Below are 56,314 nucleotides of genomic sequence, written 5' to 3'. Positions count from 1 at the left end.
CCACCGCCGCAGTCCGTCCTCCACCGCCGTGATCTGGGCGACGGGGACCTGCTCGTCGTCGTGGTGGGCGTACACCGGCTCACCCGGGCCGTAGTTGACCGCGGGCACCCCGAGCGCGGAGAAGCGGGCGACGTCCGTCCAGCCGTACTTGGGGCGCGGGGCCGGACCCCCGACGGCGGCGACGAACTGCTGGGCGAGCGGCGCGTCGAGCCCCGGGCGGGCACCGGCGGCGAGGTCGACGATGGTCACGTCGTAGCCGTCGAAGAGGTCGCGGATGTGTGCGACGGCCTCGTCGGCGGAGCGGGACGGCGCGAAGCGGTAGTTGACGTGGACCATCGCCTCGTCCGGGATGACGTTGCCGGCGATCCCGCCCGAGATGCCCACGGCGTTGAGACCCTCACGGTACTCGAGCCCGTCCACCGTCACCGTGCGGGGCTCGTACGCCGCGAGGGTGGCCAGGATCGGGGCGGTCTTGTGGATGGCGTTGTCGCCGATCCAGCTCCGGGCGCTGTGCGAGCGCGTGCCGGAGGTGCGGATCTCGGCCCGGAGGTTGCCGTTGCAGCCGCCCTCGATCTGCGCCCCTGAGGGCTCGCCGAGGATCGCGAAGTCGCCGGCCAGGAGCTCCGGCCGCGTGCGGGCCAGACGACCGAGGCCGTTCAGCGCGTCACTGACCTCCTCGTGGTCGTAGAAGACCCAGGTGACGTCGACGTTCGGGGCGACGAGGTCGACCGCGAGCTTGAGCTGCACGGCGCAACCGGCCTTCATGTCGACCGTCCCGCGACCCCAGAGGACCTCCGTGCCGTCCTCGCTCGTGCGGAACTCGGTCGGCAGGTTGTCGTTGAGCGGCACGGTGTCGATGTGCCCGGCGATGACGACCCGGCGCTCCCGGCCCAGGTCCGTCCGCGCCACGATCGCGTCCCCGTCACGGACCACGTCGAGGTGCTCGAGCGGGGCGAGGGCGGCCTCGATCGCGTCGGCGAGCGCACCCTCGTTGCCGGACACCGACTCGATGTCGCAGATGGCGCGGGTGATGTCGATGGACGAGGCACTGAGGTCGAGCGGCTGTGGCATGCGGTCACTGTATCCGGCAGCCCTGGCGTCCCGCTGCCGTCGCCACGACCCGTCCGTGGAGGCCCGGCGCGCGCCCGCAGCGTCCGTCCAGCCGGTCCGGGAGACGAGTCCGGGGCCTCGGTACCCTGGTGCGGTGACCGACACGACCGACACGTCCGCCGACGCCCGCCCGACCTCCGCATGGGGCCACGGCCTCGCGACGATCGCCGCCGACGGCACCGTCCTCGACACCTGGTTCCCGTCGACGCACCTCGGCGCGCGCCCGGTCGACGCGGGAGTGCCGACCGACCTGCAGGCCGCCGCCGGGGAGGACCCGCGTCGCGAGGTCCGGCTCGAGGTCGTCACCGTCGACATCACGATCGACGACGCCCCGACGAGCACGCCTGACGCCTACCTCCGCCTCCACCTGCTCAGCCACCTGCGCGTCCGGCCGAACGAGATCTCCCTCGACGGCGTGTTCGGGCACCTGCCGATCGTCGCCTGGACCAACGCCGGGCCGGTACACCCCGAGGCACTCACCCGCCTCCGTCCGGCCCTGCAGCGCGCCGGCATCGCCGTGCACGCGATCGACAAGTTCCCCCGTCTCGTGGACTACGTCGTGCCGGACCGGGTCCGCATCGGTGACGCCAACCGGGTACGCCTCGGGGCCCACCTCGCGCCGGGCACCACCGTCATGCACGAGGGCTTCGTCAACTTCAACGCCGGGACCCTCGGCGAGGCGATGATCGAGGGCCGCGTCTCGCAGGGTGTCGTCGTCGGCGACGGCACCGACATCGGCGGCGGCGCCTCGATCATGGGCACGCTCTCCGGCGGCGGGACCCATCGTGTCCGCCTCGGTGCCCGTGCCCTGCTCGGCGCGAACGCCGGTCTCGGCATCTCGCTCGGCGACGACTCCGTCGTCGAAGCCGGCCTGTACGTCACGGCGGGCACGAAGGTCGTCCTCGTCGGCGCGGCCCCGAACGCGGACGGCACGCCCCGCACCGTGAAGGCCGCCGAGCTCTCGGACGCGCCGAACGTCCTGTTCCGCCGCAACTCCCTGACAGGTGCGGTCGAGGCGCTGCAGCGCAAGGGCGAGGGCATCCAGCTCAACACGGCGCTGCACGCCTGACGGCGAGGACGCGAGGGCGAGGCCCGGTGCCGGTCCTGCAGACCGGTACCGGGCCTCGCGGCCGTGCGTGCGCCCGTCAGCGCGTCAGCCCGACAGGGCGTCAGCGCTGCGGCAGGTCGCGCTGCGGGTACCCCACGTACAGCTGCTGGGGGCGACCGATCTTGTTGAGCGGGTCGTTGTTCAGCTCGCGCCACTGGGCGATCCACCCCGGGAGACGACCGATGGCGAACAGGACGGTGAACATCCGCGGCGGGAAGCCCATCGCCTTGTAGATGATGCCCGTGTAGAAGTCGACGTTCGGGTAGAGCTTGCGACTGACGAAGTACTCGTCCTCGAGCGCGATCTGCTCGAGTTCCTTCGCGATGTCGAGCAGGTCGTCCTGCACGCCGAGCGCCTCGAGGACCTCGTCGGCGGACTCCTTCACGAGCTTCGCCCGCGGGTCGTAGTTCTTGTACACGCGGTGTCCGAAGCCCATGAGCTTCACCCCGCGCTCCTTGTTCTTCACGCGCTCGACGAACCGCGTGACGGGCTCGCCGGAGTCCTTGATCTGCTGGAGCATCTCGAGCACGGCCTCGTTCGCCCCGCCGTGCAGGGGACCGTACAGCGCGTTGATGCCGGCGGAGATCGACGCGAACATGTTCGCCTTCGTCGAGCCGACCAGGCGCACCGTCGCCGTCGAGGCGTTCTGCTCGTGGTCCTCGTGCAGGATGAGCAGCCGGTCGAGCGCCTTCGACAGCACGGGGTCCGGCTGGTACGGCTCGGCCATCGTGCCGAAGTTGAGCCGGAGGAAGTTGTCCACGAACGACAGCGAGTTGTCCGGGTACAGGAACGCCTGCCCGATGGCCTTCTTGTGCGCGTACGCGGCGATGACCGGCAGCTTCGCGAGGAGCCGGACGGTCTGCAGCTCGACCTTCTCCGGGTCGTCGACGTCCATGTCGTCCTCGTAGTACGTGGAGAGGGCACTGACGGCGCTGGACAGCACGGACATCGGGTGCGCCGAGTGCGGGAGCGCGTCGAACAGGCGGCGCAGGTCCTCGTGCAGCAGGGTGTGCCGACGGATGCGGCTGTCGAACGCCTCGAGCTCGGTCGGCGACGGGAGTTCGCCGTAGATGAGGAGCCAGGCGACCTCGAGGAACGTGCAGTTCGACGCGACCTGGTCGATGGGGTACCCGCGGTAGCGCAGGATGCCCTGGTCGCCGTCGATGTAGGTGATGGCGCTCTTCGTCGAGCCGGTGTTCACGAAACCGTAGTCGAGCGTGTTCAGCCCGGTCTGCTTCTTCAGCGTGGAGATGTCGATCGTGGACGCGCCGTCGACGCTCTGCAGGATCGGGAACTCCGCCTGACCCCCCGGGTACGACAGCGTCGCCGTCTCGGTCGCCTGCTCGGCGGCGGGGCTCACCGGGATGGGCGTCGTGGGCGGTGTGGCCGTCTTCTGAGCGTCGTTGGCAGTGTCAGTCACGCTGGACAGCCTAACTGTGGCGACTGTCGATCGGGTACAGCGCGGGGACGGCCGGTTGGTGGGCACCCACGGTTGCGCGGATGCGCCGTCGGTGGGTGGACGTCGACCGGGAGGCCCGTCAGCCGCCCGTCACGCGCCCCGCGCTGGCGAGGCGCTGGGCCGCGGCGGCGACGCGGTCGTCGGTCGCGGTCAGGGCGACGCGGACGTGCCGGGCGCCGGCGGCGCCGTAGAACGTGCCGGGAGCGACGAGGATGCCGCGCTCGGCGAGCCAGGCGACGGTGTCCAGGGCCGGTTCGTCCCGGGTGGCCCAGAGGTAGAGCCCGGCACCGCTGGCGTCGATGCGGAAGCCGGCGCGCTCGAATGCCGTCCGGAGCACGTTCCGCCGCGTGCGGTACCGGGTCTTCTGCTGCTGCACGTGTGTCTCGTCCTCGAGCGCGACGATCATCGCCTGCTGGACGGGCAGCGGCGGCATCATGCCGGTGTGCTTGCGGATCGCGAGGACGTCGGCGAGCAGTGCGGGGTCCCCCGCGACGAAGGCCGCGCGGTACCCGGCGAGGTTCGACTGCTTGGAGAGCGAGTAGACGCTCAGGACGCCGTCGAACGAGTCGCCGACCACGCGCGGGTCGAGGATCGTCGGGGTGGGCTGGGTGTCGTACGGGGCGTCCCAGCCGAGCTCGGCGTAGCACTCGTCGCCGACGACGACGGCGCCGAGCTCCCGGGCGCGGGCGACCGCGACACGCAGCTGCTCGACCGAGAGCACGCGCCCGTCGGGGTTGCCCGGGGAGTTCAGCCAGACGAGCTTCGTGCTGGTCGGCCATGAGGCCGGGTCGTCGGCGGCCAGGGCCTCGGCGCGGACGAGTGCGGCGCCGAGCTCGTACGTCGGGTACGCGGCCTCGGGGAACACGACCGTGTCGCCCGGCCCGAGCCCCAGCCAGAGGGCGAGCCCCGCGATGAACTCCTTCGACCCGATGGTCGGCAGGACGTGGTCTGCGGTGAGCCGGACGCCCTGGCGACGGCCGTACCACGCCGCGATCGCCTCACGGAGCGCGGGCGTGCCGGCCACCTGCGGGTAGGCGTGGGCGTCGGTCGCGTCGGCGAGCGCGCGACGGACGACCTCGGGCGTGGGGTCGACCGGGGACCCGACGCTGAGGTCGACGATGCCGCCCTCGTACGCCGTCGCCCGCTGCTTGTACGGGGCGAGCTGGTCCCAGGGGAAGTCGGGCAGGTCGAGCGCCACGGGTGTCAGGCCCGGGGCTGTGCCATGACGACCGGGTGGTCCTTGTGGATCACGCCGACCTTCGCCGCTCCGCCGGGCGAGCCGATCTCGGAGAAGAACTCGACGTTGGCCTTGTAGTAGTCGGCCCACTCCTCGGGGAGGTCGTCCTCGTAGTAGATGGCCTCGACCGGGCAGACCGGCTCACACGCACCGCAGTCGACACACTCGTCCGGGTGGATGTAGAGCGAACGGTCACCCTCGTAGATGCAGTCCACGGGGCATTCGTCGATGCACGCGCGGTCCTTCACGTCGACACAGGGCTGGGCGATCACGTAGGTCACGAGCGGGTGCTCCCTTCCGGGGTTGAGCGACTGCGAGTCTACCCGCGCGGTCCTGCGACCTCGGACCGGGCGCCCTTCGGAGCCGGCTGTGCCCGCAGCCCGGAGAGGTCGGGCCAGGCCAGCACGAGCATCGCGACGACCGCCGGTCCGAAGGTCCAGACGTACCCGGCCGGGTTCGCGAGGACGAGGGGCGAACTCGACCCGGCGACGGCGACGAGCACCTGTGTGGCGAGGATCACCCCGACGCCCACCCCCGCGACGAGCAGCCGCGACCGGTACAGCAGGCGGACGCCCACGACCACCCCGATGACGATGAGCATCGTGAGCACCATCCCGATCGGCGCGGTGCTCCACGAGCCGAGTCCGACGGTCTGCTGGTGCGTGACGGTGCCGAGGCCGCCGACGAGCAGGCCTACGGCCGCGGCGACCACGAGTGCGGCGGCTCGTCCCGGGCCGGACATCTCGGCGAAGGACTGCGGCGCGGTCGGGACCGGGGGCACGTCGTGCCGGAAGCCCTCCAGCGCGGGCACCGCCTGCCGCGCGCCGTGCGGCAGGATGTACGACAGCGCACCGGGGTCGCGCGGGTCGGCGTCGTCGACGGTCAGCTGACTGCGGTACTGCTCGAGCGCGGCCCGGACCTTGCCGCGGACCGGGAGGACGTCCACCGTGACGTCGGCGCGGCCGGAGTCCGCGTCGACGATCATCGAGAACGCGACCTCCTCGGCACGCGCCGCGTACCGGGCGGCGGCGTGGACGCGGACGTGGTCGGGGTGTCCGTAGCCGCCGTCGTCGTCGTAGGTGACCACGGCGTCGGCACCGGTCGACCGGATCGCCGCACGGACGTCGTCGACGACCTCGCCGAGGTCGGCACGCGTCAGGGAGTCTTCCGGTGCGTCGCCGGCCGCGGTTGCGCGGCCGTCCCGACCCCACTGCATGCCCGAGTCGGAGTAGCGGCGCGTCGGCAGGTCGGTCGGTCGGGCACCGGGACCGCCGAGCCACAGGTGCGCCGGACCGCCGAGGGCGGCGAGGGCCGCCGCGATCTCGGTCTCGCGGTGCGCGGCGACACGCGGTCCGTCACCGGCGAGCGGTGCGAGCTCCGCCGTGAGCATCTCGCCGCGCTCCCCCCGGGTGGCGGTCAGCACCGTCACGTGCGCGCCGAGTTCGAGCAGGGTCGCGATGGTCCCGCCGGACGACAGGGTCTCGTCGTCGGGGTGCGCGTGGACGAAGAGGACGCGTTCAGGGCGCGTGGCCGGTGCCGTGGACATCGCCTGCAAGCGTACGGGAAGCGGTCTCGGAGGCGCGTGCCGACGGATCGGACCCGAGCGTCAGCGGGAGGTGACGATGTAGGTGGCGGTGGCGCCGCCGTCGGTGGCCGAGAACGTCAGGACGACGCGGTGGTCGTCGCTCCGGAACAACCCGAACGCGCTCGCGCTGTCCGCCCGCTCCGCCGACTGTGTGAAGCCCGCGTCGGCGAGCTGCTGCGCGGCCGTGTCGAAGTCGCCGACCGCCGCGGTCCGGACCTGCACGACCCAGCCCGAGCCTCCCGGGCCGGCACCGCCGCCGAGCACGGTGCCGTCGACGAGCGGGACGGACGAGGACGGGAACCCGTCGGGGACCTGGCCGTCACTCGTCACGTGCGTCCCGCGCAGGGCCGTGTCGAGCGCTCCGTCGATCCCGCCCGCCACGTCGGCCATGCCGCGCTCGATCGCGGCTCCGTCGATGCCCTGGACCCCTTCCGAGACGGTCGACGCGACCGAGGAACCGAGGTCGGTCGCCTGGCGGACGGCGTCGGACGAGCACCCGCTCAGGCCGGCGAGGGCGACGCCGGCGGCGACGGCTGCGGTGAGCGAGGTGCGGATCGGACGGCGCATGCCGGTACCGTAACCGGCCGGACGGCGGACTCGTGGTGCGTTCGCTGGGAAGTCGCCCGGGCCCGGCTCAGGAGAGGTAGGCGCGCGTCGCCGCGACGAGGGCGTCGACGCCGACCGGGATCGCCGTCTCGGCCTGCGGCGCGTAGAACGGCGAGTGGTTGCTCGGGATCTCCGCGCCGCTGCGGAACAGCTCCGGGTCGGTGATGCCGGTGAACCAGTAGACGATCGGGGCGCCCGCGGCGGTGGCGAGCTGGCCGACGTCCTCGGAGGCCATCGCCAGTCCGGACTCCATGTCCACCGCGTGCGGCACGACGGCACGCACGGCGTCGAGGACGACCGCGGCCTGCTCCGGGTCGTTCACGAGGACGTCGGCCCCCGGCGCACGCGTGATCGTCGGAGCGGCCAGTCCCCCGGCCTCGCTCTCGGCGCGCACGATCCGCTCGATCGACGCGACGATCCGTGCCCGCGTCTCCTCGTTGCGGGCACGCGTGGAGATCTCGATGACGGCCGTGTCCGGGATGATGTTCGGTCGCGTACCGGAGTGGAAGGACCCGACGGTGACGACGCCGGCGTCGCTCGGGGCGACCTCCCGCGACACGATCGTCTGCAGGCGCACGACGGCGGACGCGGCGGTCACGATCGGGTCGAGGGACGCCTGCGGGGCGGAGCCGTGCGCACCGCGGCCGGTGAACGTCACGGTGAACCGGTCGCTCGACGCCATCACGGCGCCGGACCCGACCGCCACGACACCGACCGGTGCCGGGGCGGAGTGCTGCCCGAGCACCACGGACGGCTTCGGGAAACGCTCGACGAGGCCGTCCTCGATCATGGCCCGCGCGCCGGAGATGACCTCCTCCGCCGGCTGGAACACCGCGACGACCGTGCCGCGCCAGTCCGCCGCCGTGGCGACGAGCCGCTCGAGGGCGCCGAGCAGCCACGTCACGTGGATGTCGTGCCCGCACGCGTGCATCGTCGGGCCCTCGTTGCCGTCCTCGTCCGTGCCCCGGTGGGTGCTGGCGTACGGCAGGCCGGTCTGCTCCTGCACGGGGAGCCCGTCGATGTCGGCGCGGAGCCAGAGGACCGGACCGTCGCCGTTCTCGAGCACCCCGACGACACCGGTGCCGCCGACCCCGGTGGTGACCGTGATGCCGCCGATCTCCGCCAGACGGTCGGCGATGACGCCGGCGGTGCGGTGCTCCTGGAACCCGAGCTCCGGGTGGGCGTGCAGGTCCTGGTAGATCGAGAGCAGGTCGAGGGTCACCCGACCACCGTATCCCCCGGTCGCGGCACGGAGGGCACGGACGCCGACGGCCCGGCCACCTGGAGGGGTGACCGGGCCGTGGGACGGAGGACGGGCCTCCTGGACGGTCGTGCTTACGCGTCCTGGCGCTTCAGGCGGGCGTACGCACGCTGGCGCGCCTGCGCGTCGAGCTCGACCTTGCGGATGCGCACGGCGTCCGGGGTGACCTCGACGCACTCGTCCTCGCGGGCGAACTCGAGGCACTCCTCGAGCGACAGCTGCCGGGACGGCGTCATCGACTCGAACGTGTCGGCGTTGGCCGACCGCATGTTCGTGAGCTTCTTCTCCTTGGTGATGTTCACGTCCATGTCGTCGGCGCGGGAGTTCTCGCCGATGACCATGCCCTCGTAGACCTCCTCCGTCGGGTTGACGAAGAACGTCATCCGCTCCTGGAGGTTCGTGATGGCGAACGGGGTGACCACACCGGCACGGTCGGAGACGATCGAGCCGTTGATGCGGGTCTGGATCGAGCCGGCCCACTCGTCGTAGCCGTGGAAGATCGCGTTCGCGATCCCGGTGCCGCGGGTCTCCGTCAGGAAGGACGTCCGGAAGCCGATGAGGCCGCGGGACGGCACGATGAACTCCATGCGGATCCAGCCGGTGCCGTGGTTCACCATGTTCTCCATGCGGCCCTTGCGGGCGGCCATGAGCTGGGTGATGGCGCCGAGGTGCTCCTCCGGCGTGTCGATCGTCATGTGCTCGTACGGCTCCTGCAGCTTGCCGTTCTCGTCACGCTTGGTGACGACCTGCGGCTTGCCGACGGTGAGCTCGAAGCCCTCACGACGCATCTGCTCGACCAGGATGGCGAGTGCGAGCTCGCCACGACCCTGGACCTCCCAGGCGTCCGGACGGCCGATGTCGACGACCTTGAGCGAGACGTTGCCGACCAGCTCGCGGTCGAGACGGTCCTTGACGAGACGCGCGGTGAGCTTGTGGCCCTTCACCTTGCCGACGAGCGGCGAGGTGTTCGTGCCGATGGTCATCGAGATGGCGGGGTCGTCGACCGTGATGGTCGGCAACGGTCGGACGTCCTCGGGGTCGCTCAGGGTCTCGCCGATGGTGATCGTCTCGAAGCCGGCGACGGCGACGATGTCACCGGGGCCCGCGGACTCGGCCGGGAAGCGGTTGAGCGCCTTGGTGATGAGGAGCTCGGTGATGCGGGCGTTCACGACGGTGCCGTCGTGCTTGACCCACGCGACGGTCTGGCCCTTCTTCATCGTGCCGTGGAAGATGCGGAGCAGCGCGAGGCGACCGAGGAACGGCGAGGCGTCGAGGTTCGTGACGTGCGCCTGCAGCGGGTGGGTGTCGTCGTAGGTCGGGGCCGGGACGTGCTGGAGGATCGCCTCGAAGAGCGGCTCGAGGTCGTCGTTGTCCGGCAGCGTGCCGTCTTCGGGCTTGTTGCGGCTCGCGGCACCCGCGCGCCCCGAGGCGTAGACCACGGGTACGTCGAGGATCGCGTCGAGGTCGAGGTCGTCGACCTCGTCGGAGAGGTCGGACGCGAGACCGAGGAGCAGGTCCTGGCTCTCCGAGACGACCTCGTCGATGCGGGAGTCCGGGCGGTCCGTCTTGTTGACGAGCAGGATCACCGGCAGCTTGGCGGCGAGCGCCTTGCGGAGCACGAAGCGGGTCTGGGGCAGCGGGCCCTCGGACGCGTCGACGAGCAGGACGACCCCGTCGACCATGGAGAGGCCGCGCTCGACCTCGCCACCGAAGTCGGCGTGGCCGGGGGTGTCGATCACGTTGATCGTGATGCGACCACCGGGGTTGAACTCCTCGGCGTGCTTCCCGTTGTAGAGCACCGAGGTGTTCTTCGCGAGGATGGTGATGCCCTTCTCGCGCTCGAGGTCGTTCGAGTCCATCATGCGGTCTTCGCCCTCGAAGTGGGCGTCGAACGAGTTGGTCTGCGTGAGCATCGCGTCGACGAGGGTGGTCTTGCCGTGGTCGACGTGTGCCACGATGGCGACGTTGCGCAGGTCGGACCGAGTGGCGAGCGCCATACAGGACATCCTTTTGTGTTCGGAAGAAGATCGGGCGAGCGCCCGGTTTCGGGACCGGCCCGAAGGGGTTCGGGACCAGCCCGAGGAGTGCGGGACGGTGCCCGACGGGGTTCGGGACCATGCCCGACTCGCCAGTCTACCGGTAGTTCTGCAACCAGGAGGAGTACAGCCGATGAGCCGACGGCGAACGTGGACCGAGATCACCGTCGTGCTGATGCTCTCGCTCGGCGCGAGCGCGCTGTACTCGGTCCTGCAGATCATCGACGACCTGTCGCAGACGACTCCGCTCGGCGAGCAGTCCACCGCGCTGAACAGCTCCACGACGACGGTCCAGTACGTCGACCTGGCGCGGCAGCTACTGGGCATCGCCGTCGACCTCGCACCCGTCGCGCTGGTGTGCATGCTGCTCTGGGAGTCGTCCCGCCCCCACCTGGGCCGGCTCGGCATCGACCGGTTCCGCGTCCGGCCCGACCTCGGCGGCGCGGCGCTCATCGCCCTGGGCATCGGCATCCCCGGGCTGGCGCTCTACTTCACCGGACGGGCGCTCGGCATCACCGTCGCCGTGGACCCGGCGGCGCTCGACTCGCACTGGTGGACGATCCCGGTACTGCTGCTCTCCGCCGTCCGGTCCGGGCTGCAGGAGGAGGTCATCGTCGTCGGCTACCTGTACGCCCGACTCCGTGACGACCTGGGGTGGGGACGCTGGCAGGTCATCCTGTCCACGGCCGTCCTGCGCGGGAGCTACCACCTGTACCAGGGGTTCGGTGCGTTCATCGGGAACGCCGTGATGGGCGTCGTCTTCGGATGGATCTACACGAAGTGGGGGCGGCTGCTCCCCCTCGTCATCACGCACGTGCTCCTCGACGCGACGGTGTTCGTGGCGTACCCGTTCGTCGCGCGGGCGTTCCCCGGACTGTTCTCCTAGCGGCAGATGTCCTGCGGCGCCCCGCCCACCCGACGGGAGGTGCGGGGCCAGCTCGGCGACGCGCCTCCCGTCCGCCGGTCTCCCGTTCTCCACAGCTCCCCCGACCGCTCGTCCACCCTGTGTCTGAAATGCTACGTTCTACACATCAGCACGAGCGATGGGGGGACAATGGGGATCGAGTTCGAAGACGCCGCGGCCGTGCGGCTGCTCGCGTGCGCGTCGGAGGTCGCGCTGTCACTCCGGGCGGGTTCCGCCGGACGACGCGCCAGCGCCGAAGACGCGCTGCGCGACTTCCACGGCGCCTACGCACGACTCTACGAGCAGGCGCACACGGTCGAGTCGGAGGACCGGGTCCGCCTGGTCCGGGCGCTCGACGACCTCGCCGGGCAGCTCCACGTCGTCCGGCGCCAGGCACACGACGAACAGCGTCGACAGCACGACCTGGCAGCGTGGCACGAGCGTGAACGGCAGCGCGACCAGGTGCTCGTCGGCGTCGGGGCCCCGTTGCGACCCGCGCTGGACTGGAGCGACGCGGTGGTCGACCCGAAGCCGTCGGAGACGCCGGTCCGCCTGACGCCACTCACGGCACGGTTCCGTGCGCGCACTCGTGTCCGGACGAGCAGCGGTGGCTCCGGCGGACGCAGCGGCGCGGACCCGGACCGCCTACGCCGGGTCGCTGCGCGCGCCCGCGCGCAGGACGCGGCCACCGCCCAGGAACTCACCCGTGTGCGGAACGCCTGGGTGACCTTCACCCGGACGTGCGCCTGGGTGCCCGTGGACGACGCGTCCGTCGTGCCGGGGTTCGAGGACCACCTCGCCGAGAACGCCGCGGACGCTGCCTGGCTGGACCGGATCGCGGACGCCTTCGCCGCGGCGGGAGGAGGGTCGCTGTCCGACGGCGTGCTCGACGCGGCCGGGGCGTCCCGACTGCCCCGGGAGCTCCAGCGTGTCCTCGACCCGTCGTCGACCACCGTCGAGGTCGCGGCGGCCTGGCATGCGCTCGGCTTGTCCGACCAGGACGTCGAGGCGCTGCCGCTGAGGACGAAGCTGCAGCTCGCCGGGATCGACGGGCTCCCGGCCGTGGCGCGGGACATCGCCTCGCGCGCGGTGCTCCGTGCAGCGGTCGCGAACCCGGGGCGGGTGTACCGGATGCTCGGGCTGCCGTACACGTACGGCGCGGTCGGCCTCGAGGAGTTCACGCGGCAGGTCCTGGCGCTGCGGGACGGGCTCGAGCGCGCTGACCAGTCTGCGGCCAGGCTCGCCCCGCCATCGGCGCAGGTCGGTCAGCTGGTCGGGTTCGGGACTTCGAACGGCGCGCTCGTCGCGGCGATCTCGCTCGGGGACCTCGACACGGCGTCGAACGTGACGGTGAACGTACCGGGCGCGACGACGACGGTCGGGAGTGCTCCGGAGAAGGTACGTGCTGCACACGGGCTCCTCTCGACGGCAGCACGTCAGGACCAGAAGTCGTCGTTCGCTGTCGTCTCCTGGTTCGGCTACCACGCGCCGTCCTTCCCCGAGGTACCCGGCCAAGGCCGAGCAACCACCGGTGGGGCGAACCTGGCTTCGTTCCTCGACGGCGCCGTCGACAGTCGCGCGGGAAGCCCACCGCGCTCCATCGCCGTCCTCGGGCATTCCTACGGATCGACGACAGCTGCGGAAGCACTAGCCCAGACACGTCACCGGATCGACTCATTCGTCACGTACGGCTCGGTCGGGTTCACCGACGCGACGAAGCCGGACCGGCTCAACGTCGACCGTGTGTTCGCTACCGAGGGTGAGAACGACCACGTTGCGGCCCTCGGTCGGTCAACGCGAACGGATCCTCGGGATCTCCCCGAGGTCGAGGTCTTCTCATCCGAAGCCGCCCCCGGTACGAAGGCAGTCACGGGCCACGACATGTACCCAGAGCACGGAGTCGGGTACCTCTCGTCCGGGTCAACGGCTGCACGGCACATCGCCGAGATCATCGCGAACGGGAAGCCAGGATGAAGATCATGACCACGAAACTGCTCGCGATCGTCGTCGCTGCCCTGATCCTCGGGGTGACGGTCAGCTGCACAGCAGGAGGGAAATCCATGCCGAAGGACGCAGCCGGTCTGACACGTGCCGATGTCTCGGAACTCAGTTTGCGCCAGGAATTCAACCGGTACCGGGAGCACTACGAGGAGATGCAACGAGTACTGGCTGCGGCACAGCGCGCGGTCCACGAGGGAGAGTGGGACTGGAACGGTGGCGACGACAACCCGCAGATCGGTGGCGACGGCCGCACTCCCCTTCCCGGCGCGGACGTCGACAACAGCTACTTCCTTGAGTCGAGCAGAGCCTGGACCCCGGAGGGAGCCACGGGTTCCAGAGGAGACCTCGATCGGATGATCGACTACTTCGAGCACCGCGGCGCGAACATGCACATCGAGCGGATTGCCGACACCTACTACCTCGACGGCAGCGTCCGTGACGGCTGGCACGTCGAGTACTTCATCCAACCGAGCGGCCGCTACTCCCTCACCGTGTCGAGTGACCTCTTCTGGACCAACAACGCCGACGCACTCGCCAGGGCAGTGTTCGGCCGAGCATCACTGCGATGGCCGGATCGCTCTTCTCCCGGTGAGTACCCGGAGCCGCCCGAGTGGGATGCGCCGATCATCAACCGCCCCCGAATCTGATGCAGCCACGACGACGGCCGCTCACGCTCGACGCCCTCGTCATGACCGTGCTCCTAACCGGTTGCGCGGCGGGAGCAGCGCAGCAGACGAAGGACGCAGCCGGACTCACGCAGGACGACGTCGCGGTACTCACGCTGCACGGGCAGATCCAGTACTCCCTCGACGTCGACGGCCGGTACTCCCTCGACGTCTCCAGCGAACCGTTCTGGACCAACGACTCCGATGCGCTGTCCGCAGCCGTCTCCGGTCGAGCAACGCTGGACTGGCCGACCGAGTCCCGACCGGGCGAGTACCCGACGCCGCCGACGTGGGACGATCCGGTCGTCAACCACCCGAAGATCTGAGCAGGCGATCGATGCACGGAGACGGACGGGAGGCGGCGCGCAGTCCGTGCGCACCGCCTCCCGACCGCCATCGGGCTACGCCGCGATCGAGGGCACCTTCTCCGGGTAGTGGCACGCCGCCCGGTGGTCGACGTCCTCGCCGCGACGCGGCGCCTTCTCCGGCTCCTCCTGCTCGCACCGGCGCCGCTCGTCCTCCGGAAGGAGCGCGTAGAGCGGGCAGCGCGACCGGAACCGGCACCCGGTCGGGCGCTCGGTCGGGCTGGGCGGGTCCCCCGGCAGCAGGATCGTCTTCCGTGCGCGCTCGACGACCGGGTCCGGGACCGGCACCGCCGACATGAGCGCGGCCGTGTAGGGGTGCATCGGGCGCTCGAAGACGTCGTCGACGGCGCCTTCCTCGACGGTGCGACCGAGGTACATCACGCTGACGCGGTCGGCGACGTGTCGGATGACCGACAGGTCGTGCGACACGAACAGGTAGGACAGTCCGAGCCGTGCCTTGAGCTCGGCGAGCAGGTTGAGCACGCCGGCCTGGATGGAGACGTCGAGCGCGGAGACCGGCTCGTCCAGCACCACGAGGTCCGGCTCGACGGCGAGGGCGCGCGCGATCGAGATGCGCTGCCGCTGGCCGCCGGAGAACTCGTGCGGGTACCGGTCGGCCTCGGCTGCCCGCAGACCGACGAGCTCGAGCAGCTCCGGCACGCGCTCGCTGATGCGCGACGCCGGCGCACCGACCGCGCGGAGCGGTTCGGCGACGACGTCGTACACCGACATGCGCGGGTCCAGGCTGGCGGAGGGGTCCTGGAACACCATCGAGATGCGCTGCCGCAGGGCACGGGTGCCGGCAGCACCCCGGGCGGTCGCGTCGGCGAGCGACTCCCCGAACAGCTCGACCGTGCCGGCCTCGGGCCGGTCGAGGTCCATGAGTTGGTGGAGGGTCGTCGACTTGCCGGAGCCGGACTCCCCGACGAGGCCGAGGGTCTCGCCGCGGCGGATGTCGAGGTCGACCCCGTCGACGGCGTGGACGTCCCCGACCTTGCGGCGGAAGACGGATCCCTTGACGAGCGGGAAGGTCTTCGTCAGGCCTTCGACGTGCACGACGGGTTCCCGTGCTGCGCGCATCGCCTCGACCCGGGTGGCGTGCTCCGGGAGGACGGGCAGCGAGAAGATGCGGCCGGCGTCCGCGTGCGCGGCGGCGACCTCGGCGGTGCGGTGACAGGCGGCGGTGTGCCCGGCCGGCACGGTCACGGGGTCGGCGCCGACGACCGTCGTCTCCCCACCGACCGCGATGTCGACGGGTGGGGCGAGCACCGGTTCGGTGGACCGACAGACCTCGCTGACCAGCGGGCACCGGGCCGCGAACGGGCAGGCGTCCGGCAGGCCGATGAGCGACGGCGGCGCACCCGGGATCGGCACGAGGGGCGACCGGTCGCTGGCGTCGAGCCGCGGGAGCGCACCGATGAGCCCGATCGTGTACGGCATGCGCGGTCGGGCGAAGAGCTCCTCCGCCGTGGCCGTCTCGACGATCCGTCCGGCGTACATCACCGCGATGCGGTCCGCGATCCCGGCGATCACGCCGAGGTCGTGACTGACGAACACCAGCGCGGCTCCGGTCTCACGCTGCGCGGTCCGGAGCACCTCGATGATCTGCGCCTGGATCGTGACGTCGAGCGCGGTGGTCGGCTCGTCCGCGAGGATCACGTCGGGGTCGTTCGCCATGGCCATCGCGATCATGGCGCGCTGGCGCATGCCGCCCGAGAACTCGTGTGGGAAGGCGTCCACACGCCGGCCGGGTTCCGGGATGCCGACGAGTTCGAGGAGTTCGATCGCCCGCGCTCGCGCCTCGGCCTTCGACGCACCGCGGTGCAGTCGGACGGTCTCCGCGATCTGGTCGCCGATCGTGTAGACCGGCGTGAACGCGGACAGCGGGTCCTGGAAGACCATCGCGACCTTGTCCCCGCGGAGCCGGCTCATCTGCTTGTCCGACCGGCCGAGCAGTTCCTCGCCGTCGAGCTCGACCGACCCGCTGACAGCCGTGGTGTCGGGCAGCAGTCCCAGGACCGCCATGCTCGTCACCGACTTGCCCGATCCGGACTCGCCGACGATGCCGAGCACCTCGCCCCGGCGGAGTTCGAGGTCGACACCTCGGACCGCGTGCACGCTCCCCCGCGGGGTCGGGAACCGGACGTGCAGGTCCCGGACCCGCAGGATCGGCTCAGTGGTGGTCGTCGGCGTCGCGGCCGAACCGTTCGTGATGGTGCTCATGCTGCTTCCCCGGTGGTCGGTGCGGCGGTCATACGCCGGAGCCGGCCTGCGTGTTCAATGCGGCCACGTCCACGGCCGCCTGGTTCTGGTCACGCCGGCGGTTGCGCCTCTGGCGCTTGCCGGTCGTCGAGGTCGGGTCCAGCGCGTCGCGGAGGCCGTCGCCGATCAGGTTGGCGGCGATCGCGAAGACCACGAGTGCCCCGGCGGCGAAGTAGAACAACCACGGACTGGTGAGCGCGTTGTCCTGGTTCTGCGCGATGAGCGTGCCGAGCGAGACGTCCGGCGCCTGCACACCGAAGCCGAAGTAGCTCAGCGTCGTCTCGCCGAGCACCGCGGTCGCGACCTGGATCGTGCCGTCGATGATGAGGAACGATGCCACGTTCGGGAGGATGTGCCGGAAGATGATCCGGAACGGTCCGATGCCCATGTAGCGGGCGGCGCGCACGAACTCGCGCTCCTTCACCGAGAGCGTCATGGCCCGCACGACACGTGCCGTGATCATCCAGCCGAAGACGGTGATGAGCACCACGAGGACGATCCACCCGGCGTTCTGGATGCGCGGGCTGATGATCGCGATGATGAGGAACGACGGCAGCACGAGCAGCATGTCGACGAAGAACATGACGATCCGGTCGACCCAGCCGCCGAAGTAGCCGGCAGCCGCCCCGGTGATCGCGGCGATCGCGGTGGAGAACACCGCGACGAGCAGCCCGATGAGCAGGCTCTTCTGCATGCCCCGCGCGGTCTGGGCGAAGACGTCCTGTCCGATGCCGTTCGTCCCGAACCAGTGCGTCGCGCTCGGGGGCCGGGTGAACGACGTGTAGTCGATCTCGGAGTACTGCCACGGGCTGACGAGCGGCCCGATGAAGGCGAAGGCGAACAGCAGCAGGACGACGACCACGCCGATCCCCGCCCCACGGTTCATGAACAGCCGTCGCACCGTCTGGAGGAGACGGTTGCCCTGCGCCGTCGAGCGGGACGGGAGGTCGCTGCGCGCGACGAGCGTCGGGTCGACCGGTTCGATCCGGGTGTCGGTCATGTCATGCCCTCCTGACGCGCGGGTCGAGCGCAGCGGTCGCGACGTCGGCGAGGAACCCGGCGACGAGCACCACCACCGCGGCGAACAGCGTGTACGCCGTGACGACGTTGACGTCGTTGTTGTTGACGGCGTCGATGAACCAGGACCCGAGCCCGTTCCAGGCGAAGATCTTCTCGGTCAGGGTCGCACCGGTCAGGATCCCGAGGAACCCGTACGCGAACAGCGTCGTCATCGGGATGAGCGCCGTGCGCAGACCGTGCTTGAACGTCGCCCGGCCGCGCGTGAGCCCCTTCGCCCGCGCTGTCCGCAGGAAGTCCGAACCGATCACGTCGAGCATCGTCGCCCGCTGGTACCGGCTGTAGATCGCGATGAGCCCGACGGCGATGGAGATCGTGGGCAGCAGGAGGTGGGCCCCACGGTCGAGGAGCAGCGTCCACGGTGTCCCGTCGAGCCCGGGCGTCGACTCGCCGGTGAAGTTGATGAGCTGCCTGCCGGCGTCCTGGTTGAGCTTCGTCGCGCCGATCTTCAGGAACACCGCCGTCAGGAAGACGGGCGTGGAGAACAGGATGATCGAGATCGCCGCGCTCACCCGGTCCGAGATCCGGTACTGCCGGATCGCGTTCCACACCCCGACGAGCACGCCGAGCACGATGCCCGCGACCGACCCGACGAGCAGGAGCCGGAGACTGACGCCCAGTCGCGGGAAGAACTGCTCGTTCACGGACCGGTCCTGGATGGTCTGCCCGAGGTCCCCGTGTGCGACGTCCCCGAGCCAGTGCGCGTACCGGATCACGATCGGCGTCTTGTCGTTGACGCCGATGTCGTCGAGCTTCGCGTCGATGACCTGGGCCGAAGGAGCCGGATTGCGCTGCGCGTAGACGGAACGGGGGCTGAACGTCGCCGACGCGAGGAAGTAGGTCAGCGAGGTCGCGAGGAACACGAGCACGACGTAGTACACGAGTCGCCGCCCCAGGAAGCGGATCATGCAGGCCACCATAGGGCCTCGTTCGTTTCCGGTACATGTCGTCGGACGACCCGCCGTGTAACGAAAGGACGTCGTGTGCAGAAAAGACGCTCTACCCCCTTCGGAGGGCCCTAGGCTCGACGACAACTTCCAGAGGGGAACCACATGAAGCACAGGAAAGTCCTCGCGGTGACGGCGGCCCTCGCCGGCATCGCACTCGCCGTGACCGGCTGCGCGGGCGGCTCCGGCGACTCCGGCGGGACCAGCGGGAACGACTCGGGCAAGAAGACGCTGCCGACCTCGGCGCAGATCAACGCCACGCCGGTGTCCGATTTGCAGGACGGCGGCACGCTCCGGCTGCCGATCTCGCAGTGGGTGTCGCAGTGGAACTACAACCAGGTCGACGGCCCGCTCGTCGACGCGTCGACGATCGAACAGGCGACGATGCCGTTCATCTACACGATCGACGCGAAGGGCGCGCCCACGCTCAACAAGGACTACGTGACGAAGGCCGAGGTCACGAGCGACGACCCGTTGACGATCGAGTACACGATCAACGACGAAGCGACGTGGAACGACGGCACGCCGATCACCTGGCGTGACTTCGAGAACGAGTGGAAGACCACGAACGGCGAGGACCCGGCGTACCTCATCGCCGGTGCGACCGGTTACGAGGACATCGAGTCCGTCACGAAGGGTGCGACCGACCGCGACGTCGTCGTGCAGTTCGCGACGCCGTTCTCGGACTGGAAGTCGCTCTTCAGCCCGCTCTACCCGGCGAGCCAGACCAGCACGCCGGAGCAGTTCAACAACGGCTACAAGGGCAAGGTCCCGGTCTCCTCGGGTCCCTACGAGATCACGGACCTCGACGAGACGGCCGGGACCGTCACGATGAAGCCGGACGACAACTGGTGGGGTGACGAGCCGAAGCTCGACCAGGTCATCTTCCGCTCGCTCGACGGCAACGCCGACGTGGACGCCTACCTCAACAAGGAGATCGACTCCGTCCTCACGACGACCTCGGAGCGGTTCGACCGCGTCAAGGACGCGAAGAACACGACGATCCTCGCGTCGACCTCCGCCCAGTACACGCACGTCGACTTCTCGTCGAACGGGCTGCTCAAGGACAAGCAGCTCCGGCTGGCGATCCAGCACGCCGTGAACCGCGAAGCGCTCGCGCAGGTCATCGGCGGCACCCTGCCCTACAAGCTCGGCACGCTCGACAACCACCTGTTCCTGTCCACGGACAAGGGCTACACGTCGAACACCGAGCCGAACGCGACCTTCGACGTCGAGAAGGCGAAGAAGCTGCTCGACGACGACGGCTGGAAGACCGACGGCGAGTACCGGTCGAAGGGCGGGAAGCAGCTGTCGATCGCGATCACCATCCCGTCCGGCGCCCCGACGTCCCAGCAGCTGGCGCAGGTGATGCAGCAGCAGCTCAAGGAGGTCGGCGTCGAGCTCAAGCTGAAGTCCGTTGCGACGGACGACTTCTTCGAGCAGTACGTCACGCCGGGCAACTACGACATGACGATCTTCGTCTGGGGCGGGACCGGCTTCCACTCCAGCAGCGCGACGATCTACACCTACGGTGACACCGGCCAGAACTACGGCCGGGTGAGCTCGAACGCGATCGACAAGCTGACGAAGCAGGCCCTGGCCGAGCCGGACACCGACAAGGCGAACGCCATCTGGAACAAGATCGACAAGCAGGTCTGGGCGATCGGACACTCGATGCCGATCACCGCGAAGCCGGCGCTCGTCGCCCAGAACCCGAAGCTCGCCAACTACGGCGCGTTCGCGGGTGCGCAGAACATCGACTGGACGAAGGTCGGTTTCACCGACTGACCACCCACGGGCAGTGCCCGTCGATCGAGGGAGGGGCCGGACGCACTGCGTCCGGCCCCTCCGTCGATCCAGTGTGCGCTCTCGCAGCCGATCCTCGGTGCGGTCCACGGTCCATGGGGACACCGGACCGTACGATCGGCCGCATGGCCATCCCCGAGACCGGTTCCGCCGCGCCCGGCTTCACCCTGCCCGGCATGCTCGTCCGTCAGGGCGTCCGCACCGATGCCGAGTACACGCTCGCCTCCCAGACCGGTCGCCCCGTGGTGCTCGCGTTCTACCCCGGCGACGCCACCCCGGTCTGCACCGCGCAGCTCTGCTCGTACCAGGAGGAACTCGACGACTTCCGCGACCTGGGCGCGGTCGTCTGGGGCATCAGCCCGCAGGGACTGGACTCGCACGAGGGGTTCGCACGGGGCGCTTCGCTGGCGTTCCCCCTGCTCTCGGACGTCGGCGGCGACGTCATCCGCGCCTACGGCGTGCACCTGCCGGGGATCGGGCTGCGCCGCTCGGTCTTCGTCATCGGCCCGGACGGCGTGGTCCGCTGGCGGCACGTCGGGCTCGTCGGGCTCCGCTTCCCCAGCGCCGAGGTCATCCGCGAGCAGATCGAGGCGCTCGTCGTCTGAGCCGTTGACACCCCGGCCGCGTCGGGGTGACCATGGTCTGCACGAAGACCTCCCGGGTTCGCCTCCTCGGGACGACAGGGTCTCCCACCGGTACGCGCACGGCCTGTCTGGTCCGCTCGGTTGGTGGTCCCGAGGAGCCGCCCTCGTCGCCCACGCCAGGCCCCGTCTCCTAGGCTTGCCCCATGCGCGCCCAGATCGTCGCGACGAACATGCGCCGGTTCGCCGTCGCCCTCTGGATCGTCGCCGCAGCCCTCGTCGTCATCGGCCTCGTCGCGAACGGCCCCGCTGCCGTGCTGCTCGTCCCGGTGCCGTCGCTCTTCACCGCCTGGTTCGCCTGGGTCGTGCTGTGGCGTCCGCGGATCGAGATCACCGACGACGCGCTGGTCGTCGTCGACGTCCGCCGCACCACGCGCTTCGCGTGGCGCCGGGTGCAGGAGGTCCGGACGAAGTACGGGCTCGAGGTGGTCACCGACCAGGGCGAGCAGCGGGTCTGGATCGCACCGCGTCCGGACGCCCGCCTCGCGGTGGTCCGGCCGGGAGGCCCGGTACCGGTGAGCGTCGACGGCGCGGCCGACGAGATCCGCGCGTTCGTCCCAGCGCCGGCCGTCCACGACGGCGCCCCGCCCGCCACGGTCACGGCCGCCCCGATCGTGCACCGCGCCCACGGGTGGGCGATCACGGCACTCGTCGTGCTCGGCATCGCCGCGAGCCTCGCCGGCGCGCGGCTCTGACCTGACCCACGACGACGGAACGCGCCGACCCCGTGGGGGCGGCGCGTTCCGGTGGTCGCGATCAGGAGCGGATCAGCGCCCGAACTCGAAGCCGGCGCCCGGGATGGCGGCCAGCAGGTCCTTCGTGTACTGCTCCCGCGGGTTCGCGAACACCTCGTCGGTGGTCGCCTTCTCGACGATCTGTCCCTTCCGCATGACACACACGTTGTCCGCGACCAGGCGGACGACGGCGAGGTCGTGCGTGATGAACAGGTAGGTCAGACCGAGTTCGGACTGCAGCTCGGTCAGCAGGTCGAGGATCTGCCCCTGCACGAGCACGTCGAGGGCCGAGACGGCCTCGTCGAGCACGATGACCTCGGGCTTCAGTGCGAGGGCCCGCGCGACGGCGATGCGCTGCCGCTGCCCACCGGACAGCTCGCTCGGGTAGCGGTTCACCATCGACTTCGGCAGCGAGACCTGGTCGAGCAGCTCGAGCACCCGGGCACGGCGCGAGGCCTTGTCGCCGACCTTGTGCGTGGCCAGCGGCTCGGCGATCGTGTTGCCGACGTTGTACATCGGGTCGAGTGAGCCGTACGGGTCCTGGAACACAGGCTGGACGCGGCGACGGAAGTCGAACAGGTCCTTGCCCTTGAGCGCGCCGATGTCGATGCCGTCGAACTGCACCGACCCGGCGGTGATCGACTCGAGCTGCAGCACGAGCTTGGCGACCGTCGACTTGCCGGAACCGGACTCACCGACGAGCGCCGTCGTGGTGCCCTTCGGGATCGAGAACGACACCCCGTCCACGGCCTTCAGCTCGCGCGTCGCGACGCCCTGCCCACGCAGCTTGTAGACCTTCTGCAGGTCCTTCACCACGATGAGGTCCTCGGTCGGCTTGCTCTCGCGCTCGTGGGCGCGGGCCAGCAGCTCGTCGTCCTCGCTGCCGGTGCCGGACGAGATGTCGACCCGCTCGTGCTGCACCTTGGACTGGATCCGTCGGCTGGCGAGCGACGGCGCCGCGGCGACGAGGCGCTGCGTGTACGGGTGCTGCGGGTTCGCCAGGATCTCCTTCGACGGGCCGGCCTCGACGACCTGGCCCTTGTACATCACCACGAGCTTCTCGGCGCGCTCTGCGGCGAGGCCGAGGTCGTGGGTGATGAACAGGACGGAGGTGCCGAAGTCGCGCGTCAGGCTCTCGAGGTGGTCGAGGATGACCCGCTGCACGGTGACGTCGAGCGCGGAGGTCGGCTCGTCGGCGATGAGCAGCTTCGGCCGGCTCGACAGGCCGATGCCGATGAGCACCCGCTGGCGCATGCCGCCGGAGAACTCGTGCGGGTACTGCTTGAGACGGCTCTCGGCGTCGCCGAGGCCGGCCTCCTGCAGCACCTCGACGGCACGGGCGCGGATGGCCGCCTTGCCCGTCGCCATGCCGTTCGCCTTGATCGCCTCTTCGACCTGGAACCCGATCTTCCAGAGCGGGTTGAGGTTCGACATCGGGTCCTGGGGGACGTACCCGATCTCGGTGCCGCGGATCTCGGCCATCTGCTTCTCGTTCAGGCCGACGAGCTCGCGCCCGTTCAGCTTGATCGAGCCGCCGGTGGTCTGACCGGTGCCGGGCAGGAGCTTGATGATCGCCTGCGCGCTCGTCGACTTGCCCGATCCGGACTCGCCGACGATCGCGAGGCGTTCGCCCTGCTCGAGGGTCATGTTGACGCCGCGCACGGCCTGGACGAGACCGCTCTGCGTCCGGAAGCCGACGTGCAGGTCGGTGATCTCGAGCAGCGGGGCGCCGGCGGCCCCGGAGGTCCGGGCGTTCGGCTGGGTGAGTGTCTCGCTCATCGGCGGGCCCTCGCCTTCGGGTCGAGCGCGTCGCGGACCACGTCACCGAGGAGGAGGAACGCGAGCACGGTGATGGACAGGGCGGCGGACGGCCAGAAGATGGTCGACGGGTTCGTGCGGATGGAGGTGCGCGCCGTCCCGATGTCGAGGCCCCAGCTGAGGGCCGACGGCGGCAGACCGATGCCGAGGAACGACAGGGTCGCCTCGGCGACGATGAACGTGCCGAGCGACACGGTCGCGACGACGATGACCGGCGCGAGGGAGTTCGGGATGACGTGCTTGACCAGCGTCTGGAACCGGCTGACACCGAGCGCCGCCGAGGCGGTGACGTAGTCGGCCTGCTTCGCGCTGAGCACGGCACCGCGCATGATGCGGGCGATCTGTGGCCAGGCGAACACCGCGAGCACGAGTGACACGGTGACCGCGTTGCGCTGCGGGATGACGGACATGATCACGATCGCGCCGAGGACGGTCGGGATCGAGAAGAAGATGTCCGCGATGCGGGACACGACGGCGTCGAGCCAGCCGCCGTAGAACCCGGCGATGGCACCGACGACGATGCCGACGACCGTCACGAGGACGGTCGCGAGCAGACCGACGATCAGGGAGTTCTGCGCACCCCAGATGACACGGGCGTACACGTCGGAACCCTGGCGTGTGTAGCCGAGCGGGTGTCCGGCGCGGGGGCCCTCGTCGCTGAAGTCGAGGTTCGCGGCGCGCGGGTCGACGTGCGTGAACACCCCGGGGATGATCGCGACGACCACGATCAGCAGGATGAGGACGGCGGACACCCAGAACGTCGGGCGGCGGCGCATGGACTCCCATGCGTCGGTCCACAGCGAACGGGTCTTCTCGTCGACGTTGACCTGGTCGACCGCCTGGAGCGGGGTCTCCTCGATCGGCGCGACGTAGTGCGTCGCCGAGCGGGGTTCGGTGTTACTTGGCATAGCGGATCCTCGGGTCCAGGACGGCGTAGAGCAGGTCGACCAGGAGGTTGGCGAGCATGAAGATGATGACCATCACGGCGACGAACGACACGACCGTCGGGCCCTCGCCGAGCGTGACGGCCTTGTAGACCGTCCCACCGACGCCGTTGATGTTGAAGATGCCCTCGGTGACGATCGCGCCGACCATCAGGCTGCCGATGTCCACACCCAGGTAGGTGACGACCGGGATGAGCGAGTTCCGGAAGATGTGCACGCCGACGACACGACGACGGGACAGGCCCTTCGCGGTGGCGGTCCGCACGAAGTCGGCGCTCCTGTTCTCGCTGACGCTGGCACGGGTCAGACGCACGATGTACGCGAACGAGACCGTGGCGAGCACGATCGCGGGCAGGACGAGCTCGGACCACGGCGCATCGCCGGACACTGTGACCCGGAAGAGCCCGAGGTTGATGCCGAAGACGTACTGCAGCACGAACCCGACGACGAAGGTCGGGACCGAGATGAGCAGGAGCGAGACGACGAGCGCGGTGGCGTCGAACCACTTGCCCTTGCGCAGACCGGCGACGACACCGACCAGGATGCCCGCGACGGCCTCGAAGAGGAGCGCGAGGAGCGCGAGTCGGGCGGTGATCGGGAACGCGGTCGCGAGCTGCTGGCTGACCGGGAGGCCCGAGTACGTCAGCCCGAGGTCACCGCGGAAGAGGCCGCCGACCCACAGCAGGTACTGGATGATGAACGGCTTGTCCAGGTTGTACTGCGCCCGGAGCTGCTCGATCACCTGCGGCGACGGCTGACGGTCGCCGAACAACGCGGCGATCGGGTCGCCGGGCAGCGAGAAGACCATGAAGTAGATGAGGAACGTGGCCCCGAAGAACACGGGGATGAGTTGCAGGAGGCGCTTGCCGAGGTACCAGAGCATCAGATCCCTGCCTGGTTCGGAGCGCGCATGTCGTTCAGGTTCATGTCGTGTGGGGTGGACGGTCCGAGGGTCGGCACGGGTGTCCGGTGCGGGCGGCGGCGCCCGCGATCGTGGGGGAAGGTGTTTCCGCCGTGGTACGGGGGTTCGGGGACCGTGTGGTCCCCGAACCCCCGTCCGGTTGGCCGCGGAGCAGGATACCTGCTCGCGATGGGTCCTACGCGAGGACCGGTGTTACTTGGTGACCTCGATGTCGTAGTACAGCGGCACGGAGTCCCAGCCGAACTTGACGTTCTTCACGTTGTCCGCGGACCAGACACCGGTCACGTTGGAGTACCAGAGCGGGATCTCGGGGAGGTCCTCGAAGAGCAGCTCCTGCGCCTGGTCGAAGAACTTGTTGCCCTCTTCGACGGTCGAGGCCGAACGGCCCTTGGCGAGCAGCTCGTTGTACTCGGCCGAGTCGTAGCGCGAGTAGTTGTTCGACGAGCCCTCACCCATGGTCGGGCCGAGGAAGTTGTACAGCGACGGGTAGTCGGCCTGCCAACCGGTGCGGCTTCCGCCCTCGAGCTTGTCGTCCGTCTGGAGCGCGAGCGCCTCGGCGAAGGTCGGGAGCGCGTTGCCCTCGGCCTTGATGCCCAGCGTGTTCGAGATCGAGTTGGTGACCGCCGTCACCCACGCCTCGTGGCCGCCGTCGGCGTTGTACGAGATGGTGAGGGTGTCGTCGTACTTCGAGATCTTGTCAGCCTGGGCCCAGAGCTTCTTGGCCGCCGACTTGTCGTACTCGAGCACGTCGGAGCCCTCGAGGTCGTCCGACCAGCCGTCGATGACCGGCGACGTGAAGTCCTTGGCCGGGGTGCGGGTGCCCTGGAAGATCTTCTCGGTGATCTGCTTGCGGTTGATCGACATCGAGATGGCTTCGCGGCGGAGCTTGCCCTCCTCGCCCTTCCAGTGGTCGAGGTAGTAGGGCAGGTAGATCGCCTGGAAGATCGCGGCGGCCTGGTTGACGTTCGAGTCGGGGAAGTCCGACTTGTAGGTCGAGAAGGCAGCGTCCGGCACGGCGTCGAGGACGTCGAGGTTGCCGCCCTGGGCGTCGGAGTACGCGGTGTCCTGCGAGGTGTAGAACGTGATCGTCAGACCACCGTTCTTCGGCTTGCGCTTGCCCTGGTAGTCCTCGTTCGCGACGAGCTTGATGTCCTGGTTGTGGGTCCAGGCGCCTTCGCCGTCGAGCTTGTACGGACCGTTGCCGATCGGGTTCTCACCGAAGGCCTTGGGGTCGTCGTAGAACGCCGAGGGGAGCGGCACGAAGGCGTTGTAGCCGAGCGACAGCGGGAAGTCCGACTGCGCCGACTTCAGCGTGACCGTGAACTCGTCGTCGCCGACGACCTTCAGGCCGGTGAGCTCGGAGTCCTTCTCGGCGTCGTAGCCCTCGATGTTCTCGAAGAAGTAGCTCGCGCCCTGCGCGTTCGACTTCTGAGCAGCCCAGTTCCACGCCTTCGTGAAGGACTCGGCGGTGATCTCCTCACCGTTGGTGAACTTCCACCCGGTGTTGATCGTGATGTCGAAGGTCTTGGAGTCGTCGGTCTCGACGCTCTTCGCCAGTTCCTTGACCGGCTTGCCGTCGGCGTCGTAGGTGAACAGACCATCGAACAGCGACGTGATGATCTTGCCGCCACCGGTCTCGGTGGTGTTCGACGGGATGAGCGGGTTCTGCGGCTCGCTACCGTTCGTGGTGACGATGCCGTTCGCGTTCGTGGAGCCCGAGCCGGAGCCGGAGCCCGAGTCGCTTCCGCCACCGTTGCCGGAGCAGCCGGTCAGGACGAGTGCCGTGGCCCCGAGTACGGCGAGGGCAGAGAGCCCAGCGCGCTTCTTGATCAAGAGTTCCTCCTGGTGCATGGGACGCGCCGGGCACAGAGGTCCCTCCCGCCGCGTTTGACTCCTGAACTGTAGGCAGTGCTGACGGGCCCGTCCAAACCCAGCGCACATCGGTTACACGCTCGAAACCAAGTTGCACGATCATTGCGGCAAAGTGCAACATCCACGCGCGGACGGGCACCCGCGGCCTCATCTGTTGCGTTTGCATCGAGGTCCGTGCATCGTCCAGGTGACGTTCCGGTGAACCACAGGTGTGGTCCGGGACGGCCGGTGGTCGGAGCGCTCCACGGTCGCGGGAGCCGGGCTGACGACGGACGGGAGTCCCGTGGCGGTGTCGCCACGGGACTCCCGTCCGTCGTCGTCGCGGTGCCGGTCCGGCTACGCGAACGCCTCGATCGGCGGGCACGCGCAGACGAGGTTCCGGTCGCCGTACGCCTGGTCGATGCGGCGCACCGGCGGCCAGTACTTGCGAGCGGCCTGCCCGGCGGACGGGTAGACGGCCTGCTCGCGCGTGTAGGCGTGGTCCCACTCACCGGTGATGACCGAGGCAGCCGTGTGCGGGGCGTTCACGAGCGGGTTGTCCTCCGCCGGCCACTCCCCCCGGCCGACCGCGTCCGCCTCGGCACGGATGGCGAGCATCGCGTCCACGAAGCGGTCGAGCTCGGCGAGGTCCTCGCTCTCGGTCGGCTCGACCATGAGCGTCCCGGCGACCGGGAACGACATGGTCGGTGCGTGGAAGCCGTGGTCGATGAGCCGCTTCGCCACGTCGTCGACCGTGATGCCGGTCGCTTCGCGCAGCGGGCGGAGGTCGAGGATGCACTCGTGGGCGACGAGGCCGGACTCCCCCGTGTAGAGGACCGGGAAGGCCTCCCGCAGCCGCGCCGCCAGGTAGTTCGCGCCGAGCACGGCGACCTCGGTGGCGCGCGTCAGCCCCTCGACGCCCATCATCCGCACGTAGGTCCAGGTGATCGGCAGGATGCTCGGGCTGCCGTACGGCGCCGCCGAGACCGGGCCGCCGGCGTGCGCGGGTCGCCCGCCCTCGGTGGACGCCTCGGCGCCGGTCCGTCGGTCGGCCTCCTGCGCCATCGGGTGTCCGGGCAGGAACGGTGCCAGGTGCGCCTTCGCCGCGACGGGCCCGACGCCCGGACCGCCGCCGCCGTGCGGGATGCAGAACGTCTTGTGCAGGTTGAGGTGGGACACGTCCCCGCCGAAGTCGCCGAAGCGGGCATGCCCGAGCAGCGCGTTGAGGTTCGCACCGTCGACGTAGACCTGGCCACCGGCGTCGTGCACGGCGGCGCAGATCTCGGTGATGTCGTGCTCGTACACCCCGTGCGTCGACGGGTACGTGATCATCAGCGCCGCGAGCTGTTCCGCGTGCTGCGCCGTCTTGACCCGGAGGTCGTCGAGGTCGACGTTGCCGTCCTCGTCACACGCCACGACGACGACGCGCATGCCGGCCAGGACCGCCGACGCCGCGTTCGTGCCGTGCGCGCTCGACGGGATGAGGCACACCGTGCGCGCCTCGTCCCCGCGGGAGCGGTGGTAGCCGCGGATCGCGAGGAGCCCTGCGAGCTCGCCCTGGCTGCCGGCGTTCGGCTGCACGGAGACGGTGTCGTACCCGGTGACCTCGGCGAGCCAGGTCTCGAGGTCCCCGATCATGTCGAGGTAGCCCTGCACGTCCTCGCGCGGGGCGAACGGGTGCAGCCGGGCGAACTCGGGCCAGGTCACGGCGGCCATCTCGGTCGCCGCGTTGAGCTTCATCGTGCAGCTGCCGAGCGGGATCATGCCACGGTCGAGCGCGTAGTCCTTGTCGGACAGGTGCTTGAGGTAGCGCATCATCCGTGTCTCGCTGCGGTGGGCGCTGAACACCGGGTGGGTCAGGAACGCGCTCTCGCGCTCCAGCCCGGACACGATGCCCGGGATCGCGTCCCGCACGGCGGTCTCGATCGCCGGGACGGTCACGTCGGTCACGCCGAACACCCGCGCGAGGGCGACGACGTCCTCGGGCGTGGTGGTCTCGTCGACGGACACCTGGAGGGTGTCGGCGTCGACGAGGTGCAGCAGGTACCCGGCCTCGTGCGCTGCCGTGACGACGGACTCCGCGCGGCCGGCGAACCGGAGCGTGACCGTGTCGAAGAAGGCGTCGTGCACGAGCTCGGCGCCGGCTGCGCGGGCGACGTCGGCGAGCGCCGTCGTCGTGCGGGCCACCCGGGAGGCGATGAACCGCAGGCCCTCGGGCCCGTGGTAGACCGCGTACATCGAGGCCATGACCGCGAGGAGCACCTGCGCGGTGCAGATGTTGCTCGTCGCCTTCTCGCGGCGGATGTGCTGCTCGCGGGTCTGCAGGCTGAGCCGGTACGCCATCCCGCCGTCGGCGTCGAAGGACACCCCGACCAGCCGGCCCGGCAGCTGCCGCTCGAGGCCCGCGCGCACCGCGAGGTACCCGGCGTGGGGTCCGCCGAACCCGAGCGGGACGCCGAAGCGCTGGCTGGTCCCGACCGCGACGTCGGCACCGAGGTCACCGGGGCTCGCGAGCAGCGTCATCGCGAGCAGGTCCGCCGCCACGACGGCGATGCCGCCACCCGCGTGGACGCGCTCGATCGTGCGGCTCGGGTCGACGATCCGGCCGGAGGCGCCGGGGTACTGCAGGACGACACCGAAGGCACCGTCGAGCTGCTCGTCGGTGGGGCCGTCGGCGGCGTCGAAGGACCGCAGGGTGATGCCGACCGCCTCGGCGCGGTGGCCGAGGATCGCGGCGGTCTGCGGCAGGAGGTCGGCGTCCACGAGGAACGCGTCACCCCGCACCTTCGAGGCGCGACGGGCGAGCAGCATGCCCTCCACCACCGCCGTCCCCTCGTCGAGCATCGAGGCACCCGCGGTGGCCATACCGGTCAGGTCGGACACCATCGTCTGGAAGTTGATGAGCGCCTCGAGCCGGCCCTGCGAGATCTCCGGCTGGTAGGGCGTGTAGGCCGTGTACCAGCTCGGGTTCTCGAGCACGTTCCGCTGGATGACCGCAGGCGTGTGGGTGTCCGAGTAGCCGAGACCGATCATCGCACGGCGGACGGTGTTGCGCCCGGCGACGGCACGCAGTTCGGCGAGCGCCTCGGTCTCGCCCACCGCGGTCGGCACGGTCGAGTGGGCGATCGGGACGGCGTGGATCGACTCGGGCACGGCTGCCCGGACGAGGGCGTCGAGGGAGGGCTGCCCGACGACGTCGAGCATGGCCTGCTGCTCGGCCGAGGTCGTCCCGATGTGCCGGTCGGCGAAGGTGGTCTGCAGGTTCGTCGACGCGGTGAGGTCCTGGTCCGCGGTCATGCGATCGAGGCCCGGTACGTGTCGTGGTCCATGAGGTCCTCGGGGAACGAGGTGCCGTCGACCTTGAGCTTGACGAGCCAGCCGGCGCCGAACGGGTCCTGGTTGACGGTGTCCGGGGTCGCGACGACGGCCTCGTTGACCTCGACGACCTCGCCCTCGATCGGGGCGAAGAGCTCGCCGACGCTCTTGGTCGACTCGATCTCGCCGAGCTGCTCGCCGGCGGTCGTGGTGGTGCCCACGGCGGGGAGTTCGACGTACACCACGTCACCGAGCTGCTCGGCCGCGTGGTCGGTGATGCCGACGGTGACGACGTCGCCCTCGACGAGGATCCACTCGTGGTCCTTGGTGTACTGCAGTGCGGTCTGGTCGGTCATGGGATCAGCCTTTCGAAGCGCGGCGGTAGAAGGGGAGCGCGGTCACGGTGCCGGGGATGGCGGTGCCGCGCACGTCGATGTGGAGGACCTGTCCCCCGTCGGCGCAGTCCGGGTCGACGAACGCCATCGCGACCGGGTGGCCGAGCGTCGGGGAGAGCGCCCCGGATGTCACGGTGCCGACGACGGCCCCGTCACGCAGGACGTCGTACCCGGCACGGGCGGCGCGGCGTCCGTCCATCACGATGCCGACGAGCACGCGGGCGTCGGGGGCGGGCTGGACGCCGGCGTCCCCGACGAAGGAGCCCGACGTGGCGACGACCCGGCCGAGACCGGCCTGCGCGGGTCGCACCGAGGTGTCGAGCTCGTGCCCGTAGAGCGGCATGCCCGCCTCGAGGCGCAGGGTGTCCCGCGCCGCGAGCCCGGCGGGCACGACCCCGCGCTCGGCTCCGGCGTCGAGCAGCGCGTCCCAGATCGCCGGGGCGACCTCGGTGTCGCTGTAGAGCTCGAAGCCGTCCTCGCCGGTGTAGCCGGTCCGGGCGATCAGCACCTCGCTGCCCTCGAACAGGGCGTGCAGGACGCGGTAGTAGCCGAGCTCGTCGAGCGGGGTCTCCGGCTGCAGGCGGTCCGCCACGACGAGGGCGTCGAGCGTGCCCGCCGCGGCCGGACCCTGGATCGCGACGAGGGCCGTCCGGTCGGAGTCGTCCGTGACGAGGACGTCGAAGCCGGCGGCGCGCTCCTGCATGGCCGCGACGGCGACGTCCCGGTTGCCGGCGTTCGCGACGACGAGGAAGACGTCGTCGCCGGTGCGGTACACGACGAGGTCGTCGAGGATGCCGCCCTCCGGGGTGAGGAGGAGCGAGTACTTCGCCCGGCCGACCGGCATCGCGCCGAACGTCCCGGCGAGCGCCGCGTCGAGGAACGTGACCGCATCCGGTCCCTGCACGCCGATCTCGGCCATGTGCGACAGGTCGAACACGCCCGCGGCCTGTCGCACGGCGTGGTGTTCGGCGAGGTCCGACGAGTACCGGACGGGCATGCGGTGACCGGCGAAGTCGGTGAAGGTCGCACCGGCGGCTTCGTGCGCGGCCTCGAGCGGCGACGGACGCAGTGGTTCGGACAAGACGGAGTCCTCCTGACATCGGCAGGGCCCGACGACCGTCGTCGGGTGCGGAACTCCCCCTCTGTCATGGGCCTGAGAGCTTCACCGCGGCCCGTGAGGTCCTGCGGCTTTCACCGTGGGCGAGACGTTCCGTCGTGGGATGCGCCCATGACGATCGCGTCTGCTTTCCAGAGTGGCCTGTCCGCTGCGGTGTTGGACCTGAGAGATTGGCGGGGAGCTTGCTCCTTCGGTGCCCGGGACCGGAGAGCATCGATGATGCGCTGCGATCCGGTCGGGCTCTCCCGCGGCGGGTGGTCGGCCGTCGTGTTCTGTTGTCCGGCGAGCATACCGAGCCCGCGTTACGGGCGTGTGTCGTGCTGCGCGTCCGCGGTCGCCCCGACCACCGGCCCGGTCGTCGGCGACGGGAGCACAGGTGGGCCGTTCGACATCACGTAGAGTGGTCGACGTGGCAGGACAGCGATCGCGCCCCCGGGGGCAGCTCGAGCAGGCGGTGCTCGACACGCTCTGGTCCGCCGACGCCTCGGGCGACGGACTCACTGCCCGCCAGGTCCTCGACGCCTTCGACGAGCCCCGGCCCGCCCTGACGACGGTGCTCACCGTGCTCGACCGGCTCGGTCGCAAGGGTGCGGTGCTGCGCGAGGAACACGCCGACGCTCCGCTGACCTTCCGTGCCGCGCACTCGCGCGAGGACCACACCGCGTCCCTCATGTCGACCGCGCTGGCCGCCGCGTCCGACCGTGAGGCCGCGCTCCTCCAGTTCACCGGTTCGCTCGCCTCGGGGGACCTCGAGGTGCTCCGCCGCGCGATCGACTCCCGCACCCGTCCCTGACCGGACCGACCCGTGGTCGTCACCGGCGTCTGCCTCGTCGTGCTCGCCCTGGCCGTGGTCGCGTTCGTACCGCGGGTGCTCACCCGAGCGGGGTGGACGATCGACCGCCCGCGGACGGCGATCGCCGCGTGGCAGGCCGCGGTCGTGGTCGGGACCGCCGGGTTCGTCGTCGGCATCGCACTCGTCGTGCTCGCGGACCGACCACTGGGCGACCCGTTCGGCATCGGCGACTCGCCGAGCCACGGGCTCAACGTGGGCGTCGCCGTCCTCGCCGTGGTGGCGTTCGCCGTCGCGGTCCGCGTCCGCCCGGGCCCCGAACACGAGGCCGTGCGCGAGGTGTTCCGCACCGGCGCCGCACCGCACCGGGAGGTCGACGGCACCCTCGTGGCGGTGCTGCAGGCCGACACCGCCCTGGCGTGTGCCGTGCCCGGCCGGTCCGGTGGGGTCCTCGTCAGCACCGGACTCGCGGACCGGCTGCGGACGGACGAACTGGAGGCCGTGGTCGCCCACGAGCGTGCCCACCTCCGGCAGCACCACGCGTCCGTCGTCGGCTTCGCCGAGTCGGTGGAACGGGCCGTCCCGTGGGTCCCGGGAGCGCGTGCGATGGCCCGCTCGACGCGCGTCCTGGTCGAGTTCGCCGCGGACGACGCCGCCGCGCGGCGGGTCGGCCGCGACGCGCTCCGACGGGCGGTCCTGGTGGCGGACGGAACCGGTGCGCTCGGCGCGGTCCGGGCCTCCCGGCTGTCCTGAAGCGGCCGGGAGGCCCGCGCTGCGTCCGGCTGTCGGCGCGCGGGGCTAGCCTGGTCCGGTCCGCCACCGCGAGGGGAACCGTGCAGCCGCTCACCGAATCCGACATCCGATCGTCCTTCGTCAACGCGACGCCCGACGAACTCGCGCAGCTCCCGATCCCGGGGTTGCACGAGACGTTGTGGAACGAGCGCGAGTACCTCGGCTGGCGTGACCCGCAGGCTGCCAGGCGGGGGTACATGGTGTCCTGGATGGACGGGAAGCCCGTCGGCATCGTCGTCCGCGCCGCGGGCGGCTCGCTCCGGCCGGGCATCGCGGCGATGTGCTCGTTCTGCCACTCCCCCCAGCCGGCGACGCAGGTGCGCCTGTTCTCCGCGGCCCGTGCCGGCGAGGCCGGACGGAACGGGAACACGATCGGCTCGTACATCTGCGAGGACCTCGGCTGCTCGATGCTCATCCGCACCGCGCCGCCGCACCTCAACCCGCCGGCGACCATCGCGATGCGGTCCGAGTCGCTGCTCGCGCGGCTGCACAACTTCACGGCCGACATCATGAAGACGGCGTGACCGCGGGCCGCTTCCGCACCGCACGGTGGGCCGTCGTCGAGGAGCTCGGGAACGGTCGCTGGCGCCTCACCGTCCGCGACGAGGCCGACGACGAGCTCGGGGCGTTCGGCCTCGGTGTCGAGGGACCGTGGGACCCCGACGTCGAGCCCCACGTGGCGTTCGTGCTCGTGCAGCTCGGACTCGCCCTGACCGGTGTCCGCCCGTGGCGCGAGGACGAGCTCGGCGACCAGCGCGCCCCGGTCCTGCCGCTCGGCTGACGCCGTCGGGGTCAGTCCGCGGCGGCGAAGTTGCGGAGGACCTCCCGGTCGTCGTCCACGCGGGACGCCCAGACGAGTTCGCTCCGGTGCGTGCTGCCCTCGAGCGGCAGGAGGACGACCGTCTCCGGGGCCGCGAGCGCCGCGCTCTCCGGCAGGACCGTGACCCCGAGGCCGACGCCGACCAGGTGCAGCACGGTCGCCCAGGTCGTGGCCTCCTGCACGATCACCGGCCGCCGGCCGCCGGCGGCCACGGGCGCGGTGTTCCGCTCGGTGGCGAGCGCTCCGGCCTCGGCGGGGAAGAACACGAACGGGTCGTCGAGCAGCTCCGATCCCCGGACGGTCGTCCGGCCGGCGAAGCGGTGGCCACGCGGCACCGCGGCGACGAACGGCTCCGTCCGGAACCGGGTGAAGCGCACGCCGTCGACCGGGTCCGGGTCCCGCACGACGGCCAGGTCGAGCTCCCCGCGCTGGACGGCGGTCACGAGCCTCGAGGAGAACCCCTCGGTGAGTTCGACGCGGACGAGGGGGAAGCGCTCCCGGAACCGCTGCACGCGCTCGATCGGTCCGAGGGGCAGCGCCGAGACGACGAACCCGACGTCGAGTCGGCCTGCCTCGCCCCGCCCGACCCGCACGGTCTCGTCGAGGTCCCGACGGGCCTGCGCCAGGAGCGACCGGGCCCGCCCCTGCAGCACCCGTCCGGCGGGCGTCAGGGCCACGCTGCGGGACGTACGGGCGAACAGGTCGACGCCGAGGGCGACCTCGACCCGGCGGATGAGCTGCGACAGCGCGGGCTGGGCGATGCCGAGGTCGACGGCGGCACGGCCGAAGTGCAGTTCGTCGGCGAGTGCCAGGAACGCCCGGAGGTGGCGGAGGTCGACCTCGGGAGTGCGATCCATGCTCCGATGCTATCGATCCGAACGAACGAGTATTGGACGTGACTGGTTCGGCGACCGAGGATGAGGGCATGCCCACCACCTCCCTGGTCGTCATCGACGACATGTCCTCCGCCGAGGACGCCGCCGCGTTCCGTTCGTTGAACGAGCGGTGGATCACGACGTTCTTCACGCTCGAGGACGAGGACCGCCGACTCCTCGGCGATCCCGTCCGGCACATCGTCGAGCCCGGCGGTGTCGTCCTCGTCGCCCGACTCGGCACCGACGTGGTCGGCTGCGTCGGGCTCGCCCCGCACGGTGCCGACGCGTTCGAGCTCGTGAAGATGGCCGTCGACCCGGACCACCAGGGACACGGCACCGGACGCCGGCTCATCCGCGCCGCGCTCGACCGCGCCCGGGACCTCGGCGCGCGCCGGGTGCTCCTCGAGACGAACAGTGCACTCGCGAGCGCGGTGCACCTGTACGAGACGACCGGGTTCCGGCACCTCGGCGCCGACGAGCACCCGCCGAGCCCGTACGTCCGGGCCGACGTGGCGATGGCGCTCGACCTCTGACGTCGGGCGGTCCGGTCGTCCGACCGACGTCCGGAACGCCGCTGTGTGCCGGGCCGCGGACGGCAGCGGCGCAGGCCGGAGCGCGCACCGGTCCACGGGCCTCCCGGCCGGTCCGCGTACGGTCCTCGGCATGCCACGCGACCAGTACGAGTACAGCGACCCGACCACCCGGTACCCGAACACCAGCCCGGAACCGCAGCAGCAGCCCGAGCCGGGCCTCGAATCCCGGATGGAACCGCAGCCGGACCACGGCGAGGACTCCTACCGCGGCACCGGGCGTCTCGCCGGGCGGCGCGCGCTCATCACCGGTGCCGACTCCGGCATCGGTGCGGCCGTGGCGATCGCCTACGCGCGCGAGGGCGCCGACGTCGCCCTCGCCTACCTGCCGGACGAGGAGGAGGACGCCCAGCGGATCGTCGCCCTCGTCGAGGCCGCCGGCCGCAAGGCCGTGACGATCCCCGGCGACCTCACGGCACCGAACTACCCCGCGGCCCTCGTCGAACGGGCGGTCGCCGAACTCGGCGGGCTCGACGCGATCGTCAGCTGCGCCGGCAAGCAGCACTGGCGCGCCGAGGTCACCGACATCCCGGACGACCAGCTCGTCGACACCTTCACCGTCAACGTCCTCTCGCTCTTCCGACTCGTGCAGGCGGCGTTGCCCCACCTGGAGCCCGGCTCGACGATCATCACCACCGCGTCGATGGAGGCGTACCAGCCCGCTCCGGACCGCCTCGACTACGCGGCCTCGAAGGCAGCCGTCAACAACTTCTCGAAGGGCCTCGCGCAGCAGCTCATCCCCCGCGGGATCCGCGTGAACGTCGTCGCACCCGGGCCGACCTGGTCGGTGCTCCAGGTGTCCGCGGGCGTCGACCCCGAGACCCTGCCGGACTTCGGGTCGAGTGAGTCGCCGATGGGCCGCCCCGGGCAACCCGCCGAGCTCGCTCCCGCGTACGTGTTCCTGGCGTCGCACGAGTCGAGCTTCGTCGCCGGCGAGACGCTCAACGTGAACGGCGGCATGGTCACGCCCTGACCCGTCCCGGTCGCCGTCGGGTCGAGGCGCTCCCCGCTCACGGGGGCGGTCCGGCTCCCGGGGGCGCTCCGGCGGCGCTCCGGGGGCGCTCCGGCGGTGCCGTTGCTACGCTTCGGGCATGGCGACGCACGAGGTCCAGGCCGTCCGCGAGCAGGGCATGTGGCAGGTGTTCATCGACGGGTTCCCCGTGACCGAGGTCCGCCGGTGGCCGTCCGTCGCCTTCGTGGCCCGCGAGTGGATCTCCCTCACCGACCAGGTCCCTTCCCGCGAGGTCGACCTGCACGTGACCGTCATCGGGCGCAACCACTTCGCGCCCGTCGCCTGAGCTCGGGTCACTCCGCGGCGGCCACCAGCTGCTGCGCTCGCCGGGGCTGCGGTCAGGCGACGTGCCAGACGACGCCCTCCTGCGCGCTCGACGGGTACGCCGCCGCGATGCGGAACACCGCCTCGCGCAGTGTCTCGGGCGAGCACGCCAGGTTGATCCGCGCGAACCCCCTCCCCTGCGCACCGAACGGCAGGCCGGAGTTGAGCGCCACGAACGCGTGCTCCCGGAGCTGTACCGCCGGGTCGTCTCCGAGGCCGAGCCCGCGGAAGTCGAGCCAGGCCAGGTACCCGGCCCGGGGCCGAGCGTAGACGACGCCGGGCAGGTGCTCGGCGAGCAGCTTCGCCAGCAGCCGGTCGTTCGCGACGATGCGGTCGACGACGTCGTCGAGCCAGTCGACGGCCAGGCTGAACGCCGCGACGTTCGCGTGCAGGCCGAGGATGCTCGTCCGGCAGGCCACCTCTTCCCACAGGGTGTCGAGGAGCTCGGCGGTCCGGGTGTCCCCCGCGACGATGACCGAGCACTTCACCCCCGCGAGGTTCCACCCCTTGCTCGCGCTCGTCACGCAGACGCTCCGCGCCCCGAGCGGCTCGGCGATGCTCGCGAACGGTGTGAACTGCACGCCGGGGTGCGTCAGCGGTGCGTGGATCTCGTCACTGATGACGAGGACGTCGTACCGCGCGGCGAGCTCCGCCAGGGCCACGAGGTCGTCCCGGTCGTGCACGAGCCCGATCGGGTTGTGCGGGTTGCACAGCAGGAACACCCGGATCCCGTCGGCGAACGCCCGCTCGAGGCCGTCGAGGTCGAGCCGGTACACGCCCCACCGTTCGGTGAGGGGCACCTCCTCGACCTGACATCGGGCTTCTTCCACCAGCTCGAAGAACGGCGGGTACACCGGCGGCGTGATCGCGACCCGTCCGCCGTCGGGCAGCGCCAGCCGGAGCGTCTCGACGATGCCGACGCTGACGTCCGTCGCCAGGTACACGCGTGCCGGATCGACGTCCCAGCCCCAGCGGTCCCGGGCGAACCCGGCGAACGCGGGCGCGAGCGGCCCGGGGCCGTCGAGGTACCCGAGGTCCGACTGCTGCACCCGCTCGACGAGGGCCTGCCGGATCTCCGGCGCGACCTCGTGGTCCATCTCGGCGACGAACAGGGGCAGCACGTCGGGCGCGTACCGCGTCCACTTGATGCTCGTGCGGACCCTGCGGAGCGTGCCGACCGGGTCCTGTTCGTCGCTCGCCATGCCGTCCAGCATGCCCCGACGGGAGGCCCGGCACGAGTCCGGACGTCATCTCGCGTCGTCTGCCGCCCAGCCGAGCCTCGGCCCCGCGGACTCCGCTCGCCCTCCGCGCCGCGAACACTGTCCGCCCAGCCGAGCCTCGGCCGCGCGCTTTCGCCCGGCCGACCTCGGCGGAGCGTGAGCGCACCGCCTACTGTCGGCACCATGACCACGAGCACCGCCGAGAAGGCGACGACCCTCAAGTCCCTGCACGAAGCCCCGCAGATCCTCCGTGTCGTGAACGTCTGGGACGCGATCAGCGCCAAGACGGTCGCGGCCCTGCCCGAGACGCGGGCGATCGCGACCGCGGGCCACTCGATCGCCGCATCGTACGGGTACGCGGACGGCGGCATGCCGCTCGACCTCGCCCTCGCCGGCGCGAAGACCGTCGTCGACGCGGTCGACCTGCCCGTGACGGCCGACCTCGACGACGGGTACGAGGACCCGGCCGAGACGATCCGCCGCGCGATCGGCCTCGGCGTCGTCGGCGCGAACGTCGAGGACCGCCTCCGGCCGTTCCACGAGGCCGTCGCCCGCGTCGCCGCCATCATGAAGGCCGCCGAGCAGGAGGGCGTCGAATTCCAGCTGAACGCCCGCACCGACGCCATCGCCCGCGGCGGCGACCGCCCGATCGCGGAGAGCATCGCCGACGCGATCGCCCGCGGGAGGGCCTTCCTCGACGCCGGCGCTCCGCTCGTGTTCGTGCCCGGCGGCCACCAGCGCGAGGTCGTCGAACAGCTCGTCGAGGGCCTGGGCCGCGGCAAGCTCAGCGTCATCGGCCTGCCGGGTGCGCTGCCGGCGTCGGAGTACGAGGCCCTCGGTGTCGCCCGCATCTCCTACGGTCCGCTCACGCAGCGCGTCGCCCTGCGCGCGCTCCGCGACCTCGCCGCGGACCTCTACCTCGGTGGCGTCGTGCCGGAGGACACCCCGACGCTCAACTGACCCGACGACGGACGGGAGGCCCGGGTACCAGCTGGTACCCGGGCCTCCCGTCCGACACGTGGTCACCACCGTGACCCCGTGTCGTGGACTCAGCCGAGCGCCGGGTACAGCGCCGGGCTGGTGCGGGCGTGGGTCGCCTGCTCGAACCCGTAGCCGAGGCCGATGACGGTGCCCTCGTCGAAGGACCGGCCGAGGAACTCGAGGTTGACGCCGGCACCGGTGATCGTGGCGTCCGCCGCGGTGGCCTGCCCCATCGGGACGGTCACGGCCGGCATGCCCGTGTTCGGGCTGAGGCGCATGTTCGTGCCCTGCGTGCCGTACGGCGTGCCCGACGGGTAGACGAGCGCGTCGAGGTCCTGCGCGTCCATCATGCCGGTGACGACCTGCTTGCCGGTCGCGATCTGGGTCGTGTGCGACCCCTGCGGGCCAGCCCAGGCCTGGTACTGCGCCTCGGTGACCGCGTTCCGCTGCTCGTAGGTGCCCTTCCGGCTCGGGACGTACCGGCCCGAGTCGAGGATCCCCTGCAGCGAGCGGGCGGTGACGTCCGGGTCGAGGTGCTTCGCCACGTACTGGTCCAGGTCGTGCTTGAACTCGTTCGTGCTGCCGCTGCCCTCGCTGAGGACCCGGTTGAACTCGGTCGTCGTGGTGATCGGCACGACGGTCGCGCCCTGGGCCTCGAGCGTCGCCCGGGCCTCGGCGAACAGCCGCACGGTGGTGCGGTTCGTGCCGACCATCGACGTGACGTAGCCGATCCGCTTGCCCTGCAGCGCCGTCGGGTCGAGGAACTGCGTGTACGAGGTCGGCACCTTGCCCGCCTGGCCCTGCGTCACCGGGTCTGCCGCGTCGATGCCGGTGACGGCGTCGAGCGCCACGGCGGCGTCGGTCACCGACCGGGCGAGGGGGCCGCCGGTGTCCTGGGACAGCGCGAGCGGGATGATGCCGTCGCGGCTCGCGAGCCCGACCGTCGGCCGGATGCCGACGAGCTGGTTGTACGACGACGGGACGCGGATCGAGCCGCCGGTGTCGGTGCCGAAGCCGATGCCCGCCAGGTTCGCCGCGATCGCCGCACCCGTGCCACCGCTGGACCCGCCGGCGGTCTGCGTCGTGACGTACGGGCTCGCGACGAGGAGCGACGACCCCGCCGGCTGGTTCGAGGAGAACTCCGACACGAAGCCGAAGGCGAGCTCGTCGAGGCTCGCCTTGGCGAGGACGACCGCTCCGGCGTCGCGGAGCCCGGCGACCATGGCGGCGTCGGTCGTGGTCTGGTTGCCGTCCCAGCAGCCGCAGCCGCCGGTGGTCGGCATGTCCTTCGTGTCGTAGTTGTCCTTGAGCGCGATCGGGACGCCGAGGAGCATGCTCGTCATCCCGTGGGCGGCACGCTCGGCGTCGGCGGCCTCCGCAGCCGCGATCGCCCCCGCGTTGGTCGTGACGATCGAGTTGAGCGGCCGTCCGCCGGCGCCGGTGTCCGTGGTGGTCCGGTCGTAGGCGGCGATGCGGTCGAGGTAGTCCTGGGTGATCTCGACCGAGGTCGTCACCCCGGCGTTCATCGCGGCCTGCATGTCGAGCGTGGAGGCCTCGACGAGCGTGAACGGACCGTCGTCGTGGATCATCCGCTGGGACAGTCCGGCGAGGTCCCGCAGCGTGATGGCGCCGTCCGCGTCGGTGTCCGCGACCGACACGGTGGACCAGTCCGGGTCCGTGGCGGTCGCACCGAGGTGGTCGGACAGGACGGTGAGGTCGGCCGCCGTGACCTGGTCGTCGCCGGTCAGGTCGAGCGCCGTGTAGTACGGCGCGAGCATGGCGGCGGGACTCGCGTCGACCGCTGCCGGTGCGGCGTTGGCGGCGAGGGACGGGGTCGTGACGACGGCGGTGCCGACGAGGGCCAGGAGCGCGGCCCCGGCGACGGTGGTGCGACGACGGCGGGTCACGGGGGTTCCTCCGGGGGTTCGGGTCGAGGTGGCGTCGGTCGCCTGGGTGCGGCGGGTGGCGGTCATCGGGCGTCCTCCGCAGCGGCGGCACGGGAGGCGCGGCGACGGGCCACGACGAGGCCTCCGCCTGCGAGCAGCAGGGCGACGCTCACGGCGATCCAGGGAGCGAGGTCGGCCCCGGTCCAGGCGAGGGCACCGCCGGCGGGCGCTGGCGAGGTGTCGGTCACCGGGTCGACGGACCCGCCGGTCCCGCTCCCGCTGCCACCGCCGGTTCCGCCCGGGGCGGCCGTCGGGTCCGCCGTCGGTGCGCCGGTGGGGCCGGTGGTCGGCGTCGGGCTCGGCGTCGGGACCGCTGCGATCCTCACGGTCGTCGAGGCCGGGTCGGTCAGGGTCGTGGTGCTGCCGTCGGCGGCGACCAGGGTCACGCTCGTGATCGCGAGGTCCACCGTGGCGGGGCTCGTCGCGGTCAGGTCGAAGGAGGCGGCGAGGTCGCCGGACACCGCGGGTGATGTCCCGAGGCGGGTGTGCAGGAGCGAGACGGTGTCACCGTCCTGCTCGAGCGCGTCGAACCCGCCGTCCGGGCCGGTGGCGCTGCCGTCGACGACCTGCACCGCGTCGGCGTCCGCCGCGACGTCGATCTGGTAGGCGAAGACGTCGGACGTGGCGGGCAGGGTCAGGGCGACCTCGATGGAGTCACCGACCGTCGCCGTCGCCGGCGCGGTGATCGTGGCCGTCGTGGCGACCGGGGCCGCTGCGGCCGGCGACACGGTGAGGAGGGCGAGGCCGACACCACCGGTGGCGATGACGGCGGTGCGGATCGTGGTGGCCAGGCGGGAGGTGGTGGTCGGGCGGGTGGTGGTGCGGGAGCGGAGCCGTGTGCGGTGCTGCATCCGTGCGGGTCCTTCGTCGGGGTTCGGGCTGAACGCTTGCTCAGTGCTCGAACCGTAACGACGGGGTGTTTCGCGCTCGGGCCCGGTCGGTTTCCCCCGTGTTACGCCTGCCGGGCGGCTGCCGCGGGCGCTACCGTGCGGTCATGGCCCTGGACACCGACGCCCTGCTGACACCGCCCACGGACACCGCGGCGCGGGCCCTCGACGTCGTGCGGGCATGGTCGACCCCGGCCCTCGTGTCCCACTGCCTCCGGTCCTGGGCGTGGGCGACGTTGCTCGCTCCGACGATCGACCTCGAGCCCGACCCGGAGCTGCTGTTCGTGGCGACGATGCTCCACGACCTCGGGGTCGCACCGCACTTCGACGCGGTCACCGTCCCGTTCGAGGTCGCCGGCGGCGCGGTGGGCAGCGTGTTCGCCACGGGTGCCGGGTGGCCCGCCGCTCGCGCATCCCGCGTCGCCGAGGTCGTCGAACGGCACATGTGGCCGTCGGTCGACCCGGCGGTGGACGTCGAGGGGCACCTGCTCGAGGTCGCGACGTCCCTCGACGTCTCCGGCGTCGGGATGGAGCGCTGGCAGGAGGACGACCTCCGCGCCGTCACCGCAGCACTCCCCCGGCATGGCTTCTCGGACGCGTTCGACGCCCTCGTCGCGGACCAGGCCGGGCGCAAGCCGGACTCGGCGGCTGCGCGACTGGACCGCTCCGGGAACGTGCGACTGGGCGGCGAGCGCTGGGCGGGCCTCCTGGCCGGCGGTGCCGGGAGCTGACGCCGGACTGGACAGACGGACGCATGCGGAGTAGTGTCCTCATTTGGTGCATTGCAGCGAACCCATCTGACTCGCGCACACCGACCGTCTCGAACCGATCCCCTCGGATCGCATTCCAGCGAGACCACCGCTCCCCGACCGGCGAGCACAGCACGTCGAATGTCGACGTGCGCGTCCGCGCTCCCGCAGCCGACGAGACCACCGAGTCCGTCCGGCCCCGCGCGACGCCGAACGACTGCAGGAAGACAGCACCATGACCACGAACGAACGCACCATCATCACGGGGACCGCCATCGCGGCTCCCACCGTCTCCCCCGACCGCATCGCCGAGTTCCCCGTGCGCGAGGACCGCTCGCAGCGCGAGTACCTCGTCCGCATGCCGGCCGACGACCTCGGGCTGTTCCTGACGCCCGGCGTCCGCGTCGCCGTCGACGGCGAAGCGGGCTGGGTCGTCCCGGGCCGCTCCTGGCGCGGCGAGGCCAGCCGGACCATCCTCCAGGCACGTGCCGTGCGCGCGCCGGAGCTGGCACTGGCCGCCTGAGCCGTGTGGCGGGTCCGCCCGCCGGAGCTCGACACGGAACGCCGTCCCTCCGGGGGCGGCGTTCCGTCGTTCCCGGCGGCGCCGCACGCGGTCGCCTGCCGGGGCGTCGTCAGACGTCTTCGGCAGCGCCGACGAAGGGGGTCCGGCCGTCGGCGTTCACCGGGAGCATGTCGCCGCACCGCGCGGCTGCGTCACGGAGTCGTCGGATGAACGCCGGGTCCTCCGGCTCCAAGAGGTCGTCCGGCGCCTCGCGCAGCAACAGCTCGCTGGACGGACCGACCAGCATCGTCGTCCGCTCGAGTGCGCCGTCGTCCCCGACGCACGGCACCGCGATCGTGTCCGTCCTGGTGTTCGCGCCGAGTACGGCTGCGTAGTCGGCGACGGCGTCGGCGATGAGGTCCCCGGTGAGGACGTCAGCGCCGTCGTAGTGGATGTACTTCACGATGTGCCCTCCCTGCCCACCACGGTAGGCACCCGGGTTCCGGGAGTGGCACAGGGTGAGGGGGTGGACGCGGGCAATGGACATCCGGTGCCGCCCGCGGGTGCGCGATCCTGTCACGGATCCCTCCGACGACGCAGCCCGGGAGGCTCGATGCCTTCCGAGCGCACCGCTCGCGTGATCCGGCTGGCCCGTCGCGACGTCGGATCGACCGTCGAGGTGCTGACCGAGGCCGCGGGTCTGAGCGAGCACACGCCGCCCGCGGCTGTCAGTTGTTGAAGCGGAACTCCACCACGTCACGCAACAGATGAACATCAGCGGGCGGTCCGAAACTACTCGGTGCACGACATTGCCGCGGGCGCAACGTCGCCAGCATCTCAGAGCATCGCTACTGGGTAACGTTCAGTAGTGACCTTCAAAGCTCAGATCGAACCCTCCGTCCTGCAAATGGGGCAGCCGTTCACCGTTACCGTCAACGATGCGCCGCAGTGGTCCAACAAGACCATCACCGTTCAGATTGAGTCGAGCGACGACATCGAACCCCTGACGGCGGTGATGTCCTTCACGATGGAGGTCGGGGCCGACGGCACGGGAAGCTGGCACCACGCTTCCGGATTCGAGATCGAACGCGAATGCGTCGTCTTCGTTTCTGCGGCCGGAACCACCCCATCACCGTCCGATCTCGCGTCGCCACAAAGTCCGCTCGCGCCAGAATTCACGCATCCCGAGTTCGTGTCGCTGACTGCATTGAACTCACCAAGCACGGCGAGTGACAGAGTCGCCGGTTTGTACCTCGACCTGCAAAAACGCAGGGAGGCGCGGTACGGACAGCCGCTCGGCACACCCGGACAGGGCACCCCGTTCCGCGCGGCCGTTTTGGTCGAAGGGCTTCTGATTACTCAGCCGATCCAGACCACGCACGGTACCGTGCACCCGCAGGCGCTAGATGTCTACGACGGCGACGTCCGCGACATTATCAATGCCTCCCTCGAGAAACTCGGATGGCCGGGTCGCGTCAACGACGAAGCGTGGGATCAACGACTGCACCGTCAAGACTTTGCGCTGTTCGAGTTCCCGAATATCTGGGCCTCGGACGAATCTGAGGCCGACAGTCTTGCGATGGCCGAAACAGACAGGCTCGTCCTCACCCTTGCGTACCTACGGTATGCAGCACCTCGACCTATCCTGATTGCACTCGAGAGCTTCACACCGCAGCAGATCCGCTTCCGAAGCCTCCGCGCTGTTTACACCGGAAATCTTCTCGGAGGATGGATGGGTGGCGAGAGCTCTCGCGAGCTCCTCCGCGTCGGCGGAGCCCTTGCCACGTCGCCGAAGGTTGAACTCTACGTCAACCTGTATCTCGAAGCCCGACGCGAGAAGCAGGAGGATTCTCGCTACTTCAAGCTGTGGGCCGTTCTTGAGACCATTGCGATCAACGAGATCGCCGCGGGCGCGAAGGTGTTACTCGACAATGGTACCCAGTGGCCGAACGGGGGCACTACTAGCCAAGCAGCCCCCCGCGTTTTCGAGCTCGTCAGATCAGCCGGCCTCCCCGGACGCCAGTGGCCCGACGCCGGCGACCTCTACGACTTTGTTCGCAGCGTTTACGGACGACGGAACGCCACCGCTCATTACGGGCGTTTCGTGCCGGCGGACCCCGCCCAACAGACGCAGACTCAGTGGTATCCGTGGGCTATCAGGACACTCTCGGCCGAGAGCGGGCACCCAGGATGGCTATGGGAGCTCGATAACGTCGTTCACGAGATAATTGGCTCCCAGATCGCCAAGATTGCGACGGTTCTCTGATCGACACGCCCGGGAGCGGCGACAGCCAGCTTTACCTCGACAATCGCAAATCTGCGGGAAAGCGCTACTAGTTGTTGAAGCGGAACTCCACCACGTCGCCGTCCTGCATGACGTAGTCCTTGCCCTCGATGCGGGCCTTGCCCTGCGCGCGGGCTTCGGCGATGGAGCCGGTGGCGATGAGGTCGTCGAACGAGATGACCTCCGCCTTGATGAAGCCCTTCTCGAAGTCCGTGTGGATGACGCCGGCAGCCTGGGGTGCCTTCCACCCCTTGCCGATCGTCCAGGCACGGGACTCCTTCGGACCGGCCGTCAGGTACGTCTGCAGCCCGAGGGTCTCGAACCCGATGCGGGCGAGCTGGTCGAGGCCGGACTCCGTCTGACCGGTCGATTCGAGGAGCTCGGCGGCGTCCGCCGGGTCGAGGTCGATGAGCTCGGACTCCACCTGGGCATCGAGGAACACCGCGTTCGCCGGGGCGACGAGGGCGGCGAGTTCGGCCTTGCGGGCCTCGTCGGTCAGGATCGCCTCGTCGACGTTGAACACGAAGATGAAGGGCTTGGCGCTGAGCAGCCCGAGCTCCTTGATCGGCTCGAGGTCGATCGAGGTGGCGGAGAGCAGCACGCCCTTCTCGAGCTCGGCACGGGCCTGACGAGCGGTCTCGAGCACGATCGGCTCGGCCTGCTTCAGCTTGAGCATCTTCTCGTACCGCGGGAGCGCCTTGCCGATGGTCTCCATGTCGGCGAGGATCAGCTCGGTGTTGATGACCTCGAGGTCGTCCGCCGGCGAGACCTTGTTCGCCACGTGCACGACGTCGTCGTCGGTGAACCCGCGGACGACCTGCGCGATGGCGTCGGCTTCGCGGATGTTGGCGAGGAACTTGTTGCCGAGCCCTTCACCTTCGCTCGCGCCCTTGACGATGCCGGCGATGTCGACGAACGACACCGGCGCGGGCACGGTCTTCTCCGAGCCGAACAGCTCCGCGAGCTGGTCGAGGCGCGGGTCCGGCAGGTTCACCACCCCGACGTTCGGCTCGATGGTGGCGAACGGGTAGTTGGCCGCGAGCACCTGGTTCTTGGTCAGGGCGTTGAACAGGGTCGACTTGCCGACGTTCGGGAGACCGACGATTCCGATGGTGAGAGCCACGGGAGCACAGCCTACCGGCGGCGGCGTGACGGGGCCGACCCGGGCCTCCCGACCGGTCGCGTCAGCGGGCGCGGACCGCCCGCTCGACGAGCTCGAGGACGTCGGACTGGAGGCGCTGGGAGCGACGCCAGTCACCGGGGACCTCGAGCGCGTGGTCGGCTCCGTCGACGGTGACGAGCTGCGCCCGGGTCCGCGGGACGCGCTCCGGCCGCCACATCGGATCGGCGGAGCCGCCGACCGCGACGTGTCCGTCGCCGACCGCGGCGAGCGCGTCCCGCACCGCGTCCTCGGTGAGCACCGGGGTCAGCCAGACGCCCGGGACGCCGTTCGCCACCGCCCACGGGAGGAGGGAGCACCCGAAGGACTTGGCGACGACGAGGTCGGGCAGACGGCCTGCGAGCACGGTCTCGACGTGCTGCGTGACGAAGCCGACCGGATCGGCACGGGCAGGATCGTCGACCGTCCACACGGGGGCGAGCACCTCGCAGCCGGACTGACGTGCGATGGCCGTCGACCAGCGGAGGAGTGGTGCCTGCTGCCCGTACCCCGCCCCCGCGAGGACGAGGACGAGCGGGGCGCGTGCCGGTCCGGTCTCCATCGCCACAGCGTACGAGCAGCCCGACCCGCCGCCGGCACCACGCCGCGTCCGGTTCCGGTGATGTCGGATCCCCGTGCGACGATCGAGGACGTGTTGAACTTCACCGCGATCGACTTCGAGACCGCGAACAACTCGCCCGCCAGCGCGTGTTCCGTGGGTCTCGTCAAGGTGCGCGGCGGCCGCGTCGTGGAACGGGCCTCCTGGTTCATCCGACCGCCCGCCGGGCACGACGCGTTCCTTGAGTGGAACACGCGGATCCACGGCATCGTCGAGTCGGACGTGACGCACGCGAAGACGTGGGAGCAGCAGTACCCGGACCTCGTCGCGTTCGCCGAGGGGGACGTGCTCGTCGCGCACAACGCCCGCTTCGACATGGGCGTCATCGCCGGTGGGTGCGCTGCGACCGGCATCGACATCGCCGAGCATCACTCGATGTGCTCGCTGGCGGTCGCGCGGAAGACGTACACGCTTGACTCGTACCGCCTGCCGGTCGCCGCGACGGCAGCGGGGTTCTCGGGCTTCCAGCACCACGACGCGGCCGCCGACGCCGAGGCGTGTGCCGCCATCGTCGTGCACGCAGCGGGCTTCCACGGTGTCCCGACGGTCGAGGCGCTCGGCGCGGTCACCCGGGTCACGATCAACCCGGTGCGCGCCCGCGTCGAGAAGCCGAAGACGACGACGCCGCAGCCGCGGCTGTCCCGCCGACCGATGGTCTTCTCGGACTGACGTCCGACGGCACGGTCCGGTCCGACGGCACGGTCCGGTCCGTCGGGCGGCTCGCCGCCGGCCGGCTCGCCGCCGGCCGGGAGGCCCGGTGTCGGTGGGACCTGCCAGGGTCGCGTCATGCAGATCCTCGCCCTGGTCATCGGTCTCGTGATCGGCATCGCCGTCGGCGCCGTGGTGGCATGGTCGCTCGCCCGTTCCCGGGCCGGGGTGGACGCCGCGACCGCGCACGCGACGGCGGACGGCCTCCGCTCGCAGCTCGACGCAGCCCGGCGCGACGCCGAGGAGCGGCTCGACGCGCAGGACGCGCAGTACCGCCGGCAGGTCGACTCCCTCGAGCGCCGGACCGCCGAGCTCGAGCACCTCGTGCAGCGCATGCACGGCGCCGAGTCGAACCGCGCGCAGGACGAGTCGAAGGTGCTGTCCGCGCTCAGCCCCGTCGCCGACACGTTGCAGGTCATGCGGGAGAAGATCGCCGAACTCGAGCGCTCCCGGAGCGAGCAGTACGGTGCCCTCTCCGCGCAACTCCGGTCGGCCGCCGAGTCCGAGGAACGCCTCCGCGCCACGGCCGAGACCCTCGCGAGCGCACTGTCGTCGAACAGCACGCGCGGGGTGTGGGGTGAGACGCAGTTGCGGAACGTGGTCGAGGCCGCGGGGTTGCTCGAGCGGGTGGACTTCGACGTGCAGTCGTCGGTGACCACCACGGCGGGGGCTGCTCGACCGGACATGATCGTGCACCTGCCCGGCGGGAAGTCCATCGCCGTCGACGCCAAGGTGCCGTTCGCCGCGTACCTGCAGGCGATGGACATACCGACGTCGGCGACCGGGGCGGAGGGTGCACGGCGTGAGCAGCTCATGGCGCAGCACGTCCGGGCGCTCCGGGCGCACGTCGACGCCCTCGCCGCCCGGGAGTACTGGTCGGGCTACGACGCCTCCCCCGAGCTGACCGTGGCGTTCATCCCGTCGGAGTCCCTCATCGCGAGCGCCCTCGCCGCCGACCCGGGCCTGCTCGACCACGCGTTCCGCAAGCGGGTGGCGCTGGCCTCACCCGTGACGCTGTGGTCGGTGCTGAAGACGGTCGCGTTCTCGTGGCAGCAGGACGTCGTCACGCAGGAGGCCCGCGAGCTGTTCCGGGTCTCGCGCGAGCTGCACGGGCGGCTGTCGACGATGGCGGGGCATGTGGACAAGCTCGGCCGGTCGATCCGCGGCGCCGTCGTCGACTACAACCGGTTCGTTGGGTCGCTCGAGCGGCAGGTGCTCCCGAGTGCCCGGCGGCTGTCGTTGCTCGACGAGTCGAAGGTCATCGCGGACCCGACGTCGATCGAGGACGAGCCGCGGTTGCTGACGGCGCCGGAGCTCGTCGCGAGCACCGAGCGCGACTGAGCGGCGACCGCGCTCGTCCTCGCCCCGCTCGCCTGGCGCCGTCGGGACCGGCACAAGAAGAACCCGCTCGAACCACGGGATGACGTGGTTCGAGCGGGTTCTCGTTGTGCGGGTCCGCGGGGCACCACGGCCGGGCCGGGCCGGGCCGGGTCGGGCGCGGGCCGGGCCGGGTCGGGCGCGGCCGCGGGTCAGCGGATCAGAACCACTTCTCGGCGCGGTGGTCCGCCTGGATACGGCGGATCGTGTTCGAGCGGGACCGCAGCACGAGCGAGTCGGTGTGGATGACGCCGCGCGAACGGCGAACACCGTCGACGAGGACCCCGTCGGTGACACCGGTCGCGACGAAGAACGTGTTGTCGCCCGTGACGAGGTCGTCCTGGTCGAGCACCTTGTCGAGGTCGTGGCCGGCTGCGATGGCCCGCTCGCGCTCCTCGTCGTCCTTCGGCTGGAGCTTGCCGAGGATCACGCCGTCGAGCGCCTTGATCGCGCACGCGGTGATGATGCCCTCGGGCGTCCCACCGACACCGACGCACATGTCGATGTTCGACCCGGGCAGCGCGGCCGCGATGCCGCCGGCGACGTCACCGTCGAGCAGCAGTCGGGTGCCGGCGCCGGTCGCGCGGATCTGGCGGATGAGTTCGTCGTGGCGCGGGCGGTCGAGGACGGCGACGACCATGTCCTCGAGGTCCTTGCCCTTCGCCTTCGCGAGCGCACGGATGTTCTCGCCGATCGGCTTCTCGAGGTCCAGGACGCCTCGGCCCTCGGGTCCGGCGGCGATCTTGTCCATGTAGAACACGGCGGACGGGTCGTACATGGAGCCGCGGTCGGACACGGCCATGACGGAGATGGCGTTCTGGCGGCCGGCCGCGGTCAGCGAGGTGCCGTCGATCGGGTCGACCGCGATGTCGCACGCCGGGCCGTGGCCGTTGCCCACGTGCTCGCCGTTGTAGAGCATCGGCGCGTTGTCCTTCTCGCCCTCGCCGATGACGACCACGCCGTCGAAGTTCACCGTGCCGAGGAACTTGCGCATGGCGTCGACCGCGGCGCCGTCGGCGAGGTTCTTCTCGCCACGGCCGACCCACGGCTGTGCCCGGATCGCGGCGGCCTCCGTCGCACGCACGAGCTCGAGCGCCAGGTTGCGGTCGGGCTGGAGGAACAGGGAGCCGGTCTCAGTCGTGGGAGTCACGACCCGAGCCTACCGACCGCCACCTCCCCGGCCTTCCTGCGCGCACGGATGTGCACACCGTGCCCCGTCCACAGACCGCCGACACATCCACCGCCCACCAACCGGCCCTGACTAGCATCGGTTGCGACATCACCGAAGAAGTCGAAGGAGAACTCAGTGCCCATCGCAACGCCGGACCAGTACGCCGAGATGATCGACCGCGCGAAGGCCGGGAAGTTCGCCTACCCCGCTGTCAACGTGTCGTCGTCCCAGACCATCAACGCGGTCCTCCAGGGCCTGACCGAGGCCGGGTCGGACGGCATCATCCAGGTGACCACCGGTGGTGCGGACTACTTCGCCGGCCACACCGTCAAGAACCGTGCAGCCGGCGCCCTCGCGATGGCGGCCTTCGCGCACGAGGTCGCGAAGAACTACCCGATCACGGTCGCGCTGCACACGGACCACTGCCCGAAGGACGCCCTGGACGGCTTCGTCCTGCCGCTCATCGCCGCGAGCGAGGAAGAGGTGCGTGCGGGTCGCAACCCGATCTTCCAGTCGCACATGTGGGACGGCTCGGCGGTCCCTCTCGACGAGAACATCGAGATCGCCAAGACGATGATCGAGAAGACGCGGAACATCAACGCCATCCTCGAGGTCGAGATCGGCGTCGTCGGTGGTGAAGAGGACGGCGTGCAGCACGAGGGCACGAACGACGCCCTGTACACGACCCCGAACGACGTCGAGCGGGTCGTCGAAGCGCTCGGGATGGGTGACCAGGGCCGCTGGATCGCCGCGCTGACCTTCGGCAACGTGCACGGTGTCTACAAGCCGGGCAACGTGAAGCTCCGCCCCGAGCTCCTCGGCGAGATCCAGGACGCCATCGCCCAGAAGCACGGCACGGGCCAGAACCCGCTCGACCTCGTCTTCCACGGTGGTTCCGGTTCGACCGACGACGAGATCCACGAGGCCGTCCGCAACGGCGTGATCAAGATGAACATCGACACGGACACGCAGTACGCGTTCACGCGGTCGATCGCCGGTTCGATGTTCTCCAACTACGAGGGCGTCCTCAAGCTCGACGGGGAGGTCGGCAACAAGAAGCAGTACGACCCGCGCGCCTGGGGCAAGGTCGCCGAGACCGCGATGGCGGCCCGCGTCGTCGAGGCGACCAAGGTCCTCGGCTCCGCAGGGCAGTCCCAGAGCTGACGGACCCGGCCCGTGCCGGGAGGAACGGGGTGCGTCCGACGGACGTGCCCCGTTCTGCGTCCGGTGGCCTCCACTGCGTCCGCCCACGGCCGCCGTGCCACGATGGACGGATGACCGTCGACGCCATCGCCAGCGAGTTCGCCCACTTCGTCACGGAGTCCCCGACCGCGTTCCACGCCGCCTCGGTCGCCCGCGACCGTCTGGTGGCCGCCGGGTTCACCGACCTCGGCGAGACCGACGCCTGGCCGACCGGACCGGGTGCCTACGTCGTCGTCCGGGACGGTGCGGTCATCGCCTGGCGACTGCCGGAGGGGGCCTCGGCGACGACGCCGTTCCGCATCCTCGGCGCCCACACCGACTCCCCCGGGTTCCGCATCAAGCCGAACCCCGCCGTCCGGGTCGGCGGTTGGGAGCAGCTCAACGTCGAGGTCTACGGCGGCCCGGTCCTGTCGACGTGGCTCGACCGGGACCTCCGCATCGCCGGACGGGTCGTCCACGCCGACGGCTCCGCGACCTTGTTCGACACCGTCGACGCCGTCGCGCGGATCCCCAACCTCGCGATCCACCTCGACCGCGGTGCGAACGACGGCCCGGGCCTCGACAAGCAGCGCCACACGCTGCCGATCGTCGGCACGGACGCTTCGACCGGCGGCACCGACGTCGAGGCGTGGCTGCGCTCCCGGCTCGGTGAGACCGCGGTGGCGTGGGACCTGTTCCTCGCCGACACGCAGTCCCCCTCCCGCATCGGCATCGACCGCGCGTTCCTGGCGTCCGGACGGATGGACAACCTGACGAGCGTGCACGCCGGCCTCCGCGCGGTCATCGAGGCCCCGGGGGACGGCGAACACATCCCGGTGTTCGCGGCGTTCGACCACGAGGAGATCGGTTCCTCCTCGCCGTCCGGTGCCGGCGGGCCGTTCCTCGAGGACGTCCTCGCCCGTGTCCAGGAGGGTCTCGGCGCGAGCCGGTCCGAGGCCGCCCGCGCCTTCCGGGCGTCGTGGCTGCTCTCGAGCGACGCCGGACACCTCGTCCACCCGAACCACGCGGAGAAGCACGACCCGACCAACCGCCCGCGCCCGGGCGGCGGTCCGCTCCTGAAGATCAGCGCGAACCAGCGGTACATGACCGAGGCGAAGGGCACCGCCGTGTTCGCGGCCGCGTGCGAGTCCGCAGGGGTGGCGTTCCAGCCGTTCGTCAACGTGAACACCATCCCCGGCGGCTCGACCATCGGGCCGATCGCGGCGACGCGGCTCGGGATCCCGACGATCGACATCGGCGTCGGTCTGCTCTCGATGCACTCCGTCCGGGAACTCGTGCACGTCGACGACCTGGCCGACCTGCACGGGGCCGTCGCCGCCTTCCTCGCCTGACGGCCGGCTGCGGTGGCAGGTCTCCGGGCGCCTAGCCTCCGGAGGCCTGCCGCATCAGCACTGCGACGAACCCGTCGTCCTGGAACACCACGGCGGCGAAGACCACCGCGCTGAGCAGGGTCGCCACCGCTCCGCCGAGCAACGGGACCCAGAAGCTCCTCCGACCGGCGCGCAACCGCACGACGGACCACCACAGGACGAGTGCGAACACCACGAGCATGACGACCGAGCTGACCATCGCCGCGCCGCTGAGCGCGCCCGGGTCCTCCAGCGCGGTGTAGGTCAACTCGAGCTGCTCGCGCACGGTGGAGGCGACGGAGCCGATCGAGAGCGACTGGATCACGCTCACGAGCCCCATCCCGAGGAGCACGAAGGTGAGGAGCACGTCCACCGGGGACGCGCCGAGTCGGCGGACCGTCGAAGGGTCGCCGGTGGCCGGTGCGCCCTGGCCTGTCCGGTCGGCCGTCGCGGGAGGACGTGTCCGGACAGCGGAACGACCGGATCCTCGGGCAGTCCCGGGACCGGCCGACGCAGCAGCGCGCTCACGGTCCTCGCGTTCCTGACGTTCCTGCTCGACCAGGACCGGGTTCACCCACCCCTCGGGCGCGTACTCGCCGTACTGCGGTGCCGGTCGCCCAGCAGGGGCGGCACCAGCGGCCTGCATGCCGGCGCCCGCGGAGTCGGAGGTGATCCGGGCCTCCCGAGCGTCCACCGCGGTCGTCCCGCGCGGCGGGACGACGTCCCACCCGTCCGGGGCGGTCACCGGGTCCGCCCGCCGAGCGGACGCGTCGGCTTGCCGTCGGCGTCGGTGCGCAGTTCGCGCGGGAGCGAGAACATGAGGTCTTCGTGCGCGGTGACGACTTCCTCGACCGTGCCGTAGCCGGCGTCGGCGAGCTGCTCGAGCACCTCGGTGACCAGGACCTCCGGGACGGAGGCGCCGCTCGTCACACCGACGGTCACGACCCCGTCGAGCCACTCCTGCCGGATCTCCTCCGCGTAGTCGACGCGGTGGGCGTCCTTCGCGCCGTACTCGAGGGCGACGTCGACGAGCCGCACGCTGTTCGACGAGTTGGCGGAGCCGACCACGATGACCAGGTCCGCCGCGGGTGCGACCTTCTTGACGGCGACCTGACGGTTCTGGGTCGCGTAACAGATGTCGTCCGAGGGCGGGTTCTCGATCGACGGGTACTTCTCGCGCAGGAGCCGCACGGTCTCCATCGTCTCGTCGACGCTCAGCGTGGTCTGCGAGAGCCACACCAGGTTGTCGGGGTCGGGGACCTGCAGCGCGGCGACGTCGGCCGGTCCGTTCACCAGGATCGTGCGCTCGGGGGCGTGGCCCATCGTGCCCTCGACCTCTTCGTGGCCGGCGTGCCCGATGAGGATGATCGTGCGCTCCGCCTTGGCGAAGCGGGTGGCTTCACGGTGCACCTTCGTGACCAACGGGCACGTGGCGTCGATGGCGTGCAGGTCACGGTCGGCGGCTCCGGCCACCACCGCCGGGGACACACCGTGCGCGCTGAAGACGACGTGCGATCCGCGGGGCACCTCGGCCACGTCGTCGACGAACACGGCGCCGCGCTGCTCGAGCGTGGACACGACGTGGACGTTGTGGACGATCTGCTTGCGCACGTACACCGGCTCGCCGTACTGCTCGAGCGCCTTCTCGACCGCGACCACGGCCCGGTCGACGCCCGCGCAGTAGCCGCGCGGCGCCGCGAGCAGCACCCGCTTGCTCCCGCTGACCGGCACGTCCCGCAGCCGCCCGCGCGCTGCGGGGACCCGCGGCGGGGCGAGCGGGACCGAGTGGCCGTTGGTGATCGTCACGTCCCCGATGATAGGTGAGCAGGACCCGCGCAGCCTGGGCACGGACGAGCCTGTGGAGAACGCACCGACGGCCGGGATGTCACCGGCGTCCGACACGATGGTCCGCACGACCGGGAGGAGCACGATGGCGATCGAACAGGGCCCGCCCACGGCGGAGGACCCGTGGCCCGTCGCGCTGCTCGGCGCGAAGCTCCGCGACTGGATCGACCGCCTCGGCGTCGCCTGGGTCGAGGGCGAGGTCACGCAGTGGAACGTCGCCGGCGGCAACGTCTACGGCAAGCTCAAGGACGTCGAGGTGGACGCCACCGTGTCCTTCTCGATCTGGTCGAGCGTGCGTTCCCGCGTGCCGACCGACCTCAAGCAGGGTGACCGCGTCGTCGCCGCGGTGAAGCCGAACTACTGGGTCAAGGGCGGCTCGCTGACCATGCAGGTCGTCGAGATGAAGCACGTGGGCCTCGGGGACCTGCTCGAACGGCTCGAGCGGCTCCGGCGCACCCTGGCCGAGGAAGGGTTGTTCGCCCCGTCCCGCAAGAAGCGCCTGCCGTTCCTGCCGCACCGCATCGGCCTCGTCACCGGCAAGGACTCCGACGCCGAGAAGGACGTCAAGCGGAACGCGCAGCTCCGGTGGCCGCAGGTCGAGTTCCGCACGGTGCACACGGCCGTGCAGGGCGACCGCGCCGTCGCCGAGGTGACGGCCGCGATCCAGGAGCTCGACGCCGACCCGGAGGTCGACGTCATCATCGTCGCGCGCGGCGGCGGCGACTTCCAGAACCTGCTCGGCTTCAGTGACGAAGGTCTCGTCCGGGCCGCCGCCGCCGCGAACACCCCCATCGTCTCGGCCATCGGACACGAGGCCGACCGGCCGATCCTCGACGAGGTCGCGGACCTCCGGGCCTCCACCCCGACCGACGCGGCGAAGCGCGTCGTCCCGGACGTCGCCGAGGAACTCGCGAACGTCCGCCAGGCGCGGGCACGGCTCGGCCT

At 70.8% G+C, this 56,314-nt stretch carries 52 protein-coding genes and 1 riboswitch (2 of these 53 cut by a window edge); of the genes, 24 read left to right on the top strand and 28 right to left on the bottom strand.

What is annotated here, in order from left to right:
* On the bottom strand, positions 1–1,071 hold the 5' portion of the coding sequence (gene dapE, locus DEI91_RS05435) for a succinyl-diaminopimelate desuccinylase (RefSeq protein WP_111051271.1). Its footprint begins 12 nt before the window's first position; the window shows 1,071 of its 1,083 coding nt (coding positions 1–1,071); its start codon is at positions 1,069–1,071; its stop codon lies off the left edge, out of view.
* A 133-nt stretch (positions 1,072–1,204) separates the two neighbouring features.
* On the opposite strand from dapE, the gene dapD reads away from it, so the two are divergent.
* A complete protein-coding gene (dapD, locus tag DEI91_RS05430; RefSeq protein WP_258374302.1) occupies positions 1,205–2,179 on the top strand; it encodes a 2,3,4,5-tetrahydropyridine-2,6-dicarboxylate N-succinyltransferase in 975 nt (324 codons plus the stop codon).
* Between the two features lie 100 nt (positions 2,180–2,279).
* On the opposite strand, the gene DEI91_RS05425 is transcribed toward dapD, so the two are convergent.
* The 7 genes from DEI91_RS05425 to typA all read right to left on the bottom strand — a co-directional run bounded on the left by DEI91_RS05425 (position 2,280) and on the right by typA (position 10,363).
* Positions 2,280–3,578: a citrate synthase gene (locus tag DEI91_RS05425; protein WP_111051269.1), complete on the bottom strand. Its 1,299-nt coding sequence runs from the start codon at positions 3,576–3,578 to the stop codon at positions 2,280–2,282.
* Between the two features lie 178 nt (positions 3,579–3,756).
* Positions 3,757–4,875: a succinyldiaminopimelate transaminase gene (gene dapC, locus DEI91_RS05420; RefSeq protein WP_111051268.1), complete on the bottom strand. Its 1,119-nt coding sequence runs from the start codon at positions 4,873–4,875 to the stop codon at positions 3,757–3,759.
* Positions 4,876–4,880: 5 nt separating this feature from the next.
* On the bottom strand, positions 4,881–5,195 hold the full coding sequence (gene fdxA, locus DEI91_RS05415) for a ferredoxin (RefSeq protein WP_110823681.1): 315 nt from the start codon (positions 5,193–5,195) through the stop codon (positions 4,881–4,883).
* Positions 5,196–5,233: 38 nt separating this feature from the next.
* The gene (locus DEI91_RS05410) at positions 5,234–6,460 is read right to left on the bottom strand and encodes a PIG-L family deacetylase (protein ID WP_111051267.1); all 1,227 of its coding nucleotides are present in this window, start codon (positions 6,458–6,460) and stop codon (positions 5,234–5,236) included.
* 60 nt (positions 6,461–6,520) lie between these two features.
* Positions 6,521–7,066 (bottom strand): hypothetical protein, encoded by a 546-nt coding sequence (locus tag DEI91_RS05405; protein WP_111051266.1) that lies wholly within the window; start codon positions 7,064–7,066, stop codon positions 6,521–6,523.
* 67 nt (positions 7,067–7,133) lie between these two features.
* On the bottom strand, positions 7,134–8,327 hold the full coding sequence (locus tag DEI91_RS05400; protein ID WP_111051265.1) for an amidohydrolase: 1,194 nt from the start codon (positions 8,325–8,327) through the stop codon (positions 7,134–7,136).
* Positions 8,328–8,440: 113 nt separating this feature from the next.
* Positions 8,441–10,363 carry a translational GTPase TypA gene (gene typA / locus DEI91_RS05395; RefSeq protein WP_111051264.1) on the bottom strand — a complete coding sequence of 641 codons (1,923 nt, stop codon included), beginning with the start codon at positions 10,361–10,363 and terminating at the stop codon, positions 8,441–8,443.
* A gap of 172 nt (positions 10,364–10,535) precedes the next feature.
* Between typA and DEI91_RS05390 the strand changes: the two genes are divergently transcribed.
* The 4 genes from DEI91_RS05390 (at position 10,536) to DEI91_RS05375 (ending at position 14,298) form a co-directional block, all read left to right on the top strand.
* Positions 10,536–11,288: a CPBP family intramembrane glutamic endopeptidase gene (locus tag DEI91_RS05390; protein WP_111051263.1), complete on the top strand. Its 753-nt coding sequence runs from the start codon at positions 10,536–10,538 to the stop codon at positions 11,286–11,288.
* A 168-nt stretch (positions 11,289–11,456) separates the two neighbouring features.
* Positions 11,457–13,280, top strand: coding sequence for an alpha/beta fold hydrolase (locus tag DEI91_RS05385; protein WP_181439488.1), 1,824 nt, complete (start codon positions 11,457–11,459; stop codon positions 13,278–13,280).
* 5 nt (positions 13,281–13,285) lie between these two features.
* Positions 13,286–13,954, top strand: coding sequence for a hypothetical protein (locus tag DEI91_RS05380; RefSeq protein ID WP_146244218.1), 669 nt, complete (start codon positions 13,286–13,288; stop codon positions 13,952–13,954).
* A gap of 41 nt (positions 13,955–13,995) precedes the next feature.
* On the top strand, positions 13,996–14,298 hold the full coding sequence (locus DEI91_RS05375; protein ID WP_146244217.1) for a hypothetical protein: 303 nt from the start codon (positions 13,996–13,998) through the stop codon (positions 14,296–14,298).
* 75 nt (positions 14,299–14,373) lie between these two features.
* Here DEI91_RS05375 and DEI91_RS05370 read toward each other — a convergent pair whose 3' ends face one another.
* Genes DEI91_RS05370 through DEI91_RS05360 form a run of 3 tightly spaced genes read right to left on the bottom strand, consistent with a single transcriptional unit; the run spans position 14,374 to position 18,584 of the window.
* Complete coding sequence (locus tag DEI91_RS05370; protein ID WP_111051259.1) at positions 14,374–16,560, bottom strand: ABC transporter ATP-binding protein; 2,187 nt, start codon at positions 16,558–16,560, stop codon at positions 14,374–14,376.
* A 28-nt stretch (positions 16,561–16,588) separates the two neighbouring features.
* Positions 16,589–17,599 (bottom strand): ABC transporter permease, encoded by a 1,011-nt coding sequence (locus DEI91_RS05365; RefSeq protein ID WP_111051258.1) that lies wholly within the window; start codon positions 17,597–17,599, stop codon positions 16,589–16,591.
* A 1-nt stretch (position 17,600) separates the two neighbouring features.
* Positions 17,601–18,584, bottom strand: a complete 984-nt coding sequence (locus DEI91_RS05360; RefSeq protein ID WP_111051335.1) for an ABC transporter permease — start codon at positions 18,582–18,584, stop codon at positions 17,601–17,603.
* Positions 18,585–18,728: 144 nt separating this feature from the next.
* Between DEI91_RS05360 and DEI91_RS05355 the strand changes: the two genes are divergently transcribed.
* The 3 genes from DEI91_RS05355 (at position 18,729) to DEI91_RS05345 (ending at position 21,765) form a co-directional block, all read left to right on the top strand.
* Entirely contained in the window at positions 18,729–20,411 is a 1,683-nt protein-coding gene (locus DEI91_RS05355) for an ABC transporter family substrate-binding protein (protein ID WP_111051257.1), read from the top strand.
* Between the two features lie 143 nt (positions 20,412–20,554).
* Complete coding sequence (locus DEI91_RS05350; protein ID WP_111051334.1) at positions 20,555–21,034, top strand: peroxiredoxin; 480 nt, start codon at positions 20,555–20,557, stop codon at positions 21,032–21,034.
* Positions 21,035–21,216: 182 nt separating this feature from the next.
* Complete coding sequence (locus DEI91_RS05345; RefSeq protein WP_111051256.1) at positions 21,217–21,765, top strand: PH domain-containing protein; 549 nt, start codon at positions 21,217–21,219, stop codon at positions 21,763–21,765.
* A gap of 72 nt (positions 21,766–21,837) precedes the next feature.
* On the opposite strand, the gene DEI91_RS05340 is transcribed toward DEI91_RS05345, so the two are convergent.
* The 7 genes from DEI91_RS05340 to gcvT form a co-directional block, all read right to left on the bottom strand.
* The gene (locus DEI91_RS05340) at positions 21,838–23,583 is read right to left on the bottom strand and encodes an ABC transporter ATP-binding protein (protein ID WP_111051255.1); all 1,746 of its coding nucleotides are present in this window, start codon (positions 23,581–23,583) and stop codon (positions 21,838–21,840) included.
* On the bottom strand, positions 23,580–24,530 hold the full coding sequence (locus DEI91_RS05335) for an ABC transporter permease (protein ID WP_111051254.1): 951 nt from the start codon (positions 24,528–24,530) through the stop codon (positions 23,580–23,582). Before DEI91_RS05335 ends, DEI91_RS05340 begins: the two co-directional genes overlap by 4 nt.
* Complete coding sequence (locus DEI91_RS05330; RefSeq protein WP_111051253.1) at positions 24,520–25,449, bottom strand: ABC transporter permease; 930 nt, start codon at positions 25,447–25,449, stop codon at positions 24,520–24,522. The genes DEI91_RS05335 and DEI91_RS05330 overlap by 11 nt, the downstream gene beginning before the upstream one ends.
* Positions 25,450–25,680: 231 nt before the next feature.
* Positions 25,681–27,321 (bottom strand): ABC transporter substrate-binding protein, encoded by a 1,641-nt coding sequence (locus DEI91_RS05325; protein WP_111051333.1) that lies wholly within the window; start codon positions 27,319–27,321, stop codon positions 25,681–25,683.
* Between the two features lie 375 nt (positions 27,322–27,696).
* On the bottom strand, positions 27,697–30,636 hold the full coding sequence (gene gcvP / locus DEI91_RS05320; RefSeq protein ID WP_111051252.1) for an aminomethyl-transferring glycine dehydrogenase: 2,940 nt from the start codon (positions 30,634–30,636) through the stop codon (positions 27,697–27,699).
* Positions 30,633–31,010, bottom strand: coding sequence for a glycine cleavage system protein GcvH (gene gcvH, locus DEI91_RS05315; protein ID WP_111051251.1), 378 nt, complete (start codon positions 31,008–31,010; stop codon positions 30,633–30,635). The genes gcvP and gcvH overlap by 4 nt, the downstream gene beginning before the upstream one ends.
* A 4-nt stretch (positions 31,011–31,014) precedes the next feature.
* A complete protein-coding gene (gcvT, locus tag DEI91_RS05310) occupies positions 31,015–32,130 on the bottom strand; it encodes a glycine cleavage system aminomethyltransferase GcvT (RefSeq protein ID WP_111051250.1) in 1,116 nt (371 codons plus the stop codon).
* Between the two features lie 177 nt (positions 32,131–32,307).
* A riboswitch (glycine riboswitch) is annotated at positions 32,308–32,424 on the bottom strand.
* Between the two features lie 151 nt (positions 32,425–32,575).
* Here gcvT and DEI91_RS05305 point away from each other — a divergent pair.
* The 4 genes from DEI91_RS05305 (at position 32,576) to DEI91_RS05290 (ending at position 34,529) form a co-directional block, all read left to right on the top strand.
* A complete protein-coding gene (locus DEI91_RS05305; RefSeq protein WP_111051332.1) occupies positions 32,576–32,959 on the top strand; it encodes a BlaI/MecI/CopY family transcriptional regulator in 384 nt (127 codons plus the stop codon).
* A gap of 12 nt (positions 32,960–32,971) precedes the next feature.
* A complete protein-coding gene (locus DEI91_RS05300) occupies positions 32,972–33,709 on the top strand; it encodes a M56 family metallopeptidase (protein WP_111051249.1) in 738 nt (245 codons plus the stop codon).
* Positions 33,710–33,789: 80 nt separating this feature from the next.
* The gene (locus tag DEI91_RS05295; protein ID WP_181419408.1) at positions 33,790–34,272 is read left to right on the top strand and encodes an FBP domain-containing protein; all 483 of its coding nucleotides are present in this window, start codon (positions 33,790–33,792) and stop codon (positions 34,270–34,272) included.
* On the top strand, positions 34,269–34,529 hold the full coding sequence (locus DEI91_RS05290; protein ID WP_111051247.1) for a hypothetical protein: 261 nt from the start codon (positions 34,269–34,271) through the stop codon (positions 34,527–34,529). Before DEI91_RS05295 ends, DEI91_RS05290 begins: the two co-directional genes overlap by 4 nt.
* An 11-nt stretch (positions 34,530–34,540) precedes the next feature.
* Here the strand turns inward: DEI91_RS05290 and DEI91_RS05285 are convergent, their stop codons facing one another.
* Positions 34,541–35,425 (bottom strand): LysR substrate-binding domain-containing protein, encoded by an 885-nt coding sequence (locus tag DEI91_RS05285; RefSeq protein ID WP_111051246.1) that lies wholly within the window; start codon positions 35,423–35,425, stop codon positions 34,541–34,543.
* Positions 35,426–35,493: 68 nt separating this feature from the next.
* On the opposite strand from DEI91_RS05285, the gene DEI91_RS05280 reads away from it, so the two are divergent.
* The 3 genes from DEI91_RS05280 (at position 35,494) to DEI91_RS05270 (ending at position 37,331) form a co-directional block, all read left to right on the top strand.
* Positions 35,494–35,976, top strand: coding sequence for a GNAT family N-acetyltransferase (locus DEI91_RS05280; RefSeq protein WP_111051245.1), 483 nt, complete (start codon positions 35,494–35,496; stop codon positions 35,974–35,976).
* Positions 35,977–36,106: 130 nt separating this feature from the next.
* Complete coding sequence (locus tag DEI91_RS05275; RefSeq protein WP_111051331.1) at positions 36,107–37,006, top strand: SDR family oxidoreductase; 900 nt, start codon at positions 36,107–36,109, stop codon at positions 37,004–37,006.
* Positions 37,007–37,124: 118 nt separating this feature from the next.
* Positions 37,125–37,331 carry a hypothetical protein gene (locus DEI91_RS05270; protein WP_110823655.1) on the top strand — a complete coding sequence of 69 codons (207 nt, stop codon included), beginning with the start codon at positions 37,125–37,127 and terminating at the stop codon, positions 37,329–37,331.
* Between the two features lie 52 nt (positions 37,332–37,383).
* Here the strand turns inward: DEI91_RS05270 and DEI91_RS05265 are convergent, their stop codons facing one another.
* Positions 37,384–38,571, bottom strand: a complete 1,188-nt coding sequence (locus DEI91_RS05265; protein ID WP_258374301.1) for a MalY/PatB family protein — start codon at positions 38,569–38,571, stop codon at positions 37,384–37,386.
* A 201-nt stretch (positions 38,572–38,772) separates the two neighbouring features.
* On the opposite strand from DEI91_RS05265, the gene DEI91_RS05260 reads away from it, so the two are divergent.
* The gene (locus tag DEI91_RS05260) at positions 38,773–39,549 is read left to right on the top strand and encodes an isocitrate lyase/phosphoenolpyruvate mutase family protein (RefSeq protein ID WP_111051243.1); all 777 of its coding nucleotides are present in this window, start codon (positions 38,773–38,775) and stop codon (positions 39,547–39,549) included.
* An 89-nt stretch (positions 39,550–39,638) separates the two neighbouring features.
* Here the strand turns inward: DEI91_RS05260 and DEI91_RS05255 are convergent, their stop codons facing one another.
* The gene (locus DEI91_RS05255; protein ID WP_111051242.1) at positions 39,639–41,543 is read right to left on the bottom strand and encodes an amidase family protein; all 1,905 of its coding nucleotides are present in this window, start codon (positions 41,541–41,543) and stop codon (positions 39,639–39,641) included.
* Positions 41,540–42,367 carry a cohesin domain-containing protein gene (locus DEI91_RS05250; protein WP_111051241.1) on the bottom strand — a complete coding sequence of 276 codons (828 nt, stop codon included), beginning with the start codon at positions 42,365–42,367 and terminating at the stop codon, positions 41,540–41,542. The genes DEI91_RS05255 and DEI91_RS05250 overlap by 4 nt, the downstream gene beginning before the upstream one ends.
* A 143-nt stretch (positions 42,368–42,510) precedes the next feature.
* Between DEI91_RS05250 and DEI91_RS05245 the strand changes: the two genes are divergently transcribed.
* A complete protein-coding gene (locus tag DEI91_RS05245) occupies positions 42,511–43,134 on the top strand; it encodes an HD domain-containing protein (RefSeq protein WP_111051240.1) in 624 nt (207 codons plus the stop codon).
* Between the two features lie 253 nt (positions 43,135–43,387).
* Positions 43,388–43,675 carry a hypothetical protein gene (locus DEI91_RS05240; protein WP_111051239.1) on the top strand — a complete coding sequence of 96 codons (288 nt, stop codon included), beginning with the start codon at positions 43,388–43,390 and terminating at the stop codon, positions 43,673–43,675.
* 109 nt (positions 43,676–43,784) lie between these two features.
* Here DEI91_RS05240 and DEI91_RS05235 read toward each other — a convergent pair whose 3' ends face one another.
* The gene (locus DEI91_RS05235; RefSeq protein ID WP_111051238.1) at positions 43,785–44,117 is read right to left on the bottom strand and encodes a hypothetical protein; all 333 of its coding nucleotides are present in this window, start codon (positions 44,115–44,117) and stop codon (positions 43,785–43,787) included.
* A gap of 405 nt (positions 44,118–44,522) precedes the next feature.
* Between DEI91_RS05235 and DEI91_RS05230 the strand changes: the two genes are divergently transcribed.
* On the top strand, positions 44,523–45,920 hold the full coding sequence (locus DEI91_RS05230; RefSeq protein ID WP_111051237.1) for a hypothetical protein: 1,398 nt from the start codon (positions 44,523–44,525) through the stop codon (positions 45,918–45,920).
* A gap of 67 nt (positions 45,921–45,987) precedes the next feature.
* On the opposite strand, the gene ychF is transcribed toward DEI91_RS05230, so the two are convergent.
* Both ychF and DEI91_RS05220 read right to left on the bottom strand, forming a co-directional pair.
* A complete protein-coding gene (ychF, locus tag DEI91_RS05225; protein WP_111051236.1) occupies positions 45,988–47,061 on the bottom strand; it encodes a redox-regulated ATPase YchF in 1,074 nt (357 codons plus the stop codon).
* Positions 47,062–47,122: 61 nt separating this feature from the next.
* Positions 47,123–47,659 carry a hypothetical protein gene (locus tag DEI91_RS05220; RefSeq protein ID WP_111051235.1) on the bottom strand — a complete coding sequence of 179 codons (537 nt, stop codon included), beginning with the start codon at positions 47,657–47,659 and terminating at the stop codon, positions 47,123–47,125.
* A 60-nt stretch (positions 47,660–47,719) separates the two neighbouring features.
* Here DEI91_RS05220 and DEI91_RS05215 point away from each other — a divergent pair, with 60 nt between their 5' ends.
* Positions 47,720–48,385, top strand: a complete 666-nt coding sequence (locus tag DEI91_RS05215; protein WP_111051330.1) for an exonuclease domain-containing protein — start codon at positions 47,720–47,722, stop codon at positions 48,383–48,385.
* Positions 48,386–48,502: 117 nt separating this feature from the next.
* Positions 48,503–49,765: a DNA recombination protein RmuC gene (gene rmuC / locus DEI91_RS05210; protein WP_111051234.1), complete on the top strand. Its 1,263-nt coding sequence runs from the start codon at positions 48,503–48,505 to the stop codon at positions 49,763–49,765.
* A gap of 196 nt (positions 49,766–49,961) precedes the next feature.
* Here rmuC and glpX read toward each other — a convergent pair whose 3' ends face one another.
* On the bottom strand, positions 49,962–50,951 hold the full coding sequence (gene glpX / locus DEI91_RS05205; RefSeq protein WP_111051233.1) for a class II fructose-bisphosphatase: 990 nt from the start codon (positions 50,949–50,951) through the stop codon (positions 49,962–49,964).
* A gap of 156 nt (positions 50,952–51,107) precedes the next feature.
* Between glpX and fbaA the strand changes: the two genes are divergently transcribed.
* On the top strand, positions 51,108–52,136 hold the full coding sequence (gene fbaA, locus DEI91_RS05200; protein WP_111051232.1) for a class II fructose-bisphosphate aldolase: 1,029 nt from the start codon (positions 51,108–51,110) through the stop codon (positions 52,134–52,136).
* A 110-nt stretch (positions 52,137–52,246) separates the two neighbouring features.
* Entirely contained in the window at positions 52,247–53,506 is a 1,260-nt protein-coding gene (locus DEI91_RS05195; protein WP_111051231.1) for a M18 family aminopeptidase, read from the top strand.
* Positions 53,507–53,537: 31 nt separating this feature from the next.
* Here DEI91_RS05195 and DEI91_RS05190 read toward each other — a convergent pair whose 3' ends face one another.
* Complete coding sequence (locus tag DEI91_RS05190; RefSeq protein WP_111051230.1) at positions 53,538–54,269, bottom strand: DUF6264 family protein; 732 nt, start codon at positions 54,267–54,269, stop codon at positions 53,538–53,540.
* Entirely contained in the window at positions 54,266–55,330 is a 1,065-nt protein-coding gene (locus tag DEI91_RS05185) for a 4-hydroxy-3-methylbut-2-enyl diphosphate reductase (RefSeq protein ID WP_111051329.1), read from the bottom strand. The genes DEI91_RS05190 and DEI91_RS05185 overlap by 4 nt, the downstream gene beginning before the upstream one ends.
* 124 nt (positions 55,331–55,454) lie before the next feature.
* Here DEI91_RS05185 and xseA point away from each other — a divergent pair, with 124 nt between their 5' ends.
* Positions 55,455–56,314: the 5' portion of an exodeoxyribonuclease VII large subunit gene (gene xseA, locus DEI91_RS05180; RefSeq protein WP_111051229.1), read on the top strand. The gene runs 406 nt beyond the window's last position; 860 of the gene's 1,266 nt are visible here — the first part of the coding sequence; the start codon lies at positions 55,455–55,457; its stop codon lies beyond the right edge, outside the window.

This window comes from Curtobacterium sp. MCBD17_032 (genome assembly GCF_003234855.1).
Taxonomy (GTDB): domain Bacteria; phylum Actinomycetota; class Actinomycetes; order Actinomycetales; family Microbacteriaceae; genus Curtobacterium.
Note: the sequence above shows the minus strand (reverse complement) of the source record. Positions and strands in the feature narration are given on the sequence as shown.

What these genes read in the sequence shown, in the direction of transcription:
- DEI91_RS05390 (WP_111051263.1), top strand. Translation starts at nt 10,536, where the DNA reads ATGAGCCGACGGCGAACGTGGACCGAGATCACCGTCGTGCTGATGCTC.
- DEI91_RS05350 (WP_111051334.1), top strand. Translation starts at nt 20,555, where the DNA reads ATGGCCATCCCCGAGACCGGTTCCGCCGCGCCCGGCTTCACCCTGCCC.
- DEI91_RS05285 (WP_111051246.1), bottom strand. Translation starts at nt 35,425, where the DNA reads ATGGATCGCACTCCCGAGGTCGACCTCCGCCACCTCCGGGCGTTCCTG.
- gcvP (WP_111051252.1), bottom strand. Translation starts at nt 30,636, where the DNA reads ATGACCGCGGACCAGGACCTCACCGCGTCGACGAACCTGCAGACCACC.
- rmuC (WP_111051234.1), top strand. Translation starts at nt 48,503, where the DNA reads ATGCAGATCCTCGCCCTGGTCATCGGTCTCGTGATCGGCATCGCCGTC.
- DEI91_RS05335 (WP_111051254.1), bottom strand. Translation starts at nt 24,530, where the DNA reads ATGCCAAGTAACACCGAACCCCGCTCGGCGACGCACTACGTCGCGCCG.
- DEI91_RS05405 (WP_111051266.1), bottom strand. Translation starts at nt 7,066, where the DNA reads ATGCGCCGTCCGATCCGCACCTCGCTCACCGCAGCCGTCGCCGCCGGC.
- DEI91_RS05255 (WP_111051242.1), bottom strand. Translation starts at nt 41,543, where the DNA reads ATGACCGCCACCCGCCGCACCCAGGCGACCGACGCCACCTCGACCCGA.
- DEI91_RS05410 (WP_111051267.1), bottom strand. Translation starts at nt 6,460, where the DNA reads ATGTCCACGGCACCGGCCACGCGCCCTGAACGCGTCCTCTTCGTCCAC.
- DEI91_RS05250 (WP_111051241.1), bottom strand. Translation starts at nt 42,367, where the DNA reads ATGCAGCACCGCACACGGCTCCGCTCCCGCACCACCACCCGCCCGACC.
- DEI91_RS05240 (WP_111051239.1), top strand. Translation starts at nt 43,388, where the DNA reads ATGACCACGAACGAACGCACCATCATCACGGGGACCGCCATCGCGGCT.
- DEI91_RS05370 (WP_111051259.1), bottom strand. Translation starts at nt 16,560, where the DNA reads ATGAGCACCATCACGAACGGTTCGGCCGCGACGCCGACGACCACCACT.
- DEI91_RS05385 (WP_181439488.1), top strand. Translation starts at nt 11,457, where the DNA reads ATGGGGATCGAGTTCGAAGACGCCGCGGCCGTGCGGCTGCTCGCGTGC.
- DEI91_RS05375 (WP_146244217.1), top strand. Translation starts at nt 13,996, where the DNA reads ATGACCGTGCTCCTAACCGGTTGCGCGGCGGGAGCAGCGCAGCAGACG.
- DEI91_RS05215 (WP_111051330.1), top strand. Translation starts at nt 47,720, where the DNA reads ATGTCGGATCCCCGTGCGACGATCGAGGACGTGTTGAACTTCACCGCG.
- DEI91_RS05355 (WP_111051257.1), top strand. Translation starts at nt 18,729, where the DNA reads ATGAAGCACAGGAAAGTCCTCGCGGTGACGGCGGCCCTCGCCGGCATC.
- DEI91_RS05195 (WP_111051231.1), top strand. Translation starts at nt 52,247, where the DNA reads ATGACCGTCGACGCCATCGCCAGCGAGTTCGCCCACTTCGTCACGGAG.
- gcvH (WP_111051251.1), bottom strand. Translation starts at nt 31,010, where the DNA reads ATGACCGACCAGACCGCACTGCAGTACACCAAGGACCACGAGTGGATC.
- DEI91_RS05360 (WP_111051335.1), bottom strand. Translation starts at nt 18,584, where the DNA reads ATGATCCGCTTCCTGGGGCGGCGACTCGTGTACTACGTCGTGCTCGTG.
- typA (WP_111051264.1), bottom strand. Translation starts at nt 10,363, where the DNA reads ATGGCGCTCGCCACTCGGTCCGACCTGCGCAACGTCGCCATCGTGGCA.
- DEI91_RS05380 (WP_146244218.1), top strand. Translation starts at nt 13,286, where the DNA reads ATGACCACGAAACTGCTCGCGATCGTCGTCGCTGCCCTGATCCTCGGG.
- DEI91_RS05220 (WP_111051235.1), bottom strand. Translation starts at nt 47,659, where the DNA reads ATGGAGACCGGACCGGCACGCGCCCCGCTCGTCCTCGTCCTCGCGGGG.
- DEI91_RS05340 (WP_111051255.1), bottom strand. Translation starts at nt 23,583, where the DNA reads ATGAGCGAGACACTCACCCAGCCGAACGCCCGGACCTCCGGGGCCGCC.
- DEI91_RS05270 (WP_110823655.1), top strand. Translation starts at nt 37,125, where the DNA reads ATGGCGACGCACGAGGTCCAGGCCGTCCGCGAGCAGGGCATGTGGCAG.
- DEI91_RS05345 (WP_111051256.1), top strand. Translation starts at nt 21,217, where the DNA reads ATGCGCGCCCAGATCGTCGCGACGAACATGCGCCGGTTCGCCGTCGCC.
- DEI91_RS05365 (WP_111051258.1), bottom strand. Translation starts at nt 17,599, where the DNA reads ATGACCGACACCCGGATCGAACCGGTCGACCCGACGCTCGTCGCGCGC.
- DEI91_RS05265 (WP_258374301.1), bottom strand. Translation starts at nt 38,571, where the DNA reads ATGGCGAGCGACGAACAGGACCCGGTCGGCACGCTCCGCAGGGTCCGC.
- DEI91_RS05245 (WP_111051240.1), top strand. Translation starts at nt 42,511, where the DNA reads ATGGCCCTGGACACCGACGCCCTGCTGACACCGCCCACGGACACCGCG.
- DEI91_RS05275 (WP_111051331.1), top strand. Translation starts at nt 36,107, where the DNA reads ATGCCACGCGACCAGTACGAGTACAGCGACCCGACCACCCGGTACCCG.
- DEI91_RS05330 (WP_111051253.1), bottom strand. Translation starts at nt 25,449, where the DNA reads ATGCTCTGGTACCTCGGCAAGCGCCTCCTGCAACTCATCCCCGTGTTC.
- DEI91_RS05260 (WP_111051243.1), top strand. Translation starts at nt 38,773, where the DNA reads ATGACCACGAGCACCGCCGAGAAGGCGACGACCCTCAAGTCCCTGCAC.
- DEI91_RS05280 (WP_111051245.1), top strand. Translation starts at nt 35,494, where the DNA reads ATGCCCACCACCTCCCTGGTCGTCATCGACGACATGTCCTCCGCCGAG.